Below are 56877 nucleotides of genomic sequence, written 5' to 3' on the forward strand. Positions count from 1 at the left end.
TGACATACCGCTTTCGCGAGCAAGCTCGCTCCCACAGTTTCTTGTGTTGTCAGCTCAACGGCGGCTCTGCTGCCACGCTGCCGCCAGTCCGCTGCAACAGATCACCGCGATACCAATGATCGTCAGCAGACTCGGCGTGTGATTGAACAGCAGCCAGCCCAACAACCCGGCAAACACAATCTGGCAATAACCGAACGGCGCCAGCAGTGCCGGAGCGGCATGGCGGAACGCCTGGGTCAGAAACAAATGCGCGGTCATCCCGCAACTGCCCAGCGCCAGCATCAACCCGGCATGGGTCAACGTCGGCACCTGCCAGAAGAACGGCACCAGTGCACTCATCACCAGCGTGTTGCATAACCCGGCGAAAAAGTTGCTGGTGGTCGGGCTGTCCACCTCGGCGAGCTTGCGGGTCAGCAGTTGATAAAAGCAGAAAAACAGCGCCGAGCAGAACGGCAGCAACACCGCCGGAGTGAACAACTCACCGCCGGGATGGACGATGATCAGCACGCCGATAAAGCCGCAGATCACCGCGATCCATTGACCTCGGGTCACTCGCTCCTTGAGCAGCGGCACCGACAATGCGGTCACCAACACTGGCGCAAGAAAGTTGACCGCCGTGGCCTCCGCCAACGGGATGTACAACAACGCGGTGGTGAAGAACAGGCTGGTGCCGAGCAGGCACAGTGCCCGAACCAATTGCCATAGCGGCTTCTTGGTGCGCAGCACACGCAACCCGGATTGCGGCAGAAAAATCCCCGCCATCAGCAGTGTGTGCACCAGATAGCGCGCCCAGACCACCATCACGATCGGATAAAAACCGGACAGGTATTTCGACAATGCGTCGTGACTGGAGAACAGGAAGGTTGCCACGACAATCAGCAAGATCCCCTTGAAGGGTTGGTTGACACCGGAGAGCGGGGTGCTGACAGTCATTGGTTATCTCTGTTTGAACAACAATACGGTGGCGAAGGAGATCGCGCAGCGGTTACCGATTCGGGACGGCTACGCAGTCCACTGGGAGCAAGCTCCCTCGCCACAAAAAAGACTCACAGTCGCGCCAACAATTCCCGCGTCCTGTCGATCGCCATCTGCGCTCGCTCCAATCCGCTCACGCCCTGCTCCAGCAGTTTTACCGTGGGAATTTCCAGACTCAGTGGAATATTAGTCGGCAGCGCTCGCAGCAACCCGAGCAGATCACAATCACCCTCGCCGGGAAACCGCCGCTCGTTGCGCGCCTGACGCAAGATCTCGGCCATGTCTGACGGCCTCGGCCCCGCTACATCACATAATTGCGCATAACGCAGACGCGACACTGGCACTCCAGCCAGATCCTCCAAGCGTGACGCCGAACGATCAAAGTGGAACGCATCGACCAGCACCGCAGCGTTTTCCCGATCAGCGTTTTCGACCATTCGCAGCGCTTGTTCGAGGTTGCGCGCATCAGTCCAAGGCATGAACTCCAGATGCGGGTGCAGCCCGTAAGGCGCGGCCAGATCGCAAAGCGCCGCAAAGTTATCGGTGAGCCGCTGTTCGTCAGGATCGTTACCGGCGACCAGCAATTCGGTAGCGCCAAATTCCGCACCGACCGTAAGAAGTTTCTCGAAATCGGCGACGTCGGTTTGCGGCTTCAGACGCAGGATTTCCACGTCGAGCACGCGGATGCCGGTGTCGCGCAGCCGCTGCAAAGTCTGACGGCGCAATTCAGCATCGGCGACCAAAGGGAAATGATGCTCCTCGGGCGTCGCCGGTTCCAGGCGCAGGCCGACATGGCTGTAACCAGCACGTGCCGCCACTTCGACCATTTGCGGTGGCGACAACTCCAGCACAGTGAGGCTGGCCAGAGACAGGATTCGTTCGCTCATGTTCAAGCCTCAATCAGTGCAGGGGTGCAGGCACGGCCGGTGGCGGCGGCCTCGCGAATCGCTTCGATCAGCGCCAAAGTGCGCGCAGCGTCGGCCGCACTCACCAGCGGCTCGACTTCATGCCGCGCCACGCGTACGAAATGCAGTAACTGCAAGCGTAAAGCGTCGTCACCGCCGTAGGATTCTTCGACCATCAACAAGGGCTCATGCCAACCGGCGTCGAACTGCTCAGCGGCATAGTGCCAACGCTTGAGCTGCGGAATGCTCAACGCTCCGGCGGTTCCGGCCAGCAGATAGCACGGCTGATCCGCATGACGTGGATACGCCGGGTTCTCGCCGGAATCCAGCTCCCAACTCCACGGCGCGGCGACCGCGTCGGAACCGCTCAATGTGCCCAGTGTGCCGCCTTCGAATCGCAGCAACACCGCCGCACTGTCTTCGTTGGCGAAACCGCGCACGGCGTTGTCGGTGATCGCTTGCACCGAGCGTACTTCACCGCACAGATGCCGTAATAGATCGAGGTCGTGAATCAGGTTGGTCAGCAACATCCCGGCGCCCGGTTCACGGCGCCACGGGATCTCGAAATAACTGTCCGGTTTGCGCAACTGGAACAGTGCAGTCACCGTGATCAGCCGTCCAAGCGCCCCGCTCTGCACCAGCTCATGAGCGCGAACGATCAGCGGATTGTGGCGCCGATGATGGCCGACCAGCACCGGCACGCCGCTGCTTTTGATCGCCGCAACCAGTTCGCGCACTTCATCCAGGTGCACGCCGACCGGCTTCTCCAGAAGCACCGGCACACCCGCCGCCAGACAATCGAGCGCCGTGCTGACGTGTTGATTATTCGGATTGGCGACGATCACCGCGTCTGGCCGGATTTGCTCCAGCATCTGACGATGATCAGCGAAATGCCTTACACCCCATTCCGCCGCAAGCCCTGCTGCTTGCGACCCGGGATCCGCCACCGCGCACAGCGTTGCTTCGTTGAGGGTTTGCAGATGCCGATAATGTTGCTGGCCCATGTTGCCGGCGCCGATCAGGGCGATTCGAAGGGGCGAATTCAAGGTACGGTCCTTTTGTGATTGTTGTTGGAATATCACTCCAGCAACAATTTAGAACCGAGTTCCAGAATCAAACACCCATCCATCCTAAAACCGTGCGAACACCGCACAACTTCGTGAACAACAAAAATCCCCTGTAGGAGTGAGCCTGCTCGCGATAGCGGAGTGTCAGTCGCCGTTAACGCTGAGGCCAGGCTTGCTGCTGATAATTCTTCGGTGAAGGTCAGCAACAGCGGTGCCAGCTCATGCAACCGCGCCCCCGGCATCCGCGCACTGGGACCGGCAATACTCAGTACACCGATCACCCGACCATCCGTTGGATGCCTCACCACCGCCGCAATCGCTGAAGTCCCCACTGCCGAACTTTCTTCGACACAGGCATAACCCTGCTCACGAGCCAGACGCAGCCGTTCCAGCAACTCGATATTTGAACGCGGCGCATTCGGCCCGATCCCCACCGGCACCTCCGCCGCCTGCCGCTCGACCAGTGACAACGCCTCGGCGTCGCTCATGCACGCCAGCCACGCATGCCCCGACGCGGTGTAGAACAGCGGCGCGTCGCGGCCCATGTCCGGGTCGTAACGCAGACCGGTGCGCGCGCCTTGTGCCTTGGCGATCCAGGTCTGGCGCTCGCCATCGATCACGCCCAGACGCACCAGTTCGCCGGTTTCCTGCGCCAGTCGGTCGAGTACCGGCTGGACGATATCGGCACCGCAGCTCGACAGGTATTGAAAGCCCATAGCGACCAGTTTGGTCGACAAGTGATAGCGCAACGTTTCCGCATTCTGCCGTACGTAGCCCAACCGAATCAGCTCGGCGAGCAAGCGGTGTGTTGCACTCTTGGGGATATCCAGCTGCTCGGCGAGCGTCTGCATCGGCAGCCCGCGTGGATCACTGGTGAGGCTTTCCAGCACGCTGAAAACCCGTTCGATTTGACTGCCGGCCATGGAGACGTCCAAAGAAATTTTGCCGATTCTAGAAGACATTGGCGGCAAAGCGAAATCTGGAACCGGCTGTTCGATAACCGCCCATTTTATAGGCTCAAGGCTTGTAGAGTCGTCGCGACACTGGTTATTTTCTGGAATCAAATTCCAAAAAAAACTTACTGCCGGAGCGTTGTTTGATGTCTGCCGAACATCCTGATATCGACTGCGACGTATTGGTCGTCGGTTCCGGTGCCGCCGGTTTATCGGCCGCCGTGACTGCCGCGTGGCATGGTTTGAAAGTCATCGTTGTCGAGAAAGATCCGGTTTTCGGTGGCGCCACTGCCTGGTCCGGTGGCTGGGCGTGGGTGCCGTGCAATCCACTAGCGCGTCGGGCCGGGATCATCGAAGACATCGAACAACCGCGCACCTATTTGCGCCATGAACTGGGCGAGCACTTCGACCCGGCGATGATCGACGCTTTCCTTGAAGCGGGACCGCGCATGGTCGCTTTTTTCGAGCAACACACTGTGCTGCAATTTGCCGATGGCAATGCCATTGCCGACATTCATGGCGACACGCCGGGCGCTGGCACTGGTGGCCGCTCGGTCATCGCCGCGCCTTACGATGGACGCAAGGTCGGACGCTTGCTCAAGCGCCTTCGTACAACGATGCGCGAAACGTCCTTCATGGGCATGCCGATCATGGCCGGCGCCGATCTGTCGGCGTTCCTCAATCTGACCCGTTCACTGAAAGCCGCATGGCATGTCACCCGGCGCTTTACCCGACATTTGCTAGATCTCGCGATCCATGGCCGGGCCATGCAATTGGTCAATGGCGTGGCGTTGATTGCACGATTGGCAAAATCCGCCGAAGACATCGGCGTGTTGCTCTGGGAATCGGCACCCGTGACAGCGTTGCTGCGTGAAGGCGCTCGCGTCTCGGGCGCTGTGGTCAACACAGACAAAGGCCCGATCCGCATTCATGCACGCAAAGCCGTAGTGCTCGCCGCCGGTGGTTTTGCCAATGACATCGAGCGGCGCAAAGCCCTGTTCCCGCGCACGCCGACCGGTCACGAGCATTGGGCGCTGCCGCCGCTGGCCGTCGACGGCGATGGTTTGCGCCTGGGCGAAAGCGTCGGCGCGCGGGTCAATGCCGATGTGGCTTCGCCCGTGGCGTGGGCGCCGGTGTCGCAAGTGCCACATTCCGACGGCAGCATCGGCCATTTCCCACACATCATTGAGCGCGGAAAACCCGGAGTCATCGGTGTACTGAGTAACGGCCAACGGTTCGTCAACGAAGCCAACGGTTATTACGACTACGTCAGCGCCATGGTCGCTGCTGCGCCGGAAGGTGAAGAAGTCGCCTCATGGCTGATCTGCACGCGCGCCTTTCAACGGCGTTATGGACTGGGCATATCGCGGCCATTTCCGCTGCCAGTGTCAGATTTTATCCGCAGCGGCTATCTGAAAAGCGGCAACAGTATTGAAGAATTGGCCCGCGCCTGCGGCATCGATCCGAGCGGATTGCGCCACACCGTCGACGATTACAACCGCCATGCCCGTCACGGCGAAGACCCGTTGTTCGGTCGCGGAGCAACACCCTACAACCGCAAACAGGGTGATCCGGCGAACCTTCCCAACCCCTGCGTTGCCCCAATAGACACTGGCCCGTTCTACGCCGTGAAAGTCCAGCCGGGCTGCTTCGGCACCTTCGCCGGGCTCAAGGTCAACCCGCACGCGCAAGTACTGGATGCCCACGAACAGCCCATCGCCGGCCTCTACGCAGCCGGTGGCGACATGGCCAGCATCATGGGCGGCCACTACCCGGCGGGCGGTATCAACATCGGCCCGGCGCTGACTTTCGGTTACATCGCCGCCCGGCATATCGCCGGCATGACTGCTTTCGAACAGGAGATCGACCATGCAGCACATCGTTAATGCCCAAGGTTTGAACATGCCGAAACTCGGCCTCGGCACCTGGCCGATGCTCGGCGACGAATGCACTCGCGCCGTGGAGCAAGCGCTGGAATTGGGATATCGACACATCGACACAGCGGCGGCCTACAACAACGAGGAAGCCGTCGGACAAGCACTGGCGAATACCCCGACACCGCGCGAGCAAATTCACGTCACCACCAAAGTCTGGTGGGATCAGCTACAACCCGACGCGATGCGTCATTCCATGGACCGCAGCCTTACCGCGTTGCGCAGCGACTACGTCGACTTGTTCATGATCCACTGGCCGAGCACCGACTGGGACCTGCCACGCACCCTCGAGACATTGGCTTCGTTCAAAAAACAGGGGCTGGCACGCAACATCGGCGTGGCGAATTTTCCGCTGCCATTGCTGCGCAAAGTCGTCGAAGACTATGGGATTGCTCTGTCAGCGATTCAGGTCGAATACCACGTCCTGCTCGGCCAAAACGCCCTGCTCGACTACGCCCGTCAACACGACATGGCACTAACGGCCTACACCCCGCTGGCGCGCAACAAGGTCTCAGACATCCCGCAGATTCAACAGATCGCCGAAAAGCACGGCGTGCTGCCGACTCAGGTCGCACTGAAATGGCTGCTGGATCAGCCCAACGTCGCGGCGATTCCCAAGGCCAGCAGCCGGGCCAATCAACTGGCCAACCTCGCATCGCTGAAAGTTGAACTGGATGATGAAGACCGCGCATTGATTGCAGCACTGCCGAAAAACCAACGTCAGGTCAGCCCGGATTTCGCCCCGGAGTGGGATGCCTTTGATCGCTGATTGATAATCCAGCGATAGAAATCCTGCGCGGGATTGAATTTGCCGCGCGCCAGACCGTCAATAACAGGCCCGACCTCGTCAGCACGAGGCCGGGCCTGTTTGCGTGTGGCCAATAGACGGACGACCGGACTGGCGCCACACTCACACAACAGCAACACTCATCACCACCCGATACACACAGAGGATTCCCACATGCTATGGAAAAAAGGCCGACGCAGTGACAACGTCGTCGATGCCCGTGGTGATGATGCCGGCGGTGGCGGCATGCGCTTCGGTGGCGGCAAAGGCCTGAGCCTGGGGGCGATTCTGCTGATCGTCGGCATTGGCTGGATCACCGGGCAGGACCCAATGCAGATCCTCGGCCAGCTCGCCGGGCAATCCACACAACAATCTGCACCTACTTCGCAAACCCGCCAGGCACCGCCGGCCAATGATGAACAGGCCGAATTCGTCCGTTCGATCCTTGGTGACACCGAAGACACCTGGGGCGCGATTTTCCAACAGGCCGGGCGCCAATATAAGGACCCGACCTTGGTGCTGTTCAGCAATCGGGTCAATTCCGCCTGCGGTCTGGCGACCTCGGCCACTGGCCCGTTCTATTGCCCGGCGGACCAGAAGGTCTACCTGGACATGGCGTTCTTCCAGGAAATGTCGCAACGCTTCAAAGCGGCCGGCGACTTCGCCCAGGCCTACGTGATCGCGCATGAAGTCGGACACCATGTGCAGACGCTTCTCGGCGTCTCGGCGAAAATTCAGACAGCTCGCCAGCAAGGTCGGCAGATGGAAGGCGACGGCGGTTTGCTGGTGCGTCAGGAATTGCAGGCCGACTGCCTCGCCGGCGTCTGGGCCTACAGTGCGCAGAAGCGTTTGAACTGGCTGGAACCGGGCGATATCGAAGAGGCCTTGAATGCGGCCAACGCCATCGGTGATGATCGCCTGCAACAACAGGGTCAGGGCCGTGTGGTGCCGGACTCGTTTACCCACGGTACGTCGGCGCAAAGGGTGCGCTGGTTCAAAACCGGATTCGCGCAGGGCCAGGTCGGCCAGTGCGACACCTTCGCGGCGAAAAACCTGTAAATGCATAAATGGCTTTTGGCGTTACTGATCGTTGGCAGCACTGCGCAAGCCGCCGGTGTCGATGCGATCAGCCCCGGTCGTTTGCAACTCAAGGCCGGGGAAATGGCGGTCGGCATTGGTCCTGCGCCGGAGAAGATCGAACGGGTGCTGATCGTCATTCATGGCCGGTTGCGCAACTCGGAAACCTATCGCAAAAGCGCGGAGAGCGCCGCCGAGCTGGCGGGACAAAGTGCCCACACGCTGGTAATCGCGCCGCAGTTCCTCAATGAAAGCGATGTCGCGCTGTACTCGCTCCCCGCCACGTTGCTGCGCTGGCAAGGCAACGACTGGATGGGCGGCAGCTTATCCACAGGGCCGAATCCGTTGAGTTCCTATGCCGCGCTCGATGAGATCGTTGGACGGATCAGCGACCGCAAACAGTTTCCCGACGTGAAGCAGATCGTGATCTTCGGTCATTCCGGCGGTGGCCAGGTGGTGCAGCGCTATGCCCTGCTGGCCAAGGATCAGCCTGCGCTGAAGGCCAACGGCATTCGCTTGCGCTACGTGGTGGCCAACCCGTCATCGTATGCCTACTTCAATGAACAACGGCCGGTAGCGTTCGATCACGCCAAATGCGCGGGATTCAATCGCTGGAAGTACGGTCTGTCAGACATGCCGGTGTACGCCGGTGGGCAAACGCCGTTGCAGCTTGAGAGCAGTTACATCAAACGCGAGGTGATTTATCTGCTTGGACAGCAGGACGTCGATCCCAAGCATCCAGCGTTGGACAAGCGCTGTGAAGCCGAGGCGCAAGGTGCGTATCGCCTGGAGCGTGGGAAGTTGTACTTCGGCTATTTGCTGCGTCGGCATCCGGAAGGGGTGAATCAACGATTGGTTGAAGTGCCCGGGGTCGGGCATAACGGCGATGGGATGCTGACCTCGCCGGAGGGGCAGAAGGCGTTGTTCGATCAGTAAACTGTTTGGCGGATTTTATGCCCTCTTCGCGAGCAAGCTCGCTCCCACATTTGGAATACATTTCCCTGTGGGAGCGAGCTTGCTCGCGAAGAGGCCAGCTCAGGCAGCAAAGATTTCAGGCCAGAAGCATCCGCCGCAACTCGACACAATCCTTCGCATGCCAATCGGCCAACTCGGGCCACGGGTTTTCCGACAGATTAACCAAAACCGTCCACGCCCCCGCCGCTCGTCCGCAATCCAGATCAAAGCGGTAATCACCGACCATCACCATCGCGCTGGCCGGCACGTCCCAGGCGTTTGCCAGTTTCAGCAAACCACCCGGATGCGGCTTCGGCGGCGCTTCATCGCGGCCCAACACATCGTCCACCGCAAAGCAGTCGGCGAGGCCAATCGCTTGCAGCGTCACATGCGCCAGTTCCCGCGCGTTGCGGGTGAGGATGCCGAGGCGATAACCGCGTGCGTGCAGATCACGCACCAGCTCCACCGCTCCGGTGGCCGGGGTCGAACCCAGCGCCAGATCCCTTTCGTGTTCCAGCAGCCAGGCGTGTTTCGCCGCCGCTTCATCCGCCGGCAATGCCGCGAGATGAGTGAGGATGTCGTCCTCCGGCGGAATCGCCAGCGCCACGCGAATCGCCGCAAAATCATGCACGGCGACGGTCAACGTGCCGTCCATATCGAACACCCAGTGCTTGACCTCTTTCAGACTCATGCCCAGTCCTTGCGATGGCGGATCAGGCCTTCCTGCGTCACCGAAGCGACCAGTTGCCCGGCGCGGTTGTACACGCTGCCACGAGAGAATCCACGGGAATTGCCGGCCCACGGACTGTCCATCGCGTAGAGCAACCAGTCATCGGCGCGCAGATCGTTGTGGAACCACAGCGCGTGATCAAGGCTGGCGACCTGCATGTCTTTCTGCCAGACCGATTTGCCGTGGGGCAGCATTGAGGTGGTCAACAAACCGAAGTCCGAGGCGTACGCCAACAAGTATTTGTGCAGTGCCGGGATGTCGGCCAATGCGCCGTCGGCACGGAACCACACATATTTGACCGGATCGGCCGGCTGCGGGTTGTACGGGTCCTTTTCGGTGACCGGGCGTACTTCGATCGGTTTCGGGCACAGCAGTTTTTCACGCATGTGTTCCGGAATCAGGTGCGCGCGTTGCTGGGTCAATTCCAGCTCCGACGGCAGATTTTCCGGGCCGACCACCACCGGCATCTGACTCTGGTGCTCGAAGCCTGCCTCGTCGTATTGAAACGAAGCGCTGCAGGTGAAGATCGGATGTCCCTTCTGGATCGCCGTGACGCGGCGAGTGCTGAAACTGCCGCCATCGCGCACGCGATCAACCGAGTAGACCACTGGCAACTTGGCATCGCCCGGACGCAGGAAGTAGCCGTGCATAGAATGTACATGGCGCGCCTCTTCAACGGTCTGACTGGCCGCCGACAGCGACTGGCCGAGCACCTGGCCACCGAACAACTGACGGAAACCCAGATCCTGGCTACGGCCACGGAACAGGTTTTCTTCGATCGGTTCCAGGGTCAGCAAGTCGACCAGATCTTCCAACACTTGGCTCATTCAGACTCTCCTCACACAAAGCACTATGCCGCGCAGTCTTGGCTGCGGCGGCCGATTCAGATTCTGGCGCGGGCCAATGATATGGCGGCCATTGTAAACGTCCGTGTCGGCTTATCCATGCAAGGTTTGCAGCCATTGTTCCCGAGTAATGCGGTACAGCACATGCCGTCTTAGCGGATGATCGACGGCAAGCTTGGGGTGATCAAAATCATCTTCCGGGGCGTGATGCATGCCGATCGCCTGCATGACTTTCTCTGAGGGCAAATTGGATTGCGCGGTGAAGGAAACGATTTCCTTCAATGCCAACCGATCAAAGCCGCAACGCAGAGCGGTCCACGCTGCTTCGCTGGCGTAACCCAGGCCCCAATGTTCCTTGGCCAGGCGCCAGCCGATTTCCACCGCAGGCGTGAACGGTGCATCGAAACCAACCACGCCGAGCCCGGTGAAACCAATAAATTCGCCACTGTCCTTGCGCTCCAGCGCCCACAAGCCGAAACCGTGCTCGGCGAAATGCCCGCGCACGCGACCAATCATCGAAGCGCTTTCCAGTCGGCTCAATGGTGTCGGGAAGTAGCGCATCACCTGAGGATCGGCGCACATCGCGGCAAATGCCGGCAAATCCTCGTCCTGCCACTGACGCATCAGCAAGCGCGCGCTTTCAAGTTCCAGTATCGGCTCCATCATGCCCCTCCGTTTCCATGCCGCAAGTCTACATCGCTGGTAGGATCCTTCACTCTTTCCTACGTTCCTACATGAAACCGCCATGCCACTGCCGCTGATCTACCACGAAGACTACAGCCCCGAGTTTCCGGCGGATCACCGCTTCCCGATGGACAAGTTTCGTCTGCTGCGCGATCACCTGGTCGACAGCGGTCTGACCCGCGACGCCGATCTGCTGCGGCCCGAGATCTGCCCCAACGACATCCTCGCCCTCGCCCATGACCGTGCGTATATCGAACGCTACATGAGCGGCGAGTTGTCCCGCGAAGACCAACGGCGTCTGGGTCTGCCGTGGAACGAAGCCTTGGCGCGGCGCACGGTACGGGCGGTCGGCGGTTCAATTCTGGCGGCGGAAAAAGCCTTGGAACATGGCTTGGCCTGCCACTTGGCCGGCGGCACCCACCATGCGCACTACGACTACCCGGCAGGCTTCTGCATCTTCAATGACCTGGCGATCATCAGCCATTACCTGCTGCAAAGCGGCCGGGTCAATCGCGTGCTGATCTTCGACTGCGACGTGCATCAGGGCGACGGCACCGCGCGAATCCTGCATGACACGCCGGAGGCGATTACCGTTTCCCTGCACTGCGAGAAGAATTTTCCTGCACGCAAGGCGGAAAGTGACTGGGACATCCCGCTGCCCAAGGGCATGGGCGACGCTGATTATTTGAAAGTGGTCGACGACACGCTCAACTATCTGCTGCCGCTGTATCAACCGGACCTGGTGCTGTACGACGCCGGCGTCGATGTACACAAGGACGATGCCCTCGGTTATCTGCAACTGACCGACGAAGGCGTCGCCGCCCGCGACGAAAGCGTGATGCGCCATTGCCTGGGGCGCGATATTCCGGTGATGGGCGTGATTGGCGGCGGCTACAGCAAGGATCGCCACGCCCTCGCCCGCCGCCACGGCATCCTCCATCACAGCGCGCAACGGGTCTGGCAGTCACACGGTTGTCATTGAGTTGTGCTGCGTTACCCACAATCGCTGTGGAACGGCCTGTGGATAACCTGAGTGAAAGGGACTGCAGGCCATACCGGTTATGGCCTGCAGCGCACTGATCATTTTTCAACCAACATTTCAAGCCAATCCGAATCCCTTGTAGGAGTGAGCCTGCTCGCGATAGCGTCAGCACCTTCAACATTAACTTGGCTGATACACCGCTATCGCGAGCAGGCTCACTCCTACAAAAGATCTCGACTGTTAGAATGCGCGCCTTATCCCGCCATACCGCAGCGCACGCCATGACCCAGACTTCCGCCTCCTCCCCCGCTCACGTCGCCATCATCGGCGGTGGCCCCGCCGGCCTGATGGCCGCCGAAGTGCTGAGCCAGGCCGGAATCCGCGTCGATCTCTACGACGGCATGCCCTCGGTCGGCCGCAAGTTCCTGCTCGCTGGCGTCGGCGGCATGAACATCACCCACTCCGAAGCCTACCCGGCGTTCCTTTCACGCTACGCCGAGCGCGCCCCGCAAATCGCCCCGCTGCTGCGCGGTTTCGATGCCGATGCGTTGTGTAAATGGATTCACGACCTGGGCATCGAAACCTTTGTCGGCAGCTCCGGCCGGGTGTTCCCCACTGATATGAAAGCGGCCCCGCTACTGCGCGCCTGGCTCAAACGTCTGCGCGACAGCGGCGTCGTTATCCACACCCGCCATCGCTGGCTCGGTTGGGATGCACATGGCGCGCTGCGCATCGACAGCCCGGAAGGTGAAATCACCGTCAAACCCGATGCCACGCTGCTTGCCCTCGGCGGCGGCAGTTGGTCGCGCCTCGGTTCCGACGGTGCGTGGATGCTCGCCCTGGAGCAGCGCGGTGTAGAACTGGCGCCGTTGCAGCCGAGTAATTGCGGCTTCGAGGTGCAGGCCTGGAGCGATTTGATGGTGAGCAAATTCGCCGGCGCACCGCTGAAAAATATCGCCATCGGCTTGAACGACGATGTGCCGCGTTTGGGCGAATGCGTGATCACCGCGACCGGCATTGAAGGCAGTCTGATTTATGCGCTGTCGGCGCCGATTCGTGAAGCGATCAATCAGCATGGCGCGGCGGTTGTTCACATTGATCTGTTGCCCGGCCGACCTGTGGATAAATTGCAGGCAGCGTTGAGCAAACCACGCGGTTCGCGGTCGATGGCCAAGCATCTGCACAGTCAGGTCGGGATTGATGGGGTGAAAGCGGCGTTGTTGCGCGAGTTGACTGATGCGGCGACGTTTGCTGATCCGGCGCTGTTGGCGCGGGCGATCAAAGCGTTGCCGCTGACGCTGGTCAAAACGCGGCCATTGGACGAGGCGATCAGCAGTGCCGGGGGCGTGACGTTCGAGGCGATGGACGAACGCTTGATGATCAAGGCGTTGCCGGGGGTGTTCTGCGCGGGCGAGATGCTTGACTGGGAAGCACCAACGGGCGGCTATTTGCTGACGGGGTGTTTTGCCAGTGGCCGGGCGGCCGGGTTGGGAATTGTGCAGTGGCTGAAAAGCTAAACCCTCACCCCAGCCCTGTCCCAGAGGGAGAGGGAGCCGACCGAGGTGTCTGGCGTCCAACATCGACCTGAAACACCGAGTCGATTATGGATTCGGCCAACCGACCGAGGTGTCTGGCGAAACTCTGTCGATTATGGATTCACAACAGAAGAATCAGGTCGGCGTACTTCGGGAGCATCCCCCAATCAGTCCCCTCTCCCCCTGGGAGAGGGTTAGGGTGAGGGGCTTTTGACTTTAAGGCTTACGCTTACGCGGCCCGGTATTAAACACCGGCACTTTACGCACAGGCTTGACCGAAGGCTCCGGCGCCTGCGTCTCGCCGCTGTCGACCCACTTGCCCAGATTACGCTTGCCGCCACCACCGGAAGCCTTCGGCTTCTTCGGTTTTTTCGGCTTCTTGATCACCTGACCACTGGCATCGGTATCCGGCACGCGATGCTCCGGTTCGAAATCCGGCTCGTTCTGGCGTTTCAAGGTCTGGCGCGTCAGCATTTCAATCGCCGACAACATGTTCACTTCATCCGCGCACACCAGCGAGATCGCTTCGCCCGTCGCGCCAGCACGACCCGTGCGGCCGATACGGTGAATGTAGTCTTCAGCCACGATCGGCAGATCGAAGTTGATCACCAGCGGCAGATCTTCGATATCCAGGCCCCGCGCCGCAACGTCAGTCGCCACGAGAATCTGCACTTCACTGAGTTTAAAACGGTCCAGCGCACGCTGACGGGTCGCCTGAGGTTTATCACCATGGATACCGTCGGCATTCACGCCCAGGCCCTGAAGTTTTTCCACCAGCGCATCGACACCATTACGGGTCTTGGCGAACACCAGCACCTGCTTCCACTTGTTCTTGCGCATCAGGTGCACGAACAGTTCGGCCTTGCGCTTCTTGTCCACCGTGACGATCCACTGCTTGACCGTATTGGCCGCGACGTTGCGCGGGCTGACTTCGACGGTCAGCGGATCGTTGAGCATCTGCCCGGCGAGCAGGCGGATGTCATCGGAGAAGGTTGCGGAAAACAGCAGGGTCTGGCGCTTTTTCGGCAGCATGCGGTAAATGTTCGCCAGTTCTTCGGAGAAGCCCAGGTCGAGCATACGATCGGCTTCATCCAGCACCAGAGTCTGCAACTGATCGAGTTTCAGCGCGTTCTGGCGGAACAGGTCGATCAGGCGACCGGGCGTGGCGACCAGCACATCGACGCCGCCGCGCAGCTTCATCATCTGCGGATTGATGCTGACGCCGCCGTAAACCGCATAGGTACGCAGCGGCAGGTTTTCGGCGTACTGACGCACAGACTCATGAACCTGCTCGGCCAGCTCACGGGTCGGCACCAGAATCAGTGCACGCGCCGAGTTGGCAGCGACTTTCGGCCCTTCCATGGCCAGCAACTGCAGCAGTGGCAAGGCGAAACCGGCGGTTTTGCCAGTGCCGGTCTGAGCGGCTGCCATCAAGTCACGACCGGCCAGCACGGCCGGAATGGCTTGCGCCTGAACCGGCGTCGGGGTCTGGTAGCCGAGCGTCTCGAGGGAGCGCAGCAAGGGTTCGATCAGGCCAAGGGTGGCGAAAGTCATGGGAGTACCGTAGGAAAAAATAACGCAGGCATGCAATGCCGCGCAGTTTACCCTAATTCGTACGCGTTTCTGTGGGAACGGCTGTCGGCGCCACGACTGGCGGCTGTGCCGGACGGCGCCACTGCGGCAGTCCGATCAACACCACCGCGCTGATGATCACCAGCATCGCCAGCGCTTCTTCGATGCCGATGGTCTCGCCGACAAACACAATCCCCAGCAACACCGCGACCGCCGGGTTGACGTAGGCATAACTGGTCGCCGCCGCTGGACGCACGTGCTTGAGCAAATACATATAAGAGTTGAAGGCGATGATCGATCCAAAGAAGATCAGGTACGCCAGCGCCAGCCAGCCTTCAACTGGCGGCATTGCTTGCAGACGCTCGCCACTGACGGCGCTGCCGATCAGCAGCACCACACCGCCGACCAGCATTTCCACCGCGCTGGCCATCGCGCCCTGTGGCAACGGCAAATGTCTGCTCCACACCGAACCGAACGCCCAGGTTGCCGCCGCGAAAATCAGCAATGCTGCGCCCAGCGGACTCGATTGCAGGTTCGAGCCCATGTTGAGCATGGCAATACCAACAATCCCCAACGCCACCCCGGCCCACTCCAAGCGGGTATTGCGCGCTCCCCAGAAATAACCACAGAGCAACGTGAACAACGGCACCGTCGCCACCGCCAATGCTGCAACACCGGAAGCCACGCCCGTGTGCTCGGCCACGCTCACCGCGCCATTACCGAAACTGAGCAGCAAAATCCCGATGATCCCCGCCGCCTTCCACTGCGCCCAGGTCGGCGCCGGCGCCCCGCGCCAGCGCAGGAAGGCGTACATCAGGCTGCCGGCGATCACGAAGCGCACCCCGCCGAGCATCAGCGGCGGCCAGTATTCGACGCCGATGCGGATCACCAGATAGGTCGATCCCCAAATCACATACAACGCAAAAAACGCGGCGATCAGCGGCAAGGAAAAACGGCGCAAGGCAGGCATGGGCAGCTCGAAAGTCAGAGTCAGGGGATGGATTATTCTAGAAAGGCTGACGAGCAAAAATAAGTTACAAAACCTGTTTATAGGGCCGGTACACTTTTGAAAGAACGGAGATCATCGGAATAAACCGGGATTTCGAAAGTCTGGCATTTTCAGGAGTCCGGCCTTGGACAAATACGACCGCATGCTGCTCAGCGCCCTGCTGGAAAACGGCCGTGCGTCCTACGCCGATCTGGCGCGCAAGGTGAACCTCTCCGCCCCCGCCGTCGCCGAGCGCGTGGCCAAGCTTGAAGCGTCCGGGGTAATTACGGGATATGAGGCGAAAATCGATCTGTCGAAAATCGGTCTGCCAATCCAGTGCATGATCGAATTGCGCCTGCACCAGAACGGCAGCCAGAAGGTCTACGACGAACTGGTGAAAATCCCACAGTTGACCGAGTGCTTCCGAGTGACGGGCGATCCGTGCGTGATGATGAAGGCTGCGGTGGGGTCGATGACGGAGCTGGAGGCGTTGATCAATCGGGTGGCGAAGTTTGGCTTCAGCAAGACCTCGATTGTGTTGTCGAGCGCGATCGAAAAGCGCGTGCCGTTAGGCCAGATCGAAGGCAACGGCAAATCCTGAGGACGATGATGCCCCATGTGGGAGCGAGCTTGCTCGCGAAAGCGGTAGATCAGTCACATTGAAGTTGAATGACACACCGCATTCGCGAGCAAGCTCGCTCCCACAGGGGTTCTGTGTTGGGCTTGGGATCAGCGGTAGCGCTGCAGGTGTTCGCTGACTTTCGCGGCCGGGACTTTTTGCAGTTTGCACAGCAGGTCGTGCGATAGCTCGCTGACGCCGTGCTTGTGCCGCAACTCATCCGCCAAATGCGCCATCAGATTGGCCGCCATCTCGGCATCGGCCATGGCCCGGTGAGCCTGCCCCGTGTGCGGCAGGCGCGCAAACGTGGTCAGCGTACCCAACTTATGATTAGGCGCGGCCGGCATCAGCCGCCGTGCCAGCAGCAGCGAGCAGGCAAAGTTCTGCAACCGCGTGCGCTTGATCCGCCCCAGTTCAAAGTCCCAGAACTTCTGGTCGAACGAGGCGTTGTGCGCGACCAGCGGCGTGCAACCGACAAACTCATTGACCTCGTTCATCACCTGCTCGGCCGAGGGCGCGGTGCGCAACATGGCGTTGCTGATGCCGGTCAGTTGTTCGATGAACGCGGGGACTCGCACGCCGGAGTTCATCAGGCTCTGGTAACGCTCGACGATGCGGCCGTTTTCCAGCATGACCACAGCGATTTCCGTGGCGCGGCAGTTGCTGTTCGGCGACAGGCCAGTGGTTTCAAAGTCGATGACTGCAATGCGTTCCAAACCGGGTTCAACTCCGTACAAATCAATTCTTCAGTAACAGCTCAATTCTTCAACAACAGTGCGCCTTCGATCGGCACATAACGGCTGGCGGCGCGGATCAGCGAGTTGGCGGTCAGGCCGGGCACGCCATAGGCGACCGCTTGCACGCCGTGCTTGTTGATGATGCGTTCGAGCAGCATGTCGAAATCGCCGTCACCGGAAGCCAGGACGATTTCGTCGACGTGGTCGGCGGCGTCCATGATGTCGAGGGTGATGCCCACGTCCCAGTCGCCCTTGGCCGAGCCGTCGCTGCGCTGGATGTAGGGCTTGAGCTTCACGGTGAAACCGAGGTTGCGCAGGATCTGCTGGAACTGCTGCTGCTTGCTGTCGCCACGGTCGATCGCATAGGCGTAGGCCTCGACGATCTGCCCGTCCTTGCTGATGTCGGCCCACAATGCGGCGTAGTTGAAGTGACAACCATAAGCCTGACGCACGGTGTAGTAGAGGTTCTGCACGTCGGCGAACACTGCGATTTTTTTCACCGGAGTTCCTGTGGGCGCGCAAGCGCACGAAGCGGGATCAGGCGCCAGGCCCGAAAAAGGCGCTCAGTATGCCAGCCATCAGGAGGGTTCCGCGAATAATCGGCCCGGAGCCCTCAGGGGCTCCGGACGAATGGTGAATCAGACGAAGGAATCGTCGTCATCGAAGAACGATGAGTTGTCGTTGCCGTAGTCGGTGTCGGTGAAGCCGCCCTGGTCATTGCCAGAGAAGCCGTTATCGGCCACACGCGGGTCATCGCCCCAACCGTTATTGCTCTGGTCGGCGACCTGCGCCGGCTCTTCCTTGATCACTTCAACGATTTCTTCCGGCTGCTGGTTGTGATGGAACAGGCTGCTGATGCCCTGCGCCAGCATCACGCCACCGGCCACACCGGCGGCGGTTTTCAAGGCACCGCCGAGGAAGCTGCTGCCGGCCGCCGGAGCGGCTTGCTGCGCATAGTTAGGCGGCGCTGCGCCGAAGTTCTGTTGTGGCGCGGGGGCCGCGTAATTCTGTTGCGCTGCCGGTTCGCGCCAGCCGCCAGTCGAGGCTGGGGCGCTCTGGGTCGGCGCCGGACGCGGGCTGCCACCAAAAATGCTCGACAGGAAACCACCGCCGCCGCTCGGCGCCGGTGCGGCACTCTGCGCCTTGGCCGCTTGCAACTCGGCCTGCAACTGCTGGACTTGCTGAGTCAGTTGCTTGTTCTGCTCGTCGAGGCTCTTGAGCGCTGCCTCTTGCACCAGAATCGCCTGGGTCATGAAATAACCTGCCGCCGGCTGGCGGGTCAGGTGTTCCTTGATCCGCGCCTCGGCCTGGGCGTCGCGCGGGGCTGCCTCCGTTTCGGCCTGTTGCAGCCGGGAAAACAGTCCATCGATCAGGGTTTGCTCTTCGCTGTTCATGGCGACCTCGTAGATTGCCGGGGATAACATTGCCCTCGTCCACGTTGGCCGAGGTGCTCTCCTGTAATGGAGACGGTGACAAAACGTTTCAATGACCTTTACCGAATGTTTACGTTTGTGTCGCGCCAGCCATCATCGGTTAAAGTGAGCCACTGTTTTCGACCTGCGATACCGACTGATGAATGCCCTCGAAGTGCTGCGCGACTCTCTGTATTTTTTCAAACGCCATTTGGGCAGCATCGTGCGGTTGTGCCTGCCGCTGGTGATTTTCGAAGCATTCCTGCAACAAGTGGTCGATCACGCCAGCGGGCCGGATAACATCTCGGCGATCAGCATCGTCGTTGGTCTGTTGGTGTATCCGCTGTACACCGCCGCACTGATCCTCTTTCTCGATGCGCGCAGCCGTGGCGAGGCGCCGCGCAACCGCGATCTGCTGGCGATGGCCGCCACCCTTTGGCCGCGCTTCGCGTTGCTCACGGCGCTCAATACCTTGCTGATTCTGCTGGGCCTGTCGCTGTATTTCCTGCCGGGCCTGATGCTGATGGTGATGCTCGCGTTCGGCGAATACCTGCTGGTACTGCGTGGTATGGGGCCTTTGCAGGCGATGAAGGAAAGCCTGCGCCTGACCCGCGGACATTTCTGGCGGATCCTGCTGTGCATTCTCTGCGTGATGACGCCGCTGTGGTTGCTCAAAGGCGCGACACTGGCGGTGTACCCCGAGCCGCAGAATCCTGTGATCGCCATTCTGATCGACAGCGCTCACAGCTTCCTGCAACTGTTCACCAGCGTGGTGCTGTTTCGGCTGTTCATGCTGATCAGCGAATTGCCTGACAAACGCGACAGAGCCATCTGAGCGCACTGCGCTTGGGCTTCGAGACGACCGTCAGGTATGCTCGGGGCCACTTTCTGTAACGCTATAAGCCGAGCCATGACCCGTCTACTGCGCTACACCCTGTTGCTTGTCGTGCTCGCCATCATCCTGATCGGCGGGCTGCTGTTCAGCCTGACCTGGCGCCCCGACGCCCGCGAAACCTTGCCGGTCAGTTGCACCGCCACAACGCCGACGCTGGTGCCCGGGCAGGCGCTGAAAGTCATGACCTGGAACGTGCAATACCTGGCCGGCAAACGCTACGTGTTCTGGAATGATCTGGCTCAGGGCGATGATGAAGCGCCGACGCTGGAAGACATGGCCTTCAGCCTCGACGAAGTGGCGCGAGTGATCCGCGACGAGCAGCCCGATCTGGTGCTGTTGCAGGAGCTCGATGACGGCGCCAAGGCCAGTGATTATCAGGATCAGCTCAAACTGTTGCAGGAACGGGTCGCCGATCTGTATCCGTGCAGCGCCAGTGCGTTCGACTGGAAGGCCGAATTCGTCCCCGACCCGCACATTTACGGCAGCGTCGGCCGGCAACTGGCGACCCTGAGTCGCTACCGCATCGAACACGCCGAACGCCTGCAATTGCCGGTCGCTGCCGCCAACTTCATCAACCGCCAGTTCCAGCCGAAAGACGCCCTGCTCGCGACCAAACTGCCCCTGAGTGACGGCGGGCAACTGACCGTATTCAACACCCACCTTGAACGCTCCAGCCAACCGGGTGACACCGCGCTGGCACAATTGACCGCCGTAGCCAAAGTGCTCGATAAGTATGAGAGCCAAGGCCTGCCGTGGCTGATCGGCGGCGATTTCAATCTGTTGCCGCTCGGCCAGTACCGCCGCCTGCCTGCCAAACAGCGCACGCCCTACTCCGCCGACAGCGAACTGCATCTGCTGTGGGACAAGTACCCGATGATCCCGACCAACAACGAAGCCAGCGGCATCGACCGTGCGCACTGGCTGACCCACTACCCCAACGACCCCGGCCTGAATGGCCCGGATCGCACGGTCGACTATCTGTTTTACAGCCCGAAGATCAAGCGGGTCGAAGCGAGGGTGCGCCAGGACGACACGTTGCGCATCTCCGATCACCTGCCGGTGATTGYGCGCTTCCTGCTGCCGGCGGCGCCATAGGCTGGGCCGAGGATCATCGCCCCGTCGCCCGAATTGACGATATGGAATCCCATGAAAATCTTATTGGTGTGCAAGGACATTGGTGGTTACGCGCGCAAACTGGCGGACTATCTGATGATCGACAACGACGTGTGTTTCATCGATACGTCATCGATGCAGAACAGCTTTGATCAAGCGCCGAAAATCCTGCGCCGCCCACTGAGACGCTGGGCGCAGATACGCCTGTTCAACAAAGCCATCGCTGCGCATGGACGTTTCGATGTGGCACTCATCATCAACCCGGCCCAGATCGATGCAAACCAGTTGGCCGCCGGACTCAAGGTCTCCGACCACAAGATCGCCTACCTCTACGACAGCTTCAGTCGTTGGCCGATGACTCGCGAAGCCCTTACCGGTTATGACGAGGTGTTTTCCTTCGACCCGGAAAATGCCGAAAGCTACGGGCTGAAAAAACTCTACAACTTCATTTACGACGACTACATCGCGGACGGTGAGCCCGGTGAGTACTCGGCGTTTGTGGTGATGGCGGGCAAGGATCGGGTGCCGGCACTTGCCGGTCTGGCCGAGGAATTCGATCGCCTCGGGCTGACCGATTACAAGTTTCTGGTTCAGTCCAAACCGGTTCAGGGGGCGCATCCGGGCATCACCTTTTTCGAGCAAAGAATGTCGCTGGAGTCGGTAGGGGAGCTGGTCAAGCGCTCACGGATCATTCTCGACATTGCCAAGCCCGGTCAGGCGGGATTGAGTTTCCGGTTCTTCGAAGCCATGGCCTCACGGAAAAAAGTCATCACCACCAACAAGAGCGTGGTCGACTATGACTTTTACAACCCAGCGAACATTCTGGTGATCGATGAGGCCAACCCGGTGATTCCGGAACGGTTCATTACTGATCCGTATGTCGATGTGCCTGAGCACATCTACCAGAAGTACACCTTGCAGGGGTGGGTCAAAACGGTCTTTTCGCGTTCATGAAATGACATCGCAGGCAGCCCCACCACGAAACCCTGTGGGAGCTGCGCAGGCTGCGATTTTTTACTCTTCAGGTGCCGCGCGGTTTGGCCCGCGCCGTGGCTTCGGCCACCAGCGGATCATCCGGCCAATAATGCTTCGGATAGCGACCCTTCAAATCCTTTTTCACCTCGGCATAGGTGCTGCGCCAGAAGTTGGCCAGATCCTGCGTCACCTGCACCGGTCGCCTTGCTGGCGACAACAGATGCAACTTGACCACCTGCCGCCCGCCGGCAATGCGCGGGGTATCGGCGAGCCCGAACAACTCCTGCAAACGCACCGCGAGAATCGGTGGAAACTCGCTGTAGTCCAGACGAATCGACGACCCCGACGGCACGCTCAGATGATGTGGCGCCAGCTCATCGAGCTTCTGCGGCAGCGGCCATGGCAGCAAGTTACGCACAATGCTCGACAGGTCGAGGTTGGCAAAATGACTGAGCCGCGAGACCTTGCCCAGATACGGCATCAGCCAGTCTTCGAGGGTGTTCAGTAATGTCGCATCGCTGACATCCGGCCACTGACTGTCGTCCTGATGGTTCAATTCCAACTGGCGCAACAACGCCACCCGCGCCTGCCACTGACGCAATTCCGGCGTCCACGGCAACAGCTCCAGCCCCTTGCGCCGCACCAGATTGACCAGCGCCTGACTGCGCGCATTTTCATCAAGGCCGGTCAACGGTTCACGGCTGAGAATCAGCTCGCCGACCTTGCGCTGGCGCTCGGCGCGCAGCACACCTTCGCGCTCGTCCCAGTCGAGTTGATCAACGTTGCGCACCTGTTCGCCAAGCACTGAATCGAACAGCGCCGGATCGAAATCCGCCGCCAGATAAATGCGTTCTTCGCGCTGGCCCTGACGGCTGCCGAGATCGGCGATGACGATCCACGGCTCTTTCATCAGGCTGTCGGCTTCGGCGAACAGCGCCGCGCGACCGTTGGCCAGACGATATTCGGCGCCACCGGCACGCCGCTGTTGCGCGACGCGGTCCGGGTAGGCCAGCGCCAGCAAGGCGCCGAGCCAGCGCGGATGATCGGGATCGCTGACCGGCTCGCTCGCCTTGCCGCGCAGATAACCGCGATATTGCCGCGCCAGTTGCCGGGCGCGCTGCACACCACCCTGCGCACCGCGAGCAGCGCGTTCTTCGCCGGATAGCAGGACCAATCGACTGTGCAAATCCGCCCCGGCACCGCGCAAGATATCGCGCTCGCCCAGCAGCGCGGCGACATCGCAGGCCATGTTCGCCAGCCCCAGCGCCTGACCGCGCAGGAGCAAATGCCCGATGCGCGGATGCGCCGGCAACTCAGCCATGGCCCGACCGTGAGTGGTCAGCGTTTCCCCTTCCAGCGCACCGAGCCGTTGCAGCAAATCCTGCGCCTGTGCATAAGCCGCCGCTGGCGGAACATCCAGCCAGACCAGTTCACCCGGCGTGACACCCCAGCGCCCCAATTGCAGCGCCAGGCTGGCGAGATCCGCCGAAAGAATTTCCGCACTGCCATACGCGGCCAGTTGTTCGTGCTGATCCTGCGACCACAAGCGATAGCAAACGCCCGGCTCCAATCGCCCGGCGCGGCCCGCACGCTGGGTGGCGCTGGCCTTGGAAATCCGCTGAGTATCGAGGCGGGTCATGCCGCTGCCGGGGTCGAAACGCGGCACTCGCGCCAGCCCGGCATCAATGACTACGCGCACGCCGTTGATGGTCAAACTGGTTTCGGCAATATTGGTTGCCAGCACCACTTTGCGCTGGCCGGTCGGCGCCGGGTCGATGGCGGCACGCTGGGCGTTGAGGTCCAGTTCGCCGTGCAATGGGCACAGCAAAACATCACTGCGCTCATCGATGGCGTCGGCCAGTTGTTGATGGACGCGACGGATTTCCGCCTGCCCCGGCAGGAACACCAACAGGCTGCCGGTTTCGTCATGCAACGCTTCGAGCACGGTTTGCGTAACGCGCTGATCGATGTACTCGCCGGGCTGATACGGCCGGCCCCAGCGCATCATCACCGGGTACATGCGGCCTTCGCTGCGCAGGATCGGCGCGTCATCCAGCAACCCGGCCAGACGCTCGCCTTCCAGCGTGGCCGACATCAGCAAAATCTTCAGCGGCTGTTCAGCCCGGAACAGCTCGCGACCGTTCAGACTTAAGGCCAGCGCCAGATCGGCGTCGAGGCTGCGTTCGTGAAATTCGTCGAAGATCAGCAGGCCCACGCCTTCCAGCGCCGGATCATCCTGCAAACGGCGGGTGAGAATGCCTTCGGTGACCACTTCGATACGCGTATTGGGGCCGACCTTGCTATCGAGACGAATGCGATAACCGACGGTTTCCCCGACCTTCTCGCCCAACTCGCTGGCCAAACGCTCCGCTGCTGCACGCGCGGCGAGACGGCGCGGTTCAAGCATCAGAATGGTCTGCCCGGCCAGCCACGCTTCATTGAGCAAGGCCAAAGGCACGCGGGTGGTTTTACCGGCGCCCGGCGGTGCTTCGAGCACGGCTTCGTGGCGTGTCGCAAGGGCTTCACGCAGGGCGGGTAAAACATCATCGATTGGCAAAGAAATCATGCTGGCTCCCCAGGGCGTGCCCACAGTAAATTGCGAGTCGCGTTAAAGTTGTGAGCGTGCCAGGCAAGGCGCGGGACGCAGGTAAGGGTCGTTTCCTTGCCAAGTCCCGCAACGCAGCACGGCGCGCTCACAGCTTTAGCCCGTAGGGCCGAACCCCGATAGGATTCATTAGCCTTCACGCGGTGTCGATCTGGAGAAAACAACTTCAATCCTCAACGTATTTCGGTAGGGGTGAGACGAGGCCGCAATTTACTGTGGGCATGCCCTGCCAGGCCCGAGTATAACGGCGAACTGCTAGGCGTTCGTCAGGGTCTTAACTTCACACGACTACGCTTCGTTCTTAGATGAATCAGGAGATTTCCCCATGCGCTTACCTTTTCGCCTGATCGGCGGTGTACTGGTCGCCACCCTGCTCACGCAAATCACCGCGTGCGGTTCGATTTTCTACCCGGACCGGCGCGGGCAGATCGACGGCAAGATCGACCCGGCGATTGCCGTGCTCGACGCCGTGGGCCTGCTGTTCTACATCATCCCCGGCCTGATCGCGTTTGCCGTCGACTTCGCCACCGGTGCGATCTATTTCGAACCGGGCCACACTGCACAGATCGACCCGGCCAAACTCAAGCAAGCCATCGGCCCGGACGGTCAGGTCGATAATCACAAGTTGCAGGCTATTCTCGAAAGCGAGTTGGGCCGAGATTTCCCACTGGATGATCCGCGCCTGATTCAACACAAGGGCAGCACTCAACAACTGGCGATGTTCGGCCTGCAACCCGCCGCTTAAAAAGGACGTTCAATGACATCCAGCCCCGAACACGCCCGCCTGCTCAGGCTGGCGACCCGCGCCTCGGTAGCGGTGGCGTGCACGCTGATCATCGCCAAAGCCATCGCCTGGTGGCTCAGCGGCTCGGTGAGCATGCTCGCCGGCCTTACCGACTCGGCGCTGGATGGCATCGCTTCGCTGCTCAATCTGCTGGCCGTGCATTACGCGCTGCGCCCGGCCGATGACGATCATCGTTATGGTCACGGCAAGGCGGAGTCGCTGGCAGGGATGGCGCAGGCGCTGTTCATTGGCGGCAGCGCGGTATTGATCGCGTTTCAAGCCTATGAACGCATCCAGCATCCGGAACCGCTCGGCGCACCGTGGATCAGCATTGGCGTGATCATTTTCTCATTGCTGCTGACGGTGGCCTTGCTGGTGCTGCAGCATCGAGTGATCAAGCAGACCGGTTCCAACGCCGTGCGTGCCGACTCACTGCATTACCGATCCGACCTGTTACTCAACGGCAGTATTCTGGTGGCGCTGGTGTTGGCCGGGTTCGGCTGGCATCAACTGGATGCCTGGTTCGGCCTCGGCATTGCCGCCTATATCCTGTGGAGTGCGATCCAGATCGCCCGGGAAAGTTTTTCGGTGCTAATGGATGAAGAACTGCCAACCGACGTCAGTCAGCACATGCTCGAACTGGCCTGCAGCGTGCCGGGGGTGTTGGGCGCGCATGACTTGCGCACGCGGATCTCCGGCAACCACTGGTTCGTGCAGTTGCACCTGGAATTGCCGGGGGAATTGACCCTGTCAGTGGCCCACGGCATCAGCGATCAAGCCGCCGATGCGATTCACAAGGCCTACCCGCGAGCCGAAGTGCTGGTGCACGCCGACCCGCAGGAAGTGGTCAAGTCAGAACGGGCGCAAACCCGGCTTCAGTAACTGACCTGATAACCGCGACTGCTCAGGCAATTCCCTTGAGCCTGGCGGTAGGCCTGCACCACTTCGGGTGCCGGTTGATACGTCGCGGTGCGCGGGTCGAAACCGCTTTGCTGCACGGCGTACTGATAGCACTGGTATCCATCCTGCTGCACCTGCTCCGGCGACTGGCCGTTGGCCGGATAGGCTTCGACGTCATAGCCTTGGGATTGCGGCTGCGGTTGCGGCTGAACCGGCGGCTCGACGACTACATAATCCTGGGTCGCCTCCTGATACGCGTAGTAGGCACCGGCGGCGAGGAACAATAGCGAACCGCCGATCCACACTTCACGGGCGTAATCGGGCAAATACTGAATGCGAATCCCGCGTGGCGGCTGCACAACGATGTAGCGCGGGCCTTGCGGGCGATACCAGTAGCCTGCGGAGTAGAAGTAATCCTGACCGCGATACGGCACGCGGTAGTCACGATCCGGGAAACGGTCGATCACATGCCCCGGTCGATATTGCGGACCAGGCCCCCAGCCATTGCCATGACCATCCGGACGGCCCGGCCAGCGATTGTCATTGGGTCGGTTACCGGTCTGCCATTGCTGATTGTGATAACCGTTTTGCGGGCGCTCGTCGCGGTAGTAACCCTGTCGCGGTTCCTGGGTCTGGCGCACGGTATCGGGCCGTGGCTGGATCGGCAGGCTGTTGGCCGGCAGTTGTGGCGGTGGTGGCGGCTGGCGCACCGGGTTGGGGTTGTACGCCGGACGGTTCTGGTCGTGGTTTTGCCACTGGCCATTGTTGTTGTGCTGCTGGCCGTTGTGCTCGAACTGGCGACTGTTGTCGCCACGAATGATCTCGTTGTTCTGCGGGCGCGGCTGATTCTGCTGTGGCTGATTATTCTGCGGACGCGGCTGATTGTTGCCGCCATGGCCCTGATTATTGCCCTGATGGTCCTGGCCATGGCCACCGCCCTCCGGCCCGCGATTCTGCGGTTCATCGGCAAGCGCTTGCGCACTGACACTCACACACAGCAAACCAACACCGGCAAGACGCCAGATGCGCGAATTCATGCTTTTTCTCACTGCGGGGCCTGTAAATGTAAGAGGGCTTGTCACTAAGACCGGGAATACACACACCGGGTTCTGCAACAGGTTATCAGTCACGCAACTTATTTACTGAGCGTCCGGCATGAAATCGCAGGCAAGAAAAAAGGGAGACCCGTCGGCCTCCCTTTAGAGAACTTCGTCCTGGCTCGACGCTTTTGACGTCGGCTCACCTCACGCCGTCTTCTGGACAGTGTGCAGCTCGGGGGCCGGCACAACCCCGGTGGGGGTGGCGGCCGCGGCGGGCCTGATAGGGCGGGCCGCTGTGGACTGTGTTACCGAGCAGTGATTCTGGTGATAAGAATAGGCCTGAGACGGCGACAGAGGATTGCGAAGATTGCTGAAATAAACACCACTTGCGCAATTTTTAACCCTGGATAGATAATCTGCCGCAATAGTTACAACCAAGGACAGATTGATGAGCAAACTCGACCGTTACGACCTGAGTATTTTGGCGGAATTGCAGCGCGACGCCCGCATCTCCAACCAGGAGCTGGCCGAGCGCATCGGTCTGTCGCCCTCCCCGTGCTCGCGCCGGGTCAAGCAACTGGAAGACGACGGCTACATCTCACGCCAGGTCGCATTGCTCGATCGCAAGATGCTCGGGCTGAGCCTGACCGCGTATGTGCTGATCGGCATGGACCGGCATACGCCGGAGCGTTTCGAGAATTTCGAAGCGGCGATTCGCACGTTGCCGCAGGTGCTGGAGTGCAGCCTGGTGACGGGGGTGGATGCTGACTATCAGTTGAAAGTGGTAGTGCCGGATATGGATCACTATCAGAAGCTATTGCTGGGACACCTGACCCGGATTGAAGGCGTGACCAGTGTGCGCTCGAGTTTTGTGCTGAATCAGGTTTTGAACAGCACGGAACTGCCGCTGACTCATTTGCGTAGCTGATCAAAGGCCCCCTCATCGGAACGCCGCCCGCCCAGCCCTCTCCCCCAGGAGAGGGAGCCGACCGAGGTGTCTGCTGTCATACATCGACCTGAAAAATTGAGTCGATTATGGATTCACAACAGAACGTTCAGGTCGGCGTATTTTGCGAGCATCCCCGGTCAGTCCCCTCTCCCTCTGGGAGAGGGTTAGGGTGAGGGCAAAGGTTTCGGATCAGACCCAGATCAATGCCACCCCGCACACCTTGGCGTATACTCGCCGCGCCCTTTTAGCCGCGCCCATGCCGGAGAACCCCAATGGATCCAGCAGTATTCGAAGAGTGGATGATGACCGGTCTGGTCAGCATCCTGATCATTTTCATGGGTTTCATCGTCTGGGATCTGGCGAAGAAGTCCAAAGCCGGGCGCTTTGGCTCGTTCATTCTGTTCTTCGTACTGGGCCTGGGCGTGGCCGCGTTCATCATCAAGAGTGTGGTGATCGGCCTGATCGAGTCCGGCGCTTTATAAGCGCGCCGGCACTTCCTTCCACTGGCCCTGATCGAGCCCGTCGATCGTCCAGTCACCAATCTTCACCCGCACCAACCGCAATGTCGGCAGGCCTACCGCCGCCGTCATGCGCCGTACCTGACGGTTGCGCCCTTCGCGAATCACCAGTTCCAGCCATGACGTCGGTATGGTGGCGCGAAAACGCACCGGCGGATTGCGCGGCCACAATTCAGGCTCATCCAGTTGCCGCGCTTCGGCGGGCAAGGTCATGCCGTCATTCAGTTCAACGCCATCGCGCAAGCGCTGCAATTGCTCAGCCGTCGGCACACCTTCGACCTGCACCCAATAGGTCTTCGCCAGTTTGTGTTTCGGATCGGCGATACGCGCCTGCAACTGCCCGTCGTTGGTCAGCAGCAACAATCCTTCGCTGTCGCGATCCAGGCGTCCGGCCGGATAAATGCCGGGCACATCGATGAAATCCTTGAGCGTCGCCCGCCCTTCACCGTCGCTGAATTGCGTCAGCACATCGAACGGTTTGTTGAACAGGATCAGTTTCGGCTCGGCCGGCGGTGCCTTGGCAACACGGCGTGGCGCGGACGACTGAGGCTTCGCGCCGGGGCGGCGGGAAGGTGGACGCGGGGGACGAGACATAAGAGAACAGACATTTAGCGATCAGGGCTGACAATGCTAGTGCCCCGACCGCCAAATGACCACGACTAAGCGTTAACGGAACGGCGGCTCGTCGAAGCTGCGCAGTTTGCGCGAGTGCAGCGAGTTGAGTTCAGTGCGCAGCAGGTCCACCGCTTCAATGCCGATCTTCAAGTGCTGGCTGACCGCGCGTTCATAGAAGGCATTGGCCGAACCCGGCAGTTTGATTTCACTGTGCAGCGGTTTATCTGAAACGCAGAGCAACGTGCCGTACGGCACCCGCAAGCGATAACCCTGCGCTGCAATCGTGCCGCTTTCCATGTCCACGGCCACGGCGCGGGACAGGTTGATCAACGGTCGTTCCTGCGCCCAGCGCAATTCCCAGTTACGGTCGTCGTAGGTCAGCACGGTGCCGGTGCGCAGGCGTTTCTTCAGGTCATCGCCCTTCTCGCCGGTGACGTTGGCCGCTGCTTGCTGCAGGGCCATTTGCACTTCCGCCAGGGCCGGGATCGGGATGTTCGGCGGCACCACACGGTCGAGAATGCCGTCGCGGCGCATGTAAGCGTGGGCCAGCACGTAGTCGCCGATGGTCTGCGACTGACGCAGACCGCCGCAGTGGCCGATCATCAGCCAGCAATGCGGACGCAGCACCGCCAAGTGGTCGGTGATGTTCTTGGCGTTGGACGGGCCGACGCCGATGTTGACCAGCGTCACGCCGTGGCCATCGCTGGCGATCAGGTGATAAGCCGGCATCTGGTATCGGTGCCAGACCACACCGGCCGCAATCGCCGATGCTTCGCCGTGATCCATGCCCTTCTCGATGATCACGTTGCCCGGCAAGACCATGCGCACGAATCGCGGGTCGCGGCGCAACTGTTCCAGACCATGGACGATGAACTGGTCGACATAGCGGTGATAGTTGGTCAGCAGAATCCACGGCTGCACATGCCGCCAGTCGCTGCCGGTGTAGTGCACCAGACGGCGCAGGGAGAAATCCACGCGCGCGGCGTCAAACAAGGCCAGCGGCAGCGGATCGGTGTTTTCCCAGTCGTAGAGACCGTCGGCGATGCCATCGGTGGCGGCGGACAGGTCGGTACTCGGGAACACCCGCGCCAGCACGGCAGCAGTGACGCCGGAACCGGCGAGTTCATCGCCCTGCTCGACCACATACGGATACGGAATGTTTTGCTGGCTGACGCCGACTTCCACGGTCACGGTGAAGTCGTGCATCAACGGCACCAACTGTTCGAGCAGGTATTTGCGGAACGCCGCCGGGTGGGTGACGGTGACGCTGTAGGTGCCCGGCAGTTGCACCTTGGCATAAGCGCGGGTGGTCTGCGGCACTTCGCCCTGGCAGTGATAGGTCAGACGCAGTTCGGGATAACGAAACAGAGCACGCTGCGCAGCGTCGGGTTCGACGCGATCCTTGAGGTAACGCTTGAGCGCCGAGTTCAGCGCAGTGGTGGCCCGCTCATGCAGCTCGGCCAGACGGTCCACGGCTTGTTCGGCGGTTTGAACGACAATAAACGCTTCGGTCACGATCAGCTTCCTGTGTTCTGACTTGCAGAGCTTCATCTTGCCTGCATCGTGGCGTCACGGGAACAGTGGCGTTGTGGGTGTACCCAAATCTTCCCATCTAGGGAGATCCCGTGGGAGCGAGCTTGCTCGCGAATACGGATTGTCATTCAACATAGCTGTCGACTGATGTACCGCTTTCGCGAGCAAGCTCGCTCCCACAGGGTTTTGTGCCGCTTGGGAAATTGAGCTCAGAAACCTTGTGGAGTTGAGCGGGCGACGATGGCTTCGACGTCCAGTCCGCGAGGTAATGCACCGTAAACCCGGCCGCCACCGCTCAGGCGGCTGGCGATGAAGGCATCGCTGACCGTTGAATTTCCGGCCTCCAACAGAAGCTTGGCCTGTAAACCGAGCGCGATGTCTTCGGTCAGTTGCCGCGCGCGATACTGAATATCACTGGTGTCCTTGAACTGCGCCTGCAACTGCTGAATATGCGCCGCCAGACGCTTGTCGCCATGCCCGTCACCGAGTTCGCTGAACAACACATCCAGTACCCCCGGCTCTTTCGACAACGCGCGCAGCACGTCGAGGCATTGCACATTCCCCGAGCCTTCCCACGTAGAGTTCACCGGTGCCTCACGGTACAGACGCGGCAGGATACTGTCCTCGACATACCCGGCGCCGCCCATGCACTCGGCCGCTTCGTTGATCATCCCCGGCGCACGTTTGCAGATCCAATACTTGCCCACCGCCGTCACCAGTCGCGCGAATTGCGCTTCGTGGCGATCATCCAGATGATCCAGCGCCTTGCCCATGCGCAAACTCAGGGCCAGCGCGGCTTCGCTTTCCAGGGCCAGATCAGCCAGAACGTTTTGCATCAACGGCTGTTCGCTGAGCAGCTTGCCGCCAACCTTGCGGTGCGCGCAGTGATGGCTGGCCTGGGTCAGCGCCTGGCGCATCAAAGCGCTGGAACCGACCATGCAATCGAACCGAGTCATGGCGACCATCTCGATAATAGTCGGCACGCCGCGCCCTTCCTCACCGACCATCCACGCCAGCGCGCCACGGAACTCCACTTCGCTGGAGGCGTTGGACTGGTTGCCGAGTTTGTTTTTCAGGCGCTGGATGTAGAACTGATTGCGCGTGTCGTCCGGGCGATGACGCGGCAACAGGAAGCAGCTCAAACCCTTGTCGGTCTGCGCCAGCGTGAGGAAGGCATCGCACATCGGCGCCGAGCAGAACCACTTGTGCCCGACCAGTTCATAGGCCTGACCCGGGCCACTGGCGCCGACCGGGTAAGCCTTGGTGGTATTGGCGCGCACGTCGGTGCCGCCCTGTTTCTCGGTCATGGCCATGCCGATGGTCACGCCGGCCTTGTGCGCCATGCCGACGTTGCGCAGGTCGTATTCGGTGGCGAGGACTTTCGGTAGCCATTGCTCGGCCAGATTCGGCTGCAAACGCAGGGCCGGCACGCTGGCGAAAGTCATGGTCAACGGGCAACCGCTGCCGGCTTCTGCCTGGCTGTGCAGATAGGTCATCGAGGCGCGCGCGACATGCGCGCCGTCCTGTGGATGGGTCCATGGCAGCGACGTCAGGCCATGCTCGATCGCCGTGCGCATCAGTTCGTGATAGGCCGGATGAAATTCCACCAGATCGATGCGATGACCGTAGGGGTCATGGCTGGCGAACGTTGGTTTATTCTGGTTGGCGAGGAACCCGGCTTCCATCAACGGCCCACCAGCGAGTGCACCGTAGGCATCGATCCGCGACTCCGCCCACCCGGCACCAAAGCGCCGCGACCACTCCTGCAACGGCAGGTCGATGCGGTACAGGTTAGTGCCGTCCAGCGACGGTGGCTGGTTGGTGACTTCGTGGGTTTCGGCGAACTGATGCAGGTTCATGACGGGCTCCTTCGGGCAACCAAGGAACCCAGTTAAGCACCGCTCGGCAACCGGTCAAAGTGTCATATCCGCCGAATTCGCGGCGCTTTTACCCTACTAGCAGCACAGCACCCGCCGCTCCAGTGCAGATTGCAGATCTTCGAATTTTACGGGTTTGTTCAAGTAATCGACCGGCGCCCCCGTTGCGCAAAGCTCTCGGTCGGCAGTTAGCGCCAGCATGAATACCGGCAAGTTCGCGCAGCCCGGCAACGCATGAATCTGGCAGCACAATGACGCGCCGTCGTAAGCCGGCAACTGGCAATCGATCAGCACTGCGTCGAAAGTCTCTCGTTGCAAGCAATCCAATGCCGCCGCGCCGTTGTCGGCGGTACGCACGCGAAAGCCGAGCTTGAGCAACATGCCGCGCATCACCAGTTGGTTGACACTGTTGTCATCCACCAGCAACACCGTGCAGTCCTGCGGTGCACGCACACAATCGTGCGAAGGCGCGACGATCGGCGCAGCTTCAACCGCCGGCAGTTCAAACTCAACGTCCAGTTGAAAACGGCTGCCACGTCCGGGTTCGGAGCGATGAGTAAGCTTGCCGCCGAGCAGCTCGACCAACTGTCGGCAGATCGCCAGCCCCACGCCCAGTCCGCCGTATTCGCGGGTCATCGAACCGTCGAGCTGGAAGAAGCGCTGGTACATCGTCGCCTCGCCCAGATCGGTAAAACCGATGCCGGTGTCGATCACCGCAAACGACAACGCCAGGCGATTGTCCGTCGACGGTTTGCCGGTCACCCGCAGCGCCAGCCCGCCGACGCGGGTGAACTTGATCGCGTTGTCCAGCAGGCATTCCAGGCATTGCGCGAGTTTGGCGCTGTCGCCGTGCAGACGATCCGGCAGGGTCGGCAGCACCTCGACCTTGAAGTCCAGCGACTTGCTCGCCGCGTTGCTGTCGAACTGCACGCGCAGCGCTTCGACCACCGCGCGCAGGCTGAAACTGCCCGGCACAGCCTTGAGCTTGCCGGCCTGCAATTCCGTGAGGGTGAGGATGCCGTTGACCATGCGCATCATGTCTCGCGCGGAACCGGCGGCGGTCTGCTGGTATTGCTCAAGCTCCGGATCCAGCTCGACGGTCTGCATCAGCTCCAGCGAACCGATCACGCCGTTCATCGGTGTGCGCAATTCGTGGGTCAGGGTTGCGAGGAATTCGTCCTTGAGTTTGTTGCTGTGGGCCAGTTGCTGGTTGAGCACTTCGAGTTTCTGCCCGGCGTCATACAAGGTCTGCGCTTGTTGCTCGCGCATCGCGTTGATCCGGTCGGCCAATGCCAGCGACAGCAGCGCCACCTCGATCGCCGAGCCGATCTGGCTGGCATACATGGTCAGGAACACGTTCGGCAGCAAGCCGAGCACCATCAGCGTGTTGACGATGCCGCCGAGCAGGAACGCCGACCAGGCGATGATGAAATAGCGCGCCACCCGCAAGCCGCGCCACCAGGCCAGAATCCCGGCGGCGAAAATCACCACAGTGAAGGTCAGCGCCAGTATCGTCGCCAGGCGCAGCGACAACGCGTAACTGGTCATCAGCGACAAACCAACCACCAGCGCACCGAACGCGATCAGTGCAATCAGCAGGCGATCAAGCCAACGACTATGGTTTTTGGTCTGCAGGAAACTGCGGGCGAACTGACTGCCGAACAGCCCCGCACAGCCGATGAAAAATGGCGTGGCCGCGTTGGCCCACCACGGATTGTCCGGCCAGAAATACTCCACCGCCGCGCCGTTCACCGACAACTGATAAAGGCCGAACGAGGCGATATAGAAGATGTAATAGAGGTAACTGGTGTCGCGCACACTCAGATAGATGAACAGGTTGTAGACCAGCATCCCCAGCAGCACGCCATAAATGATCCCCAGCACATACAGGCGCACCGGCTGATCTTCGAGGTACGCGGTGCTCGACCACAACGTCACCGGTGCCTGAATCGAGCCTTCACTGGCCAGTCGCAGGTACACGGTTTGTTGTTGACCCGGTGCGAAAGCGAGGTCGAACAAATAGTTGTTCTGGCGGATCTCGCGGCTGGCGAACGGCCAGGCGTCGCCGGTTTGCCGGACGAGGCGGTAGTCGCCATTGGCGTCGGCCGTATAGAGGTCGAGATGGTCAAGCGGTGGATAAGCCAGTTCCAGCAGCCAGGTGCGCTGGGCGGCGGGATTGCTCGGACGGTACTGCAGGTCAATTTTCAGCCAGAACGCCGAGCGCGAGTAACCGGCATTAAGCGTGGCCTTATCGTGAACTTTGAAATTGCCGGCGGCAGCTTGCGCACGAACATCGGCAATGCTCGCCTGACCGCTCGGGTCTTCGAACACTTGCAGCGACCGGCCCAGAGGGAGGCTCTGGGTAAATTCGTCGAATTCGACGGCGCTCGCCATGAGTGGCAAGCAGAACAACAACATCAGCAAATAGCGCATTGAAGCCCCAGCGTGGCTCGTCCGGTTGTGTCAGGAAGCCCCCCCATTCCCTTTGAGTAGACGTAAAACCGGTATTACCTGTTATTGGTTTGGATCCAGACTAGCATAGCCGTTGATGGCCATTGAGCACCATTGAAATTTTTCCTACAAAGGCTCTAGAACGGGCGTTCCAGAGCAAAGCAGCGAGCTAGAGCTGTTGAGATGGTCAGCTTGTGACAGAGCGGTCGGATTCTCCTGCCAGGTTAGCGGCCCGGGACAACGGCACTGAACCCGAAAATCAGCTTTGGTGGTAAGCTCGCGCACCATGAATATCTACAGCTCCCGCCCCGTTGTCCTCTGTCTCTCCGGCCACGACCCAAGTGGTGGCGCCGGCTTGCAGGCAGATATCGAAGCCCTGCTCGCGCAGGGTTGCCATGCGGCTCCGGCCGTCACCGCCCTGACCGTGCAAGACACCGTCAACGTCACTGACTTCCGCGTCCTCGACCGTGAGTGGGTGTTGGCTCAAGCCAATGCCGTACTCAACGACTCCGAAGTCGCGGCAGTCAAACTGGGCATGCTCGGTTCGCTGGAAATGGTCGACACCGTTGTCGAACTGCTTTCCGCGCACCCGCACTTGCCGGTGGTCTGCGACCCGGTGCTGCGCGCCGGCGGCGGCGGACGTCTGGGCAAGGACGAGGTGGGTTACGCGATGCGTGAGCGTCTGCTGCCGCTGTCGATCATTGCCACCCCTAACCTTCCTGAAGCGCGAATCCTCGCCGAACTGCCCGAAGGCACTGCGGACGAGTGCGCTGAAAAACTCCTGCCGTTCGTCAAAAACCTGCTGATCACCGGCGGCCATGGCGACGAAACTGAAATCCACAACCGCGTGTATAGCCGCGACGGTCTGCGTGAAACCTTTATCTGTCAGCGTCTGCCCGGCAGCTATCACGGCTCCGGCTGCACCTTGGCCAGCGCACTCGCCGGCCGACTGGCCCAAGGCGAACACCTGGCCAGCGCCGTACGCAGTGCACTGGATTACACCTGGCGCACCCTGCGCGATGCCGAACAACTGGGCAAAGGCCAGTTCGTCCCGCGTCGCCTGCCGCTGGATTTCTGCTCGTAACGTCGTGAGGTCTGCCTGATGAAACTACGTGGCCTGTATGCCATTACCGACAGCCAGTTGCTGGCCGGCAAGTTTCTGTCTTACGTGGAGGCGGCGCTGGAAGGCGGCGTCACCCTGCTGCAATACCGCGACAAGAGCAACGATGAGGCCCGCCGTCTGCGCGAGGCCGAAGCGCTGCGCGATCTGTGCGAGCGCTACAAGACGCAGCTGATCATCAACGATGACGCTGAGCTGGCGGCGCGCCTCAACGTTGGCGTGCACCTCGGCCAGACCGACGGCCCGCTGTCGCCGACCCGCGCCCTGCTCGGCTCGAAAGCGATCATCGGCTCGACCTGCCACGCGCAAATCGCGCTGGCCGAACAAGCGGCCAAAGAAGGTGCGAGTTATGTCGCCTTCGGTCGCTTCTTCAACTCCAACACCAAGCCCGGCGCGCCGACCTGCAGCCTCGATCTGCTCGACGAAGCCAAGTGCACACTGCACCTGCCAATCTGCGCGATTGGCGGCATCACCCTCGACAACGCCGCGCCGCTGGTGGCCCATGGGGTCGACCTGCTCGCCGTGGTCCACGGTCTGTTTGGTGCCGAGAGCACCGCCGAAGTGACCCGCCGCGCCCGCGCGTTCAATGAATTACTGAAAGTCTGATTTGAGAGCCCGATCATGTCTCGTTCCGAAACCCTGTTTGCCAATGCCCAGAAACACATTCCCGGAGGCGTGAATTCGCCGGTTCGCGCGTTCAAAAGCGTGGGCGGCACACCGCTGTTCTTCAAGCACGCTGAAGGTGCTTACGTTACCGACGAAGACGACAAGCGTTATGTCGATTACGTTGGTTCGTGGGGTCCGATGATCCTCGGCCACAGCCACCCGGACGTGCTGGACGCAGTGCGCAATCAGCTGCAACACGGCTTGTCGTACGGTGCGCCGACCGCGATGGAAACCGAGATGGCCGATCTGGTCTGCTCGCTGGTGCCATCGATGGACATGGTGCGCATGGTCAGCTCCGGCACCGAAGCGACCATGAGCGCGATCCGTCTGGCCCGTGGTTACACCGGCCGTGACAGCATCATCAAGTTCGAGGGCTGCTATCACGGCCACTCCGACAGCCTGCTGGTCAAGGCCGGTTCCGGCGCACTGACCCAGGGCGTACCGAGCTCCGCCGGTGTGCCGGCGGCTTTCGCCAAACACACCCTGACCCTGCCGTTCAACGACATCGACGCGGTTGAGAAGATGCTCACTGAAGTCGGCCAGGAAGTGGCCTGCATCATCGTTGAGCCAGTGGCCGGCAACATGAACTGCGTACCACCAGCACCAGGCTTCCTCGAAGGCCTGCGCACGCTGTGCGACAAGCATGGCGTGGTGCTGATTTTCGACGAAGTGATGACCGGTTTCCGCGTTGCCCTCGGCGGTGCTCAGGCGTATTACGGGGTCAATCCAGACCTGACTACCTTCGGCAAGATCATCGGTGGCGGCATGCCGGTCGGCTGCTTCGGCGGCAAGCGTGAAATCATGCAGCGTATTGCGCCGCTGGGCCCGGTGTATCAGGCCGGCACGCTGTCGGGTAATCCGTTGGCCATGGCCGCCGGCTTGACCACGCTGCGTTTGATCAGCCGTCCGGGTTTCCACGCCGAGCTGACCGACTACACCACGCGCCTGCTCGATGGCCTGCAACAACGCGCCGATGCTGCTGGCATTCCGTTCGTGACCACGCAGGCTGGCGGCATGTTCGGTCTGTACTTCAGCGGCGCCGACGACATCGTCACCTTTGAAGATGTGATGGCCAGCGACGCTGCCCTGTTCGGTCGCTTCTTCCACCTGATGCTGGAAGGTGGCGTGTACCTGGCGCCGAGCGCCTTCGAAGCCGGGTTTACCTCGATCGCCCACGGCGAAGCCGAGTTGAAACTGACACTGGACGCTGCCGAGCGCGCCTTCGCCGCACTGAAATAACTGCCGTACCGCTGACGTTGGCTATCGCCAGCGTCAGCATTCACCTACATCGACGCTGTTTTTCCGATGCTCCTGCTAAAAATCTCCCCTAAAGTGGGCGATATATTCCCCGCGCAGCAGAAAAACGAGTAAAGACTTTGTAAGGTTGGCCCTGCTTATTTCATAATGCGCGCTTATTGGATCCCTCGATGGGTCCGCGTGCCCTTCAGAGGTAAGTCGATTCCCATGAACCGCACCGGCCGCACCCTTGCCTTGGGCTGCCTGTTGCTCCTTCAGCCCCTGCTCGCGCATGCACAAGCAGGCGGCAACTCGTTGTTGATCCCGGCGATGGGTCGTTGCACCCTCAATACTCAGCCGCAAGACGTCACGCAGGCACTGGCCGCCTGCCAGAAAGCGGCGGACGAAGGGGATGCGCAAGCGCAATACGAGTTGGGTGAGTTCTACTACGACGGCAAGAATGCGCCGCGCGACCTCAATCAAGCCTTGAGCTATTTCGAAAAAGCCTCGCTGCAAGGCCACGCTCAGGCTCAGTTCAAGCTCGGCACCATGTTCTTCCACGGTGAAGGCGTGCAGGCCAACAATATTCAGGCGTACATCGTGCTGAAGATGGCCGCGGTCAACGGCGCTGAAGACGCGCTGGACACGGCCGACGAAGTCTCCGAAAAAATGTCTCGCGAAGACCTCGAAACCGCGACCCAGGTGCTCGGGCAAATTTTCCGTAAATACCTGATGGAACTGCAGAGCGCCGATGGGCGTACGCCGTTCTCGCCTCTTCCCTGATTTTTGCGCCGACCTTTCCGGCCCCTTCGCGAGCAAGCTCGCTCCCACAGTAGATCTCCAGTGTTCAGAAGATCCCCTGTGGGAGCGACGGTGCGACGATTCGACTTGCTCGCGAATGAGGGCGACGCGGTCTTGTGTTTTACTTCTCAGGCATCGGCATCGGAAACGGCATCACATTGCCGACCGCGCCGCGGGCTTCGCTGATTTTCGGGGTGCCCAGACGTTCCACTTCATCGATGCGCACAATCGAATGCATCGGCACAAAGCTGCGCACCACGCCTTCGAACTGCGCCTTGAGCTTTTCTTCGCTCGGATCGACGACCACTTGCGTGCGCTCGCCAAAGACGAACTCTTCCACTTCCAGAAAGCCCCACAGATCACTTTGATAGATCTGCTTGGCGTACATTTCGAACACCTGGCCCTGGTTGAGGAAAATCACCTTATAGATTGGAGCTTCGCGTTTGGTCATGGCGGGGGGATAACATCGGGGATAAAAATGAGGGCGCAAACTATAGCATAGCCACCGGACGCGCAGCGGTAGGAACCTGAAGGCTTGTTCCCTATAATGCGCGGTTCTTTGAATCACGTGATGACCCTAATCCATGGCCAAGAAGCTTTACATCGAAACCCACGGTTGCCAGATGAACGAGTACGACAGCTCGCGCATGGTCGATCTGCTGGGTGAACATCAGGCCCTGGAAGTCACCGCGCGTGCCGAAGATGCCGACGTAATTCTGCTCAACACCTGCTCGATCCGCGAGCGCGCCCAGGATCGCGTGTATTCGCAGCTCGGCCGCTGGCGCGAACTGAAACTGGCCAACCCGGAAATGGTGATCGCTGTCGGCGGTTGCGTGGCCAGTCAGGAAGGCGCGGCGATTCGTGATCGCGCGCCGTACGTCGACGTGGTCTTCGGCCCGCAGACCCTGCACCGCCTGCCAGAAATGATCGACGCCGCGCGCATCACCAAAATGCCGCAAGTCGACGTGTCGTTCCCGGAAATCGAAAAATTCGACCACCTGCCCGAGCCGCGTATCGACGGTCCGAGCGCCTATGTGTCAGTAATGGAAGGCTGCAGCAAGTACTGCACGTTCTGCGTGGTGCCTTACACCCGAGGTGAAGAAGTCAGCCGGCCGTTCGATGACGTGGTCGCCGAAGTCATTCACCTCGCCGAAAACGGCGTGCGTGAAGTGACGCTGCTGGGGCAGAACGTCAACGGCTATCGCGGTACGACCCATGACGGTCGTCTGGCTGATCTCGCCGAGCTGATCCGCGTCGTCGCCGCCATCGACGGCATCGACCGCATTCGCTACACCACTTCGCACCCGCTGGAATTCTCCGACAGCCTGATCCAGGCCCACGCCGACGTCCCGGAACTGGTCAAGCATCTGCATTTGCCGGTGCAGTCGGGTTCCGACCGGATTCTCGCGGCGATGAAGCGCAACCACACGGCGCTGGAGTACAAATCCAAGCTGCGCAAACTGCGTGCGGCGGTGCCGGGCATCTGCATCAGTTCGGACTTCATCGTCGGCTTCCCCGGCGAGACCGAGAAAGACTTCGAACAGACGATGAAGCTGATTGCCGATGTCGGTTTCGACTTCTCCTACTCGTTCGTTTACAGCCAGCGCCCAGGTACCCCGGCGGCCGATCTGGCCGACGAGACCCCGGAAGAGTTGAAAAAGGAACGCCTGAACGCCCTGCAACATCGCCTGAATCAGCAAGGCTTTGAGATCAGCCGACAAATGGTCGGCTCGATCCAGCGCATTCTGGTCACCGACTATTCGAAGAAAGACCCGGGCGAGCTGCAAGGGCGCACCGAGAATAATCGAATAGTCAACTTCCGCTGCGACAATCCGACCCTGATCGGCCAGTTCGCCGATGTGCGCATCGACGCGGCGCAACCGCACTCGCTGCGCGGCTCGCTGGTCCAGTAACACTGCATTTCCCTGTGGGAGCGAGCCTGCTCGCGAAGGCTGCGACACATTAAACATTCATGAGTCTGACAGACCGCCTTCGCGAGCAGGCTCGCTCCCACATGAACCGTGGTGATTTAAGAGCTTTCGCACCCAGGCCTCTGGCGTTATCCTTGATTTCATCTTAATTGCCCCAGGGCGGCTAAATACGACCTTGAACGCACCCATAGAACCACATCGTTTTATCCTCGAGCCTTTTGAGGCTCGCCGCTTCGCCAATCTGTGCGGGCAATTCGACGAGCATTTGCGCTTGATCGAACAGCGCCTGACCATCGAGATCCGCAACCGCGGAAACCAGTTCGAGTTGATCGGCGACCCCAAGCACACCACGTCTGCGGAAAACCTGCTGCGCCGCCTGTACCGGGAAACCAAAGGTACCGAGCTGTCGCCGGACCTCGTGCACCTGTTCCTCCAGGAATCTGCCGTGGTCGAGCTGGACAATCACGCCCCCGCCGAAGCGTCCGTTGCCCTGCGCACCAAGAAAGGCATGATTCGCCCACGCGGCTTGAATCAGTTGCGCTACGTGAAGGAAATCCTCGGTAACGACATCAACTTCGGCATTGGCCCGGCCGGTACCGGCAAGACCTATCTGGCCGTGGCCTGCGCTGTCGATGCCCTGGAGCGCGAGCAGATCCGTCGCATCCTGCTGGTGCGTCCGGCGGTTGAAGCGGGTGAAAAACTCGGCTTCCTGCCCGGCGACCTGTCGCAGAAGATCGACCCGTACCTGCGCCCGCTCTACGACGCGCTCTACGAGATGCTCGGCTTTGAATACGTGGCCAAGCTGATCGAGCGCCAGGTGATTGAAGTTGCGCCGCTGGCCTATATGCGCGGTCGCACGCTGAATAACAGCTTCATCATTCTCGACGAAAGCCAGAACACCACCGTCGAACAGATGAAGATGTTCCTGACCCGAATCGGCTTTGGCTCCACCGCAGTCATCACCGGTGATATCACCCAGGTCGACCTGCCGCGTGGCACCAAGTCCGGCCTGCATCATGTGATCGAAGTGCTCAAAGACGTGCCGGGCATCAGCTTCACGCACTTCCAGCCTAAAGACGTCGTGCGTCATCCTTTGGTACAGCGGATCGTCGAAGCCTACGAGCGCTTCGAAAACCGTGACGAAGCCCCCAAGGACACCTCGCGAAATGCTTGAGCTAGACCTGCAAATCGCGACTGAAGCGAACGCGCCGAGTGAAACCGACTTCCGCCTGTGGTGCGAACTGGCCCTGCGCCAACGCACCGCCGACTCGGAAATGACCATTCGTCTGGTCGACGAGGAAGAAGGCCGCGAGCTCAATCACACCTGGCGCCACAAGGATTACGCGACCAACGTCCTGTCGTTCCCGGCTGAAGTGCCTGACGAGTTTCTCGACATCCCGCTGCTCGGCGATCTGGTGATCTGCGTGGCCGTGGTCGAGCGCGAAGCCGCCGAACAAGGCAAGGAACTAAAGGCCCACTGGGCACATCTGGTCATTCACGGCTGCTTGCATCTGCTTGGTTACGACCATATAGATGACGAAGAAGCCGAAGAAATGGAAGCACTGGAACGCGAGTTGCTTGCTGAACTGGGCTATCCCGATCCGTACGCGGACGACGAACCCGAAACATCCCCTATCGTTACAACAAAGGATTCAGAGTAATCGCTATGAGCGAAGATCGATCGAGCAACGGGCAGAAGTCATGGCTGGGTAAACTGACCCAGGCTTTTGCCCACGAGCCGAAGAACCGTCAGGAGCTCCTCGAGCTGCTGCGTGATGCACATCAGAACAAACTGCTGGACAGCGAAGCGCTGGCCATCGTCGAAGGCGCCATTCAGGTGGCTGACCTGCAAGTACGCGACATCATGGTGCCGCGTTCGCAGATGATCAGCATCAAGGCGACCCAGACACCCCGTGAATTCCTCCCGGCCGTGGTCGATTCGGCCCACTCGCGCTATCCGGTGATCGGCGAAAGCCATGACGACGTGATGGGCGTGCTGCTGGCCAAGGATTTGTTGCCGCTGATCCTCAAGGAGAACGGCGACAGCTTCAACATCAAGGATCTGCTGCGCCCGGCCACCTTCGTGCCGGAGTCCAAGCGCCTGAACGTGTTGCTGCGAGAATTCCGCGCCAACCACAACCACATGGCCATCGTCATCGACGAATACGGCGGCGTAGCCGGTCTGGTAACGATTGAAGACGTGCTGGAACAGATCGTCGGCGACATCGAAGACGAACACGACGTCGAAGAAGACAGCTACATCAAGCCGCTGCCCAGCGGTGACTTCCTGATCAAGGCCCTGACCCCAATCGAGAACTTCAACGAGTTCTTCGACAGCGAGTTCTCCGATGACGAGTTCGACACTGTCGGCGGCCTGGTGATGAGCGCGTTCGGGCACTTGCCAAAACGCAACGAAATCACTGAAATCGGCGCCTATCGTTTCCGCATCCTGAACGCCGACAGCCGTCGGATTCATTTGCTGCGACTGACCCCTATCGCCCGGTAAGAAATCTAAGGACTGAAATGCGCTGGACAACCCGCCCCGGCTGGCCCGGTAACCTGCTGGCCGTGGCGGCCGGTGCAATCACCACTTTCGCTCTGGCACCGTTCAACATCTGGCCGCTGGCTTTGCTGGCGGTCGGCTTGTTCTATGCCGGTTTGCGCGAGCTGAGTCCGCGTCAGGCACTGGGCCGTGGCTGGTGCTTCGGTTTCGGCCTGTTTGGTGCCGGCACCAGTTGGATCTATTACAGCATCCACCATTTCGGCGGCGCTTCGGTGCTGTTGGCCGGATTCCTGATGCTGCTGTTTACCGCGGCGATCGCCTGGTTCTTTGCCCTGCCGGCCTGGCTGTGGGCGCGCTGGTTGCGCCGTAACGAAGCACCTGTGGCTGATGCCTTGGCGTTCGCTGCCTTGTGGGTCGGCCAGGAAGCGTTTCGCGGCTGGTTCCTCACTGGTTTCCCGTGGTTGTACTCGGGTTACAGCCAGCTCGATGGCCCATTGGCCGGACTCGCTCCAGTGGGTGGCATGTGGCTGGTGTCGTTTGTTCTGGCACTGACCGCAGCACTGATCTACAACGCCCCACGCCTGCTGCAAACCGGCCGCAAAGGTTTTGTTGCCGCAGGTTTGGTGCTGCTGGTTGGCCCTTGGGTGGCCGGCATTGCACTCAAGGGCCATGCCTGGACCAGCCCCTCCGGCGCGCCGCTGAGTGTTGCCGCGATTCAGGGCAACGTCGCGCAAAGCATGAAATGGGATCCGGCCGAGCTCAACGCGCAGTTGGCTTTGTATCGCGATTTGAGCTTCCGCTCGAAACCGGTGGACTTGCTGATCTGGCCGGAAACCGCCGTGCCAGTATTGAAGGAGTCCGCCGAGGGCTACCTGACCATGATGGGTACCTTCGCCGCCGAGCGTAAATCGGCGCTGATCACTGGCGTACCGATCCGCGAAACCGTTCGTCACGAAAAACGCTTCTTCAATGGCATCACCGTGGTGGGCGAAGGCGATGGCACCTACCTGAAGCAGAAACTGGTGCCCTTCGGCGAATACGTGCCACTGCAGGATGTATTGCGCGGGCTGATCGCCTTCTTCGACCTGCCAATGTCCGACTTTGCCCGTGGCCCGGCCGATCAGGCGTTGTTGCAGGCCAAGGGTTATCAGATCGCACCGTTCATCTGCTACGAGGTGGTCTATCCGGAATTCGCCGCCAGCCTGTCGGCGCGCAGTGATTTGCTGCTGACGATCAGCAACGACACCTGGTTCGGCACCTCGATTGGCCCGCTGCAGCATTTGCAGATGGCGCAGATGCGTGCGCTTGAGGCTGGGCGCTGGATGATTCGTGCAACCAACAACGGTGTGACCGGACTGATCAACCCGTTCGGGCAGATCACCGAGCAGATTCCGCAGTTTGAACAGGGCATCCTCTACGGCGAAGTGGTGCCGATGCACAACCTGACGCCGTATCTGCAATGGCGCTCGTGGCCATTGATCATCCTGTGCGTTCTGCTGTTTGGCTGGGCACTGATGGCCAGCCGGATGTCGAAAACGCTTTAAAGCAAAGATCGCAGCCTGCGGCAGCTCCTACACGGGATTTGTATTTTCCCAAGGAGCTGCCGCAGGCTGCGATCTTTTGATCTTCAGCGGTAAAACAGCGAATACCCCACCTGCCCTACCGCTTCATTCAACAACTGCCCGCTCTGCCAGATCGACTTGAACTCCGGCAGCCAGCCACCAAACGGTCTCGCGTTATCGGTTCCGAGAAATCCGACCGGGGCCGGCACCACTTCAAAACCCGCCTGTTGAAAACTCCATACCGATCGCGGCATGTGCCAGGCCTGCGTCACCACGACCACGCGCTTGATCCCCTGCGGCAACAAGATATCGGCCGTGAACTTCGCATTTTCCCACGTAGTGCGGCTCTCGCCTTCCTGCCAGCGCACGGTCACGCCAAAATCGTCGCGCAATGAATCCGCCATCAACTTCGCCTCGGTCGGCGGCGTACCGTAATGCAGGCCACCCGTGGTCAAAATCGGCAAACCGGATGCCTTCGCCAGTCGAGCCGCATACCGCTGACGCTCAAGGCCCACGCCGGTCGGCTGATCCTCTCCCCAGGCCAGATCACCGCGCTCGCGGCCGGAACCCAGCACCACAATCGCGTCAGCGCGCTGCGCCAACGTCGCCCACTCTTCACGGGCCAGCGGTGGCTCGCGCTCCAGAGCTTTCGCGCCCCACTGCACGACCACCGGCAGGCTCATCAGCCACATTCCGCCAAAGCCAATGGCAAAACACAATCCAGCCAGGCGCGGCCGTGAGCGGCGCAGCCACCAAGCGGCCAGCAACAGCAGCAAAAGAATGCCGGGTGGTAACAAAAGTTGTTTGATGAAATAACGAAAAGGCATCGAGCATCTCCACAGATGCCCGAAGCCTAAGAGTGTTAATAAAGCGTTACAACCAATAGGTGGGATCCCGTTGAAAAAGATCCGGTTCTTGACCTGCCATGCGTTTACTTGGCCTGTACAGAGCGAACCTTGACGGTGTCTCTGCCGGGCGCCTTGTCCTTGAGCCAGATGACCTTGGCCGAATGTGCTGCATCGAGCTGCTTCACTGCCTGTGACAAGCATCCGTGCGTTTCACGTTCACTGCGATCCAGATAGGCCTTGACCAGTTTGAACTCGGCGGGGCTCAAGCCACGCAATTCCAGTTCCAGGGGGCGCTCGTCGCGCAGCCGGTCAGCGGTTTTTAATGCGTCCAGGGCCATACCAAGACGATCGATCAATCTTTCGTACAACTCGGGTTTCGTCACGTTTTTTTGCCGTTGCTCCACCATCCCTCACCTCATTGAAGATAAGACTCACTCCCCAGTTAGAGCTTAGCTTCGCTGCACAAACCGGCTGCACGCCGCGACCAACGGCCCTCGCCACGGATTTGCCGGGACAAACAGCTGTAATCAGGGTTTCCCTAGGCCGAGCGCGGTCATGTATGCTACGGCGCTTCCTGTAATTCCACTTCCAGCTCGTCCGGGCCAACCCCGGCACCTGCGTTGAAGAGGATTAGGCCACCCCTATCCAGTACAAAAGTAGCCATGCACGAACAATATCAGCCCCGTGAAATCGAAGCCGCCGCCCAGTCGTTCTGGGACGAGCAAAAGTCCTTTGAAGTCAGTGAACAGCCAGGCAAGGAAACCTACTACTGCCTGTCGATGTTCCCTTACCCCAGCGGCAAGCTACACATGGGGCACGTGCGCAACTACACCATCGGCGACGTGATCTCCCGCTACCAGCGCATGCTCGGCAAGAACGTTCTGCAACCTATGGGTTGGGACGCGTTCGGCATGCCGGCAGAAAACGCCGCGATGAAGAACAACGTCGCGCCGGCCAAGTGGACCTACGAAAACATCGCCTACATGAAAACCCAGCTGCGCAGCCTGGGTCTGGCGGTTGACTGGTCGCGCGAAGTCACCACCTGCAAACCGGATTACTACCGCTGGGAACAATGGCTGTTCACTCGCCTGTTCGAAAAAGGCGTGATCTACCGTAAAAACGGCACCGTGAACTGGGACCCGATCGACCAGACCGTTCTCGCTAACGAACAGGTGATCGACGGTCGCGGCTGGCGTTCCGGCGCGCTGATCGAAAAGCGCGAAATCCCGATGTACTACTTCAAGATCACCGCCTACGCGGATGAGCTGCTGGAGAGCCTCGACGAACTGACTGGCTGGCCTGAACAGGTCAAGACCATGCAGCGCAACTGGATCGGCAAATCCCGCGGCATGGAAGTGCAGTTCCCGTACAACGTCGACTCGATTGGCGAAGCCGGCACCCTGAAAGTCTTCACTACCCGTCCGGACACCCTGATGGGCGCGACCTATGTCGCCGTGGCTGCCGAGCATCCACTGGCGACCCAGGCAGCGCAGAACAACCCTGAGCTGCAAGCGTTCATCGCTGAATGCAAGGGCGGCAGCGTCGCTGAAGCCGACGTCGCCACGCAAGAAAAGAAAGGCCTGCCGACCGGCCTGTTCGTCGAGCATCCGCTGACCGGTGAAAAACTCCCGGTCTGGGTCGCCAACTACGTGCTGATGCACTACGGCGACGGCGCAGTCATGGCTGTACCGGCGCACGACGAGCGCGATTTCGAATTCGCTCACAAGTACAACCTGCCGGTGAAATCGGTAGTGCGTACCAGCTCTGGCGACAGTAACCCGGCCCCGTGGCAAGACGCCTATGGCGAGCACGGTACGCTGATCAACTCTGGCGAATTCGACGGCCTCGACTTCGCTGGCGCGTTCGACGCCATTGAAGTGGCCCTGATCAAGAAAGAACTGGGCGCCTCGCGCACCCAGTTCCGCCTGCGCGACTGGGGCATCAGCCGCCAGCGCTACTGGGGCTGCCCGATCCCGATCATCCACTGCGATGCATGCGGTGACGTGCCGGTGCCGGAAGATCAATTGCCTGTCGTCCTGCCGGAAGATGTGGTTCCAGACGGCGCCGGTTCGCCGCTGGCGCGCATGCCTGAGTTTTACGAGTGTAGCTGCCCGAAATGCGGCCAGCCTGCCAAGCGTGAAACCGACACCATGGATACGTTCGTCGAGTCGTCGTGGTACTACGCCCGTTACGCCTCGCCGCACTTTGAAGGTGGCCTGGTGGAAAAATCCGCAGCCGACCACTGGTTGCCTGTCGATCAGTACATCGGTGGTATCGAACACGCCATTCTGCACCTGCTTTACGCGCGCTTCTTCCACAAGCTGATGCGTGACGAAGGCCTGGTCAGCTCCAACGAGCCGTTCAAGAACCTGCTGACCCAAGGCATGGTGATCGCCGAAACCTACTACCGTCGCGAAGCCAATGGTGCTTACACCTGGTTCAACCCGGCGGACGTAGAACTCGAGCGCGACAGCAAAGCCAAGGTCATCAGTGCCAAGCTGAAATCCGACGGTCTGCCGGTAGAAATCGGCGGCACCGAGAAGATGGCCAAGTCGAAGAACAACGGCGTTGACCCACAGTCGATGATCGATCAGTTCGGCGCCGACACCTGCCGCCTGTTCATGATGTTCGCTTCGCCACCTGACATGAGCGCCGAATGGTCCGACTCCGGCGTCGAAGGTTCGCACCGTTTCCTCAAGCGCGTCTGGCGTCTGGCGCAAGCCCACGTCACTCAGGGCTTGCCGGGCAAGCTGGACATCGCCAGCCTGAATGACGAACAGAAGGCCGTACGCCGCGCCATTCACGTGGCCATCAAGCAGGCCAGCCACGACGTCGGCCAGAACCACAAATTCAACACCGCCATCGCCCAGGTAATGACGCTGATGAACGTGCTGGAAAAAGCCGCGCAAAGCACCGAGCAGGATCGCGCGCTGATTCACGAAGGTCTGGAAGCCGTGACGCTGTTGCTGGCACCAATCACGCCGCACATCAGCCACGAACTGTGGAACCAGCTGGGTCACGCCGATGCAGTCATCGACGCCGGCTGGCCGGCAGTGGATGAAAGCGCTTTGGTGCAGGACAGCCTGACCCTGGTCATCCAGGTCAACGGCAAACTGCGCGGCCAGATCGAAATGCCGGCCAGCGCGACCCGCGAAGAAGTTGAAGCAGCAGCCCGCGCCAACGAAAACGTACTGCGTTTCGTCGACGGCCTGACTATTCGTAAAGTGATCGTTGTGCCGGGGAAACTGGTCAACATCGTCGCCAGCTAATTGGATCGGGCGTCAGGCTCGCCTGGCGTCAAGTAAAACCTTTCGGGCCGTACAGTCGGCCCACGTGGTTTCAAGGGGAGCAACACAATGATCAAACGCAATCTGCTGGTGATGGGCCTCGCCGTTCTCTTGAGCGCCTGCGGTTTCCAGCTGCGCGGTACCGGCACCAACGAACTGTCGATCAAGGAACTCGACCTGAGCGCCCGTAACGCCTACGGCGAGACGGTCACGCAACTGCGCCAGGTGCTGGAGTCGAGCGGCGTCAAGGTTTACAGCGGTGCTCCGTACAAGCTGTTCCTGGCTGACCAGCAAGAGAGCCAGCGCATCCTCAGCTACGCCGGTGCCGGTCGTACGGGCGAGTATCAAGTCAGTACTGTTCTGAACTACGAGATCCGTGGCGACAAGAACCTGCAACTGCTCAGCGACAAACTTGAAGTTCAGAAAGTGTTTATTCACGACGGTAACAACCTCGTGGGCTCCGATCAGGAAGCCAACGACGCCCGTCGCGAAACCACTCGCGAACTGGTCCAACGCATGATGTTGCGTCTGCAGCAACTGACCCCGGGTCAACTGCAGCAGCTGCAGCAAGCCGCCAATGACCGCGCCAAGGCAGAAGCCGATGCGCTGCAAGCGGCACAAAAGGCTGAAGCGGAAACCCCGCGCCAGTCGCCGCTCGAAATACCGCAGCAGTAAGACGTTCGGGGCGCTCAGGCGCCCCGTTCGGCATTTCTTATGAAGCTCGCTCCCGCCCAACTCGGTAAACACCTGCAAGGTGCTTTGGCGCCTGTCTACATCATCAGCGGCGATGACCCGCTGCTGTGCCAGGAAGCCGCCGACGCCATCCGCAGCGCTGCGCGTCAGCAAGGTTTTGATGAACGCCAGGTCTTCGCCGCCGACGCCAATTTCGATTGGGGCACGTTGTTGCAGGCCGGCGCCAGCATGTCGTTGTTCGCCGAAAAGCGCCTGCTGGAACTGCGCCTGCCCTCGGGCAAACCCGGTGACAAAGGCGCCGCTGCATTCATCGAATACTGCTCGCGTCCCGCTGAAGACACGGTGCTGCTGATCAGCCTGCCGAAGATGGATGGCAGCGCGCAGAAGACCAAGTGGGGCAAGGCGCTGGTGGAAGGCCAGCAGACCCAGTTCATCCAGATCTGGCCGGTGGACGTCAATCAGTTGCCGAGCTGGATTCGTCAGCGCTTGTCTCAGGCTGGTTTATCGGCCAGCCAGGACGCGGTCGAGCTGATTGCTGCACGCGTCGAAGGCAACTTGCTCGCTGCCGCGCAGGAAATCGAAAAGCTCAAATTGATGGCCGAAGGTGGGCAGATCACCGTTGAAACCGTGCAGGCCGCCGTGGCCGACAGTGCGCGGTTCGACGTGTTCGGCCTGACCGATGCCGTGCTCAACGGCGAACCGGCTCACGCTTTGCGCATGCTTGAAGGCTTGCGCGGTGAAGGTGTCGAACCGCCGGTGATTCTCTGGGCGCTGGCGCGGGAGCTGCGCTTGCTGGCTAATATTTCGTTGCAATACAGCCAGGGTACGCCGCTGGACAAGTGTTTCAGCCAGGCGAAGCCGCCGGTCTGGGACAAGCGCAAACCTTTGATGAGCAAAGCCCTGCAACGCTACTCGGCGCAACGCTGGGCGCAGTTGTTGCTTGAGGCGCAGCGTATCGATGCGCAGATCAAAGGTCAGGCTGCCGGCTCACCGTGGATGAGCCTGAGCCGCTTGGCGTTGTTGATGGCTGGCCAGCGTCTGACACTCCCCGCCGAATAACCTGCTCTACCGCATAACGGCCATTCGCGAGCAAGCTCGCTCCCACATTGGAATGTATTCCAAATGTGGGAACGAGCTTGCTCGCGAAAGCGCCAGAACATTCCTACACAACAGAGACTGGACAGACGCCTGACATCGGCAGATTATTTCCCCCGCAAAACCCACTCAACCGAGAGAACCCTCATGAGCAAAAAGCCATCGAAACATGGCCCCAACAAGGCCAAATCCATCGTCGCCCAGCCCCTGTTCCGCAGTCGTCAGGAACGACCAACCAAGGGTAAAGGCAGCTACCGCCGCGAAGCCTTCCAGTCTGACAGCTGGGAGGCTTCTTACTTTCTGGCTGCCTGAAATTCACCCTTTTCCCTCCTCCCTTCCCTCGTTCCGGCTTCTTGTCTTCTGTTATTGAGTCTGGTCTGTCGCCTTAAAGATAAATGACGCTGATTGCTCAAGTGTTTGTGGCAGCGGGATGTAAATGATCGGAATTGTCACCCCTGTCAGTGCCCGGAAACGCCGCTGGTAAAGTTGTGCCCCAGCCAGACCAGTTGGCTTGGTGTAAAAAAAGGCTTCAATCGGCAATTGGCCCGGGATGTTCTGCGCCCAGGTTTTAAGCTTCGTGTCGTTGGGTGTGTTGAATGCATCTGGAGAAACCATCCGGCCAGCACGCATACCTTCCAGAAACCGTCCAGCTGCTTGGTTATTGACAGAGTCACGTACATTAAATGAACACATTGACTCAAATTTATTGCCGCTAGCAGCGTCGTTTCGATACTTGCTCGCCCACTTGGCTGCCGTGTCAATTATCGGATTCTGTTCCTCGCAGCTTTTACTGGCTACCGGGTATCTGGGATGAGCCGCACAACCTCCATTGGGACGAGCATTTGATGAACCATCAACCGGAAAGAAACACAAAATCTCTATGAGCTGTTTGCCCGGTGGCGTGCTCAGGATGGGATAAAAGATCAATCCACTGTCATAGGTATAAGCGAGGCGTTTGACTTTGTAATCCGATCGCAAATAGGTGAACGATACTCCACCGTTGGCAACTGACGTCGGGCTCGGGTTCCAGGCATCGAACTGCGTGGATGGCTCCGTGCCACGCACCAGCAACCCGGAACACAGGAAAGCAGGTTTCGACGCGGCGCCACAATTGTCACGTGTATCTCGATAACGTTTTTCCAACTCCACTGCCAACTGTGCTCCACTGACAGCATTGGCCGAGGCGCCAACCTCCACTGCGGCGCCATCAGAATGCTCATGCTGTTTTTCAAGGGTATTGGAGGAGGAGCATCCGGCCATCAATGCGAGCAACAGTATTGTTGAGAACCTTTTCATTTGAGCACCTGCATCCTAGAGAGATGAGACGCGCGACGGCTGAAGATGCGCGATACCAGGAGGATTAAACGCTTGAAAATATCCATAGAACAGCTGTTAGAACTGACAGTTGAGTGGGCAAGAAAAAGGGGCTACGATTCTCAGTCCGGCTGTGCGTGACAATGCAATTTCTGGCTGGGCAGCCGATTCATTCAGCAGGCATGTTAAGGTCTGCACCTGATTCGTTTTCCTGGAACTGTGCATGCCCCCAAGTCTTTCCCGTCGTTGGCCTGTTCGCCAATTGATCGCTGCCTCCAGCTTCATTCTGCTTGTCGCCTGCGCGGAAAAACCCACCGCCGCCGATGCGCAACCCCTTCAAGCCGCGCCTGTCGCCACGGCCCCAGCGATTATCCCGCCGGTAGTGCCGTCCGCCGACCCTCTCGACCTGCAACCGACTCAAACCTTCGCTGAATGGCAGGCCGGTTTCCGCAAGGATGCCCTGGCCGCCGGAATTCGCGCGGAGCTGTTCGATCGCGCGTTCGCCAATGTCAGCTTCGACGCCAGCGTGATTCGGGCCGACCGCAGTCAACCGGAGTTCTCCCGGCCAGTGTGGGAATATCTCGATGGCGCCCTCTCGCCACTGCGCGTGCGTAAAGGTCAGGCACTGATCAGCCAGTACGCCGATATTCTGCAAAGCATCGAACAGCGTTATGGCGTTGACCGTCAGGCGCTGGTGTCGGTGTGGGGCATGGAAAGCAACTTCGGCCAGTTTCAGGGCAGCAAGTCGGTGATCAACTCGCTGGCCACCCTCGCTTACGAAGGCCGTCGGCCGGGCTTTGCTCATGCGCAATTGATCGCTGCGCTGCAGATCCTGCAACAGGGCGATATCACACCGGAGAAAATGCTCGGCTCCTGGGCGGGTGCGATGGGCCAGACCCAGTTCATTCCGACTACCTACAACACCCACGCCGTGGATTTCGACGGTGACGGTCGCCGCGATATCTGGGGCAGTCCTGCCGATGCGCTGGCCTCAACTGCGCATTACCTGCAAAGCTCCGGCTGGCAACGTGGCCAGCCGTGGGGGTTTGAAGTGCAGCTGCCGAGCAGCTTCAACTACACCCTGGCTGATGGCGCGATTCGCAAGAGTGTCGCCGAATGGCGTCAGTTGGGCGTGACTCTGCCGAATGGCGGTCAGGTGCCAGCAGGCTCTGAACAGCTGTCTGCCGCCCTGCTGCTGCCGGCTGGTTATCGTGGGCCGGCGTTCCTGATCCTCGACAACTTCCGTGCGATTCTCAAGTACAACAACTCCTCGTCGTACGCGCTGGCAGTGAGCCTGTTGTCCGAGCGTTTCAGCGGTGGCGGCTTGATCAACGGCAGTTGGCCAAAAGATGACCTGCCGCTGAGCCGCACCGAGCGTATGGAGTTGCAGACCCTGCTGAGTGCGCGCAATTACGATGCCGGCACGGCGGACGGGATTATTGGCGCCAATACGCGCAAGGCGATTCGCAGTGCCCAGCAGTCATTTGGCTGGCCGGCGGACGGGTATCCGACGCATAAACTGCTGGAAAGCCTGCGTTCCCAGTAGTGGTCAGTTTGTATGGCTGATGGCGCCTTCGCGAGCAAGCTCGCTCCCACATTGGATATCTGTCATTCACAGAACCCTGTGGGAGCGAGCTTGCTCGCGAAGACTGACTGTCAGGCAACCGACTTCTAAGCCTTGATCACCACATCCTGCTCCAGCATCAATTCCTGCTTCCCGGCATCCAGCCGCACCAGCGCCCCCATCGGCAGTGTCAGGTTCGGATCGCAATGCCCGCTACGCCACCCCGATAACACCGGAATCCGCAATGGCTCGAAGGTCTGCTTGAGCAAGCGGTTCAGCGCTTCGACATCCACGCCAGCAATATCCCCAACCAACACCCCGCGCAACTTGGCCAACTTGCCGGCCAGACGCATCTGGGTCAGCAACCGGTCAATACGATATAGCGGCTCGTTGATGTCCTCGATCAGCAGAATCACCCCTTCGACATCAATTTCGTATGGCGTGCCCAGGGTTGCGGCGATCATCGCCAGATTACCGCCGAGCAAGCGCCCATGCGCGATGCCAGGTTCGACGGTAGTCAACGGATACGCCACCGGATGGCTCAACACACTCCCCGCCTTCAATTGCCCACGCAGCATGGCGAAGAACGAAGTCACCGTCGGTGGCTCCTTGTCGCCCAACAAGTCGGCGTTGAGCAGCGGCCCGTGGAAGGTCACGAATCCTGCGTAACGACTGATGGCCAGGTGCAGCGCGGTGATATCGCTGTAGCCAACGAATGGCTTGGCATGGCGGCTCAGCAGGTCGTAATCGATCCGGTCGAGCAAGCGCGGCGTGCCGTAGCCGCCGCGCAGGCAAATGATGGCATCGACCTCGGGATCAGCGAACGCCGCGTGCAGATCGCGTAAACGCACATCGTCACTGCCGGCCAGATAGCCGTCCTTTTCATAGACACCGGGAAACACCTTCAGCCCATAGCCACGGGCGCGCATCCATTGCACCGCCTTGTCGGTGTCCAGAGCACCGGGACCGGCAGGTGCAATAACACCGACCAGCCCCTCTGAAGGCAGTGCGGGCACGGCTCTGTGTGGACAAAGTGTGTGAGTCGGTCGAACGGTCATCCTTGGATCTCCCTGTGAAGTCATGCACACACAGTAGTCAGGTACGGCGGCAAACAGAAGAGGGTCAGCCACGCCGTGGATTGAAGGAAAAATCAGCAGCGAAGGTAATCCGGGCAAAAAAATGCCCGCCGGGCGTTAAAACCTCGGCGGGCATTTTTTCATTCAGCGCCGGATCAGGAACCCAGCAGCTCCGCCTTGACCAGCTTCGCTTGCTCGTCGGCGTGGTATGAAGAACGCACCAGCGGCCCCGAGGCAACGTTTTTGAAGCCCATCTTGTAACCTTCCTCGGCGAACCAGGCGAAGGTGTCCGGGTGCACAAAGCGCTGCACCGGCAAGTGACTACGGGACGGTTGCAGGTACTGGCCGAGGGTCAGCATGTCGATGTCATGTTCGCGCATGCGCTTCATGACCTCGATGACTTCCTCGTCGGTCTCACCCAGACCCAGCATCAAGCCGGATTTGGTCGGAATATGCGGCATCATCTGCTTGAAGCGTTGCAGCAAGGTCAGCGACCACTGGTAATCCGAACCCGGACGCGCTGCCTTGTAGAGGCGCGGCACGGTTTCCAGGTTGTGGTTGAACACATCCGGCGGCTCGGCCGCGGTGATTTCCAGCGCGACGTCCATGCGGCCACGGTAGTCCGGAACCAGGGTTTCCAGCTGCACGTTCGGCGACAGTTTGCGGATTTCGCGGATGCAGTCGGCAAAGTGCTGGGCACCGCCGTCACGCAGGTCGTCGCGGTCAACCGAGGTGATCACCACGTACTTGAGCTTGAGGTCGGCAATGGCGATGGCCAGGCTTTGCGGCTCGTTGACGTCCAGTGGCTTCGGACGACCGTGGCCGACGTCGCAGAACGGGCAACGACGGGTGCAGATGTCACCCATGATCATGAAGGTCGCGGTGCCGCCGGAGAAGCACTCGCCGAGGTTCGGGCAAGACGCTTCTTCGCAGACGCTGTGCAGCTTGTGTTTGCGCAGCAGGCTCTTGATCCGGTCGACTTCCGGCGAAACCGGGATGCGCACGCGAATCCAGTCAGGTTTCTTCGGCAGTTCGGTGGTCGGAATGATCTTTACCGGGATGCGTGCAACCTTCTCGGCGCCGCGCAGCTTGACGCCGGCTTCTACCTTGGGACGCGGGGCCGGGCGCTCGGTCACGTCGAGCGTCGGGATCATGGTTTGCACTGCATCAGTAGTCATATCAGTCGATTCCGCCCGTCAGGGTCGTCTGCTCAGCATAGTCGAGGTGTTTGACGAGCTGCGCGCGCAGCCGGGCACTTACCTCGGCAAATTCAATCGATCCTGCGTGGTCGCTCAGCTGGGTCATCGCCAGCCCGGCATAGCCGCAGGGATTAATCCGTCGAAACGGTTCCAGGTTCATATCCACGTTCAGGGCCAGGCCATGAAAGGAACAACCGTGGCGAATCCGCAAACCCAGAGAAGCGATTTTCGCTCCATCGACATAGACGCCGGGAGCATCTGGCTTGGCGGCAGCGATTACGCCGTAGCTGGCCAGCAGTTCAATCAGGCAAAGCTCCATGCGGCTGACCAGATCGCGCACGCCGAAACCCAGCTTGCGTACATCCAGCAGCAGATAGGCCACTAACTGGCCGGGGCCATGATAAGTCACCTGCCCGCCGCGATCGACCTGCACCACCGGAATATCTCCCGGAAGCAACAAGTGTTCGGCCTTGCCGGCCTGGCCTTGAGTGAACACCGGTGGGTGCTCGACGAGCCAGATTTCGTCGGCGGCATCGCTGCCGCGTTCGTTGGTGAAGCGTTGCATGGCATGCCAGACCGGCTCGTACGCCATCTGGCCGAGCTCACGAAAGCCCAGCGTGCCCGGCATCACAACACCATGTGCACGAAGCCGGTCGCCCGCAGTTCGCTGTTGATGTCGTACAGCTGTTCCTGGGTTTTGGCAACGATGTGCAACTGAATGGTGGTGTATTTGCCGTTGCTGCTTTGACGCTCGTCGATGCGCTCATCATTGATGGTCGCGTGTTTCTTGACGATGTCGATGATCTTGTCTTTGTTGCCCACACCGGTATCGCTGATCACCTTAACGGGATAATCCGTGACAGGGAATTCGATCTTTGGCGCCTTTACTTCGGTATCGGTCATGGCGTAACGGCCTCTTGAGCGCAAGCCGTGATAACGCGCATGGCCCCGCACCAGATCGGGGCGGGGCC

The 56877-nt window shown here is 60.3% G+C and carries 53 protein-coding genes and 1 pseudogene; 28 read left to right on the forward strand and 26 right to left on the reverse strand.

Annotated elements, in window-relative coordinates; genetic code table 11:
• Window positions 1–54 precede the first annotated feature (54 nt).
• The 4 genes and pseudogenes from AC1DVF_RS07965 to AC1DVF_RS07980 form a co-directional block, all read right to left on the reverse strand.
• On the reverse strand, window positions 55–933 hold the full coding sequence (locus AC1DVF_RS07965) for a DMT family transporter (protein WP_034153813.1): 879 nt from the start codon (window positions 931–933) through the stop codon (window positions 55–57).
• Between the two features lie 113 nt (window positions 934–1046).
• Window positions 1047–1862 (reverse strand): sugar phosphate isomerase/epimerase family protein, encoded by an 816-nt coding sequence (locus AC1DVF_RS07970; RefSeq protein ID WP_320336294.1) that lies wholly within the window; start codon window positions 1860–1862, stop codon window positions 1047–1049.
• A 2-nt stretch (window positions 1863–1864) separates the two neighbouring features.
• Window positions 1865–2926, reverse strand: a complete 1062-nt coding sequence (locus AC1DVF_RS07975) for a Gfo/Idh/MocA family protein (protein ID WP_477782290.1) — start codon at window positions 2924–2926, stop codon at window positions 1865–1867.
• 176 nt (window positions 2927–3102) lie between these two features.
• Window positions 3103–3870 (reverse strand): annotated as a pseudogene (locus AC1DVF_RS07980) (IclR family transcriptional regulator); the annotation flags it as partial.
• A 176-nt stretch (window positions 3871–4046) separates the two neighbouring features.
• On the opposite strand from AC1DVF_RS07980, the gene AC1DVF_RS07985 reads away from it, so the two are divergent.
• From AC1DVF_RS07985 to AC1DVF_RS08000, 4 genes are all read left to right on the forward strand, one after another.
• A complete protein-coding gene (locus tag AC1DVF_RS07985) occupies window positions 4047–5786 on the forward strand; it encodes an FAD-dependent oxidoreductase (protein WP_477782291.1) in 1740 nt (579 codons plus the stop codon).
• Window positions 5770–6603: an aldo/keto reductase gene (locus AC1DVF_RS07990; protein ID WP_460089032.1), complete on the forward strand. Its 834-nt coding sequence runs from the start codon at window positions 5770–5772 to the stop codon at window positions 6601–6603. Before AC1DVF_RS07985 ends, AC1DVF_RS07990 begins: the two co-directional genes overlap by 17 nt.
• A 192-nt stretch (window positions 6604–6795) precedes the next feature.
• Window positions 6796–7680, forward strand: coding sequence for a KPN_02809 family neutral zinc metallopeptidase (gene ypfJ / locus AC1DVF_RS07995; RefSeq protein WP_460089033.1), 885 nt, complete (start codon window positions 6796–6798; stop codon window positions 7678–7680).
• Window positions 7681–8634: an alpha/beta fold hydrolase gene (locus tag AC1DVF_RS08000; RefSeq protein ID WP_093434687.1), complete on the forward strand. Its 954-nt coding sequence runs from the start codon at window positions 7681–7683 to the stop codon at window positions 8632–8634.
• 115 nt (window positions 8635–8749) lie between these two features.
• On the opposite strand, the gene AC1DVF_RS08005 is transcribed toward AC1DVF_RS08000, so the two are convergent.
• The 3 genes from AC1DVF_RS08005 to AC1DVF_RS08015 all read right to left on the reverse strand — a co-directional run bounded on the left by AC1DVF_RS08005 (window position 8750) and on the right by AC1DVF_RS08015 (window position 10890).
• Window positions 8750–9343, reverse strand: coding sequence for an HAD family hydrolase (locus AC1DVF_RS08005; RefSeq protein WP_477782292.1), 594 nt, complete (start codon window positions 9341–9343; stop codon window positions 8750–8752).
• Window positions 9340–10209: an acyl-CoA thioesterase II gene (tesB, locus tag AC1DVF_RS08010; protein ID WP_003228466.1), complete on the reverse strand. Its 870-nt coding sequence runs from the start codon at window positions 10207–10209 to the stop codon at window positions 9340–9342. The genes AC1DVF_RS08005 and tesB overlap by 4 nt, the downstream gene beginning before the upstream one ends.
• 111 nt (window positions 10210–10320) lie before the next feature.
• Entirely contained in the window at window positions 10321–10890 is a 570-nt protein-coding gene (locus tag AC1DVF_RS08015) for a GNAT family N-acetyltransferase (protein ID WP_095048748.1), read from the reverse strand.
• Between the two features lie 82 nt (window positions 10891–10972).
• Between AC1DVF_RS08015 and AC1DVF_RS08020 the strand changes: the two genes are divergently transcribed.
• A complete protein-coding gene (locus tag AC1DVF_RS08020; protein ID WP_034153803.1) occupies window positions 10973–11893 on the forward strand; it encodes a histone deacetylase family protein in 921 nt (306 codons plus the stop codon).
• A gap of 281 nt (window positions 11894–12174) precedes the next feature.
• The gene (locus tag AC1DVF_RS08025) at window positions 12175–13410 is read left to right on the forward strand and encodes a TIGR03862 family flavoprotein (RefSeq protein ID WP_186624007.1); all 1236 of its coding nucleotides are present in this window, start codon (window positions 12175–12177) and stop codon (window positions 13408–13410) included.
• A 234-nt stretch (window positions 13411–13644) separates the two neighbouring features.
• Here AC1DVF_RS08025 and AC1DVF_RS08030 read toward each other — a convergent pair whose 3' ends face one another.
• A complete protein-coding gene (locus AC1DVF_RS08030; RefSeq protein ID WP_093434676.1) occupies window positions 13645–14982 on the reverse strand; it encodes an RNA helicase RhlE1 in 1338 nt (445 codons plus the stop codon).
• A gap of 52 nt (window positions 14983–15034) precedes the next feature.
• On the reverse strand, window positions 15035–15970 hold the full coding sequence (gene yedA, locus AC1DVF_RS08035; RefSeq protein WP_093434674.1) for a drug/metabolite exporter YedA: 936 nt from the start codon (window positions 15968–15970) through the stop codon (window positions 15035–15037).
• Between the two features lie 163 nt (window positions 15971–16133).
• Here yedA and AC1DVF_RS08040 point away from each other — a divergent pair, with 163 nt between their 5' ends.
• Complete coding sequence (locus tag AC1DVF_RS08040) at window positions 16134–16589, forward strand: Lrp/AsnC family transcriptional regulator (protein WP_460089036.1); 456 nt, start codon at window positions 16134–16136, stop codon at window positions 16587–16589.
• A gap of 128 nt (window positions 16590–16717) precedes the next feature.
• On the opposite strand, the gene AC1DVF_RS08045 is transcribed toward AC1DVF_RS08040, so the two are convergent.
• The 3 genes from AC1DVF_RS08045 to AC1DVF_RS08055 form a co-directional block, all read right to left on the reverse strand.
• On the reverse strand, window positions 16718–17323 hold the full coding sequence (locus tag AC1DVF_RS08045) for a 3'-5' exonuclease (RefSeq protein WP_477782293.1): 606 nt from the start codon (window positions 17321–17323) through the stop codon (window positions 16718–16720).
• Window positions 17324–17364: 41 nt separating this feature from the next.
• Complete coding sequence (locus AC1DVF_RS08050) at window positions 17365–17844, reverse strand: LabA-like NYN domain-containing protein (protein WP_003228475.1); 480 nt, start codon at window positions 17842–17844, stop codon at window positions 17365–17367.
• A gap of 138 nt (window positions 17845–17982) precedes the next feature.
• Window positions 17983–18738 (reverse strand): DUF2076 domain-containing protein, encoded by a 756-nt coding sequence (locus tag AC1DVF_RS08055; protein ID WP_477782322.1) that lies wholly within the window; start codon window positions 18736–18738, stop codon window positions 17983–17985.
• A gap of 178 nt (window positions 18739–18916) precedes the next feature.
• On the opposite strand from AC1DVF_RS08055, the gene AC1DVF_RS08060 reads away from it, so the two are divergent.
• The 3 genes from AC1DVF_RS08060 to AC1DVF_RS08070 all read left to right on the forward strand — a co-directional run bounded on the left by AC1DVF_RS08060 (window position 18917) and on the right by AC1DVF_RS08070 (window position 21718).
• Window positions 18917–19591 carry a YciC family protein gene (locus AC1DVF_RS08060; RefSeq protein ID WP_093434664.1) on the forward strand — a complete coding sequence of 225 codons (675 nt, stop codon included), beginning with the start codon at window positions 18917–18919 and terminating at the stop codon, window positions 19589–19591.
• 75 nt (window positions 19592–19666) lie between these two features.
• Entirely contained in the window at window positions 19667–20746 is a 1080-nt protein-coding gene (locus AC1DVF_RS08065) for an endonuclease/exonuclease/phosphatase family protein (protein ID WP_477782294.1), read from the forward strand.
• 51 nt (window positions 20747–20797) lie between these two features.
• Window positions 20798–21718 (forward strand): WaaS/CpsH family glycosyltransferase, encoded by a 921-nt coding sequence (locus tag AC1DVF_RS08070; RefSeq protein WP_116255893.1) that lies wholly within the window; start codon window positions 20798–20800, stop codon window positions 21716–21718.
• 67 nt (window positions 21719–21785) lie between these two features.
• On the opposite strand, the gene hrpB is transcribed toward AC1DVF_RS08070, so the two are convergent.
• On the reverse strand, window positions 21786–24305 hold the full coding sequence (hrpB, locus tag AC1DVF_RS08075; protein WP_477782295.1) for an ATP-dependent helicase HrpB: 2520 nt from the start codon (window positions 24303–24305) through the stop codon (window positions 21786–21788).
• A 364-nt stretch (window positions 24306–24669) separates the two neighbouring features.
• Here hrpB and AC1DVF_RS08080 point away from each other — a divergent pair, with 364 nt between their 5' ends.
• Both AC1DVF_RS08080 and AC1DVF_RS08085 read left to right on the forward strand, forming a co-directional pair.
• Window positions 24670–25089, forward strand: coding sequence for a hypothetical protein (locus tag AC1DVF_RS08080; RefSeq protein ID WP_016986146.1), 420 nt, complete (start codon window positions 24670–24672; stop codon window positions 25087–25089).
• Between the two features lie 12 nt (window positions 25090–25101).
• Window positions 25102–26010, forward strand: coding sequence for a cation diffusion facilitator family transporter (locus tag AC1DVF_RS08085; protein ID WP_093434645.1), 909 nt, complete (start codon window positions 25102–25104; stop codon window positions 26008–26010).
• On the opposite strand, the gene AC1DVF_RS08090 is transcribed toward AC1DVF_RS08085, so the two are convergent.
• Window positions 26004–27065 (reverse strand): DUF6515 family protein, encoded by a 1062-nt coding sequence (locus AC1DVF_RS08090; protein ID WP_477782296.1) that lies wholly within the window; start codon window positions 27063–27065, stop codon window positions 26004–26006. The genes AC1DVF_RS08085 and AC1DVF_RS08090 overlap by 7 nt on opposite strands.
• Window positions 27066–27516: 451 nt before the next feature.
• Here AC1DVF_RS08090 and AC1DVF_RS08095 point away from each other — a divergent pair, with 451 nt between their 5' ends.
• Together AC1DVF_RS08095 and AC1DVF_RS08100 are read left to right on the forward strand one after the other, a co-directional pair.
• Window positions 27517–27996 (forward strand): Lrp/AsnC family transcriptional regulator, encoded by a 480-nt coding sequence (locus AC1DVF_RS08095; RefSeq protein WP_007909658.1) that lies wholly within the window; start codon window positions 27517–27519, stop codon window positions 27994–27996.
• Between the two features lie 293 nt (window positions 27997–28289).
• Complete coding sequence (locus AC1DVF_RS08100) at window positions 28290–28499, forward strand: DUF2788 domain-containing protein (RefSeq protein ID WP_003228500.1); 210 nt, start codon at window positions 28290–28292, stop codon at window positions 28497–28499.
• Here the strand turns inward: AC1DVF_RS08100 and AC1DVF_RS08105 are convergent.
• From AC1DVF_RS08105 to AC1DVF_RS08120, 4 genes are all read right to left on the reverse strand, one after another.
• Window positions 28494–29129 carry a pseudouridine synthase gene (locus AC1DVF_RS08105; protein ID WP_093434639.1) on the reverse strand — a complete coding sequence of 212 codons (636 nt, stop codon included), beginning with the start codon at window positions 29127–29129 and terminating at the stop codon, window positions 28494–28496. The genes AC1DVF_RS08100 and AC1DVF_RS08105 overlap by 6 nt on opposite strands.
• A 72-nt stretch (window positions 29130–29201) precedes the next feature.
• A complete protein-coding gene (amn, locus tag AC1DVF_RS08110; RefSeq protein ID WP_016986142.1) occupies window positions 29202–30701 on the reverse strand; it encodes an AMP nucleosidase in 1500 nt (499 codons plus the stop codon).
• A gap of 191 nt (window positions 30702–30892) precedes the next feature.
• A complete protein-coding gene (locus tag AC1DVF_RS08115) occupies window positions 30893–32542 on the reverse strand; it encodes an acyl-CoA dehydrogenase family protein (protein ID WP_477782297.1) in 1650 nt (549 codons plus the stop codon).
• Between the two features lie 96 nt (window positions 32543–32638).
• A complete protein-coding gene (locus AC1DVF_RS08120) occupies window positions 32639–34993 on the reverse strand; it encodes a hybrid sensor histidine kinase/response regulator (protein WP_257356216.1) in 2355 nt (784 codons plus the stop codon).
• 304 nt (window positions 34994–35297) lie between these two features.
• On the opposite strand from AC1DVF_RS08120, the gene AC1DVF_RS08125 reads away from it, so the two are divergent.
• From AC1DVF_RS08125 to AC1DVF_RS08140, 4 genes are all read left to right on the forward strand, one after another.
• Window positions 35298–36095 carry a hydroxymethylpyrimidine/phosphomethylpyrimidine kinase gene (locus AC1DVF_RS08125; RefSeq protein WP_007909650.1) on the forward strand — a complete coding sequence of 266 codons (798 nt, stop codon included), beginning with the start codon at window positions 35298–35300 and terminating at the stop codon, window positions 36093–36095.
• Between the two features lie 18 nt (window positions 36096–36113).
• Complete coding sequence (gene thiE / locus AC1DVF_RS08130) at window positions 36114–36737, forward strand: thiamine phosphate synthase (protein ID WP_093434631.1); 624 nt, start codon at window positions 36114–36116, stop codon at window positions 36735–36737.
• 15 nt (window positions 36738–36752) lie between these two features.
• The gene (hemL, locus tag AC1DVF_RS08135) at window positions 36753–38036 is read left to right on the forward strand and encodes a glutamate-1-semialdehyde 2,1-aminomutase (RefSeq protein ID WP_093434628.1); all 1284 of its coding nucleotides are present in this window, start codon (window positions 36753–36755) and stop codon (window positions 38034–38036) included.
• A gap of 225 nt (window positions 38037–38261) precedes the next feature.
• Window positions 38262–38816 carry a tetratricopeptide repeat protein gene (locus AC1DVF_RS08140; RefSeq protein WP_003228518.1) on the forward strand — a complete coding sequence of 185 codons (555 nt, stop codon included), beginning with the start codon at window positions 38262–38264 and terminating at the stop codon, window positions 38814–38816.
• 139 nt (window positions 38817–38955) lie between these two features.
• Here AC1DVF_RS08140 and AC1DVF_RS08145 read toward each other — a convergent pair whose 3' ends face one another.
• Window positions 38956–39285 carry a DUF1820 family protein gene (locus AC1DVF_RS08145; protein WP_003185742.1) on the reverse strand — a complete coding sequence of 110 codons (330 nt, stop codon included), beginning with the start codon at window positions 39283–39285 and terminating at the stop codon, window positions 38956–38958.
• A gap of 133 nt (window positions 39286–39418) precedes the next feature.
• On the opposite strand from AC1DVF_RS08145, the gene miaB reads away from it, so the two are divergent.
• From miaB to lnt, 5 genes are all read left to right on the forward strand, one after another.
• Window positions 39419–40747 carry a tRNA (N6-isopentenyl adenosine(37)-C2)-methylthiotransferase MiaB gene (gene miaB, locus AC1DVF_RS08150; protein ID WP_477782298.1) on the forward strand — a complete coding sequence of 443 codons (1329 nt, stop codon included), beginning with the start codon at window positions 39419–39421 and terminating at the stop codon, window positions 40745–40747.
• A gap of 193 nt (window positions 40748–40940) precedes the next feature.
• Entirely contained in the window at window positions 40941–41939 is a 999-nt protein-coding gene (locus tag AC1DVF_RS08155; RefSeq protein WP_095048764.1) for a PhoH family protein, read from the forward strand.
• A complete protein-coding gene (gene ybeY, locus AC1DVF_RS08160) occupies window positions 41932–42426 on the forward strand; it encodes an rRNA maturation RNase YbeY (protein WP_476335666.1) in 495 nt (164 codons plus the stop codon). Before AC1DVF_RS08155 ends, ybeY begins: the two co-directional genes overlap by 8 nt.
• Window positions 42427–42431: 5 nt before the next feature.
• Entirely contained in the window at window positions 42432–43271 is an 840-nt protein-coding gene (locus AC1DVF_RS08165) for an HlyC/CorC family transporter (protein WP_007909641.1), read from the forward strand.
• A gap of 17 nt (window positions 43272–43288) precedes the next feature.
• Entirely contained in the window at window positions 43289–44812 is a 1524-nt protein-coding gene (gene lnt / locus AC1DVF_RS08170; RefSeq protein WP_099757263.1) for an apolipoprotein N-acyltransferase, read from the forward strand.
• A gap of 83 nt (window positions 44813–44895) precedes the next feature.
• Here lnt and AC1DVF_RS08175 read toward each other — a convergent pair whose 3' ends face one another.
• A complete protein-coding gene (locus AC1DVF_RS08175; protein ID WP_095125492.1) occupies window positions 44896–45657 on the reverse strand; it encodes a YdcF family protein in 762 nt (253 codons plus the stop codon).
• 104 nt (window positions 45658–45761) lie between these two features.
• Complete coding sequence (locus AC1DVF_RS08180; RefSeq protein ID WP_095048767.1) at window positions 45762–46085, reverse strand: hypothetical protein; 324 nt, start codon at window positions 46083–46085, stop codon at window positions 45762–45764.
• Between the two features lie 255 nt (window positions 46086–46340).
• On the opposite strand from AC1DVF_RS08180, the gene leuS reads away from it, so the two are divergent.
• From leuS to arfA, 4 genes are all read left to right on the forward strand, one after another.
• Window positions 46341–48947: a leucine--tRNA ligase gene (gene leuS, locus AC1DVF_RS08185; RefSeq protein ID WP_257356227.1), complete on the forward strand. Its 2607-nt coding sequence runs from the start codon at window positions 46341–46343 to the stop codon at window positions 48945–48947.
• An 87-nt stretch (window positions 48948–49034) separates the two neighbouring features.
• Window positions 49035–49640 (forward strand): LPS-assembly lipoprotein LptE, encoded by a 606-nt coding sequence (locus AC1DVF_RS08190; protein ID WP_093434604.1) that lies wholly within the window; start codon window positions 49035–49037, stop codon window positions 49638–49640.
• 39 nt (window positions 49641–49679) lie between these two features.
• Window positions 49680–50717, forward strand: a complete 1038-nt coding sequence (holA, locus tag AC1DVF_RS08195; RefSeq protein ID WP_477782299.1) for a DNA polymerase III subunit delta — start codon at window positions 49680–49682, stop codon at window positions 50715–50717.
• 183 nt (window positions 50718–50900) lie between these two features.
• Window positions 50901–51065 (forward strand): alternative ribosome rescue factor ArfA, encoded by a 165-nt coding sequence (gene arfA / locus AC1DVF_RS08200; RefSeq protein ID WP_016986126.1) that lies wholly within the window; start codon window positions 50901–50903, stop codon window positions 51063–51065.
• 51 nt (window positions 51066–51116) lie between these two features.
• Here the strand turns inward: arfA and AC1DVF_RS08205 are convergent, their stop codons facing one another.
• Complete coding sequence (locus AC1DVF_RS08205) at window positions 51117–52049, reverse strand: halovibrin HvnA (RefSeq protein WP_477782300.1); 933 nt, start codon at window positions 52047–52049, stop codon at window positions 51117–51119.
• Window positions 52050–52290: 241 nt separating this feature from the next.
• On the opposite strand from AC1DVF_RS08205, the gene AC1DVF_RS08210 reads away from it, so the two are divergent.
• On the forward strand, window positions 52291–53613 hold the full coding sequence (locus tag AC1DVF_RS08210) for a lytic murein transglycosylase (protein ID WP_093434595.1): 1323 nt from the start codon (window positions 52291–52293) through the stop codon (window positions 53611–53613).
• Between the two features lie 125 nt (window positions 53614–53738).
• Here AC1DVF_RS08210 and AC1DVF_RS08215 read toward each other — a convergent pair whose 3' ends face one another.
• The 4 genes from AC1DVF_RS08215 to AC1DVF_RS08230 form a co-directional block, all read right to left on the reverse strand.
• On the reverse strand, window positions 53739–54689 hold the full coding sequence (locus AC1DVF_RS08215) for a S66 peptidase family protein (RefSeq protein ID WP_460089047.1): 951 nt from the start codon (window positions 54687–54689) through the stop codon (window positions 53739–53741).
• 173 nt (window positions 54690–54862) lie between these two features.
• Entirely contained in the window at window positions 54863–55861 is a 999-nt protein-coding gene (lipA, locus tag AC1DVF_RS08220; RefSeq protein WP_167394918.1) for a lipoyl synthase, read from the reverse strand.
• A 25-nt stretch (window positions 55862–55886) separates the two neighbouring features.
• The gene (gene lipB, locus AC1DVF_RS08225; RefSeq protein ID WP_460089048.1) at window positions 55887–56534 is read right to left on the reverse strand and encodes a lipoyl(octanoyl) transferase LipB; all 648 of its coding nucleotides are present in this window, start codon (window positions 56532–56534) and stop codon (window positions 55887–55889) included.
• Entirely contained in the window at window positions 56534–56809 is a 276-nt protein-coding gene (locus tag AC1DVF_RS08230; protein ID WP_099757269.1) for a DUF493 domain-containing protein, read from the reverse strand. Before AC1DVF_RS08230 ends, lipB begins: the two co-directional genes overlap by 1 nt.
• Window positions 56810–56877 lie beyond the last annotated feature (68 nt).

The sequence above is a fragment of the Pseudomonas sp. P4_D7 genome (assembly GCF_056401755.1).

What these genes read in the sequence shown, in the direction of transcription:
- AC1DVF_RS07965 (WP_034153813.1), bottom strand. Translation starts at nt 933, where the DNA reads ATGACTGTCAGCACCCCGCTCTCCGGTGTCAACCAACCCTTCAAGGGG.
- AC1DVF_RS07970 (WP_320336294.1), bottom strand. Translation starts at nt 1,862, where the DNA reads ATGAGCGAACGAATCCTGTCTCTGGCCAGCCTCACTGTGCTGGAGTTG.
- AC1DVF_RS07985 (WP_477782291.1), top strand. Translation starts at nt 4,047, where the DNA reads ATGTCTGCCGAACATCCTGATATCGACTGCGACGTATTGGTCGTCGGT.
- AC1DVF_RS07990 (WP_460089032.1), top strand. Translation starts at nt 5,770, where the DNA reads ATGCAGCACATCGTTAATGCCCAAGGTTTGAACATGCCGAAACTCGGC.
- ypfJ (WP_460089033.1), top strand. Translation starts at nt 6,796, where the DNA reads ATGCTATGGAAAAAAGGCCGACGCAGTGACAACGTCGTCGATGCCCGT.
- AC1DVF_RS08000 (WP_093434687.1), top strand. Translation starts at nt 7,681, where the DNA reads ATGCATAAATGGCTTTTGGCGTTACTGATCGTTGGCAGCACTGCGCAA.
- AC1DVF_RS08005 (WP_477782292.1), bottom strand. Translation starts at nt 9,343, where the DNA reads ATGAGTCTGAAAGAGGTCAAGCACTGGGTGTTCGATATGGACGGCACG.
- tesB (WP_003228466.1), bottom strand. Translation starts at nt 10,209, where the DNA reads ATGAGCCAAGTGTTGGAAGATCTGGTCGACTTGCTGACCCTGGAACCG.
- AC1DVF_RS08015 (WP_095048748.1), bottom strand. Translation starts at nt 10,890, where the DNA reads ATGGAGCCGATACTGGAACTTGAAAGCGCGCGCTTGCTGATGCGTCAG.
- AC1DVF_RS08020 (WP_034153803.1), top strand. Translation starts at nt 10,973, where the DNA reads ATGCCACTGCCGCTGATCTACCACGAAGACTACAGCCCCGAGTTTCCG.
- AC1DVF_RS08025 (WP_186624007.1), top strand. Translation starts at nt 12,175, where the DNA reads ATGACCCAGACTTCCGCCTCCTCCCCCGCTCACGTCGCCATCATCGGC.
- AC1DVF_RS08030 (WP_093434676.1), bottom strand. Translation starts at nt 14,982, where the DNA reads ATGACTTTCGCCACCCTTGGCCTGATCGAACCCTTGCTGCGCTCCCTC.
- yedA (WP_093434674.1), bottom strand. Translation starts at nt 15,970, where the DNA reads ATGCCTGCCTTGCGCCGTTTTTCCTTGCCGCTGATCGCCGCGTTTTTT.
- AC1DVF_RS08055 (WP_477782322.1), bottom strand. Translation starts at nt 18,738, where the DNA reads ATGAACAGCGAAGAGCAAACCCTGATCGATGGACTGTTTTCCCGGCTG.
- AC1DVF_RS08060 (WP_093434664.1), top strand. Translation starts at nt 18,917, where the DNA reads ATGAATGCCCTCGAAGTGCTGCGCGACTCTCTGTATTTTTTCAAACGC.
- AC1DVF_RS08070 (WP_116255893.1), top strand. Translation starts at nt 20,798, where the DNA reads ATGAAAATCTTATTGGTGTGCAAGGACATTGGTGGTTACGCGCGCAAA.
- hrpB (WP_477782295.1), bottom strand. Translation starts at nt 24,305, where the DNA reads ATGATTTCTTTGCCAATCGATGATGTTTTACCCGCCCTGCGTGAAGCC.
- AC1DVF_RS08080 (WP_016986146.1), top strand. Translation starts at nt 24,670, where the DNA reads ATGCGCTTACCTTTTCGCCTGATCGGCGGTGTACTGGTCGCCACCCTG.
- AC1DVF_RS08085 (WP_093434645.1), top strand. Translation starts at nt 25,102, where the DNA reads ATGACATCCAGCCCCGAACACGCCCGCCTGCTCAGGCTGGCGACCCGC.
- AC1DVF_RS08090 (WP_477782296.1), bottom strand. Translation starts at nt 27,065, where the DNA reads ATGAATTCGCGCATCTGGCGTCTTGCCGGTGTTGGTTTGCTGTGTGTG.
- AC1DVF_RS08095 (WP_007909658.1), top strand. Translation starts at nt 27,517, where the DNA reads ATGAGCAAACTCGACCGTTACGACCTGAGTATTTTGGCGGAATTGCAG.
- AC1DVF_RS08100 (WP_003228500.1), top strand. Translation starts at nt 28,290, where the DNA reads ATGGATCCAGCAGTATTCGAAGAGTGGATGATGACCGGTCTGGTCAGC.
- AC1DVF_RS08105 (WP_093434639.1), bottom strand. Translation starts at nt 29,129, where the DNA reads ATGTCTCGTCCCCCGCGTCCACCTTCCCGCCGCCCCGGCGCGAAGCCT.
- amn (WP_016986142.1), bottom strand. Translation starts at nt 30,701, where the DNA reads ATGAAGCTCTGCAAGTCAGAACACAGGAAGCTGATCGTGACCGAAGCG.
- AC1DVF_RS08115 (WP_477782297.1), bottom strand. Translation starts at nt 32,542, where the DNA reads ATGAACCTGCATCAGTTCGCCGAAACCCACGAAGTCACCAACCAGCCA.
- AC1DVF_RS08120 (WP_257356216.1), bottom strand. Translation starts at nt 34,993, where the DNA reads ATGCGCTATTTGCTGATGTTGTTGTTCTGCTTGCCACTCATGGCGAGC.
- AC1DVF_RS08125 (WP_007909650.1), top strand. Translation starts at nt 35,298, where the DNA reads ATGAATATCTACAGCTCCCGCCCCGTTGTCCTCTGTCTCTCCGGCCAC.
- thiE (WP_093434631.1), top strand. Translation starts at nt 36,114, where the DNA reads ATGAAACTACGTGGCCTGTATGCCATTACCGACAGCCAGTTGCTGGCC.
- hemL (WP_093434628.1), top strand. Translation starts at nt 36,753, where the DNA reads ATGTCTCGTTCCGAAACCCTGTTTGCCAATGCCCAGAAACACATTCCC.
- AC1DVF_RS08140 (WP_003228518.1), top strand. Translation starts at nt 38,262, where the DNA reads ATGAACCGCACCGGCCGCACCCTTGCCTTGGGCTGCCTGTTGCTCCTT.
- AC1DVF_RS08145 (WP_003185742.1), bottom strand. Translation starts at nt 39,285, where the DNA reads ATGACCAAACGCGAAGCTCCAATCTATAAGGTGATTTTCCTCAACCAG.
- miaB (WP_477782298.1), top strand. Translation starts at nt 39,419, where the DNA reads ATGGCCAAGAAGCTTTACATCGAAACCCACGGTTGCCAGATGAACGAG.
- ybeY (WP_476335666.1), top strand. Translation starts at nt 41,932, where the DNA reads ATGCTTGAGCTAGACCTGCAAATCGCGACTGAAGCGAACGCGCCGAGT.
- AC1DVF_RS08165 (WP_007909641.1), top strand. Translation starts at nt 42,432, where the DNA reads ATGAGCGAAGATCGATCGAGCAACGGGCAGAAGTCATGGCTGGGTAAA.
- lnt (WP_099757263.1), top strand. Translation starts at nt 43,289, where the DNA reads ATGCGCTGGACAACCCGCCCCGGCTGGCCCGGTAACCTGCTGGCCGTG.
- AC1DVF_RS08175 (WP_095125492.1), bottom strand. Translation starts at nt 45,657, where the DNA reads ATGCCTTTTCGTTATTTCATCAAACAACTTTTGTTACCACCCGGCATT.
- AC1DVF_RS08180 (WP_095048767.1), bottom strand. Translation starts at nt 46,085, where the DNA reads ATGGTGGAGCAACGGCAAAAAAACGTGACGAAACCCGAGTTGTACGAA.
- leuS (WP_257356227.1), top strand. Translation starts at nt 46,341, where the DNA reads ATGCACGAACAATATCAGCCCCGTGAAATCGAAGCCGCCGCCCAGTCG.
- AC1DVF_RS08190 (WP_093434604.1), top strand. Translation starts at nt 49,035, where the DNA reads ATGATCAAACGCAATCTGCTGGTGATGGGCCTCGCCGTTCTCTTGAGC.
- holA (WP_477782299.1), top strand. Translation starts at nt 49,680, where the DNA reads ATGAAGCTCGCTCCCGCCCAACTCGGTAAACACCTGCAAGGTGCTTTG.
- arfA (WP_016986126.1), top strand. Translation starts at nt 50,901, where the DNA reads ATGAGCAAAAAGCCATCGAAACATGGCCCCAACAAGGCCAAATCCATC.
- AC1DVF_RS08205 (WP_477782300.1), bottom strand. Translation starts at nt 52,049, where the DNA reads ATGAAAAGGTTCTCAACAATACTGTTGCTCGCATTGATGGCCGGATGC.
- AC1DVF_RS08210 (WP_093434595.1), top strand. Translation starts at nt 52,291, where the DNA reads ATGCCCCCAAGTCTTTCCCGTCGTTGGCCTGTTCGCCAATTGATCGCT.
- AC1DVF_RS08215 (WP_460089047.1), bottom strand. Translation starts at nt 54,689, where the DNA reads ATGACCGTTCGACCGACTCACACACTTTGTCCACACAGAGCCGTGCCC.
- lipA (WP_167394918.1), bottom strand. Translation starts at nt 55,861, where the DNA reads ATGATCCCGACGCTCGACGTGACCGAGCGCCCGGCCCCGCGTCCCAAG.
- lipB (WP_460089048.1), bottom strand. Translation starts at nt 56,534, where the DNA reads ATGCCGGGCACGCTGGGCTTTCGTGAGCTCGGCCAGATGGCGTACGAG.
- AC1DVF_RS08230 (WP_099757269.1), bottom strand. Translation starts at nt 56,809, where the DNA reads ATGACCGATACCGAAGTAAAGGCGCCAAAGATCGAATTCCCTGTCACG.